This window comes from Variovorax sp. GW531-E2 (genome assembly GCF_059423125.1).
The window spans coordinates 110,193-166,455 of record NZ_JBWKXQ010000003.1 but is presented as its reverse complement, the minus strand read 5'-3'; the positions used below and the strand labels follow the sequence as shown (position 1 = coordinate 166,455).

At 70.0% G+C, this 56,263-nt stretch carries 49 protein-coding genes (2 of these 49 only partly in view); 23 read left to right on the top strand and 26 right to left on the bottom strand.

What is annotated here, in order from left to right; all coding sequences use genetic code 11:
- Positions 1-778, top strand: the 3' portion of a protein-coding gene (locus tag AC07XP_RS03615; protein ID WP_495263827.1) for an ABC transporter substrate-binding protein. Its footprint begins 350 nt before the window's first position; the window shows 778 of its 1,128 coding nt (coding positions 351-1,128); its start codon lies off the left edge, out of view; the stop codon is at positions 776-778.
- Between the two features lie 12 nt (positions 779-790).
- Here the strand turns inward: AC07XP_RS03615 and AC07XP_RS03610 are convergent, their stop codons facing one another.
- Complete coding sequence (locus AC07XP_RS03610) at positions 791-1,669, bottom strand: alpha/beta fold hydrolase (protein ID WP_495263826.1); 879 nt, start codon at positions 1,667-1,669, stop codon at positions 791-793.
- A 37-nt stretch (positions 1,670-1,706) separates the two neighbouring features.
- The gene (locus AC07XP_RS03605) at positions 1,707-2,642 is read right to left on the bottom strand and encodes a LysR family transcriptional regulator (RefSeq protein ID WP_495263825.1); all 936 of its coding nucleotides are present in this window, start codon (positions 2,640-2,642) and stop codon (positions 1,707-1,709) included.
- Between the two features lie 149 nt (positions 2,643-2,791).
- Between AC07XP_RS03605 and AC07XP_RS03600 the strand changes: the two genes are divergently transcribed.
- Positions 2,792-3,781, top strand: coding sequence for a Bug family tripartite tricarboxylate transporter substrate binding protein (locus AC07XP_RS03600; protein WP_495263824.1), 990 nt, complete (start codon positions 2,792-2,794; stop codon positions 3,779-3,781).
- Between the two features lie 4 nt (positions 3,782-3,785).
- On the top strand, positions 3,786-5,582 hold the full coding sequence (locus AC07XP_RS03595; RefSeq protein WP_495263823.1) for an acyclic terpene utilization AtuA family protein: 1,797 nt from the start codon (positions 3,786-3,788) through the stop codon (positions 5,580-5,582).
- A 3-nt stretch (positions 5,583-5,585) separates the two neighbouring features.
- Here AC07XP_RS03595 and AC07XP_RS03590 read toward each other — a convergent pair whose 3' ends face one another.
- On the bottom strand, positions 5,586-6,413 hold the full coding sequence (locus tag AC07XP_RS03590; RefSeq protein WP_495263822.1) for a DODA-type extradiol aromatic ring-opening family dioxygenase: 828 nt from the start codon (positions 6,411-6,413) through the stop codon (positions 5,586-5,588).
- 100 nt (positions 6,414-6,513) lie between these two features.
- On the opposite strand from AC07XP_RS03590, the gene AC07XP_RS03585 reads away from it, so the two are divergent.
- Both AC07XP_RS03585 and AC07XP_RS03580 read left to right on the top strand, forming a co-directional pair.
- On the top strand, positions 6,514-7,449 hold the full coding sequence (locus AC07XP_RS03585; RefSeq protein WP_495263821.1) for a LysR family transcriptional regulator: 936 nt from the start codon (positions 6,514-6,516) through the stop codon (positions 7,447-7,449).
- 94 nt (positions 7,450-7,543) lie between these two features.
- Positions 7,544-9,400 carry an ABC transporter ATP-binding protein gene (locus tag AC07XP_RS03580; protein WP_495263820.1) on the top strand — a complete coding sequence of 619 codons (1,857 nt, stop codon included), beginning with the start codon at positions 7,544-7,546 and terminating at the stop codon, positions 9,398-9,400.
- A gap of 7 nt (positions 9,401-9,407) precedes the next feature.
- Here AC07XP_RS03580 and AC07XP_RS03575 read toward each other — a convergent pair whose 3' ends face one another.
- Positions 9,408-9,836 (bottom strand): VOC family protein, encoded by a 429-nt coding sequence (locus tag AC07XP_RS03575; protein ID WP_495263819.1) that lies wholly within the window; start codon positions 9,834-9,836, stop codon positions 9,408-9,410.
- 85 nt (positions 9,837-9,921) lie between these two features.
- Here AC07XP_RS03575 and AC07XP_RS03570 point away from each other — a divergent pair, with 85 nt between their 5' ends.
- Positions 9,922-10,515 (top strand): TetR/AcrR family transcriptional regulator, encoded by a 594-nt coding sequence (locus AC07XP_RS03570; protein ID WP_139706177.1) that lies wholly within the window; start codon positions 9,922-9,924, stop codon positions 10,513-10,515.
- Here AC07XP_RS03570 and tssF read toward each other — a convergent pair.
- Complete coding sequence (tssF, locus tag AC07XP_RS03565) at positions 10,512-12,392, bottom strand: type VI secretion system baseplate subunit TssF (RefSeq protein ID WP_095744941.1); 1,881 nt, start codon at positions 12,390-12,392, stop codon at positions 10,512-10,514. The genes AC07XP_RS03570 and tssF overlap by 4 nt on opposite strands.
- Positions 12,393-12,450: 58 nt before the next feature.
- Complete coding sequence (tssE, locus tag AC07XP_RS03560) at positions 12,451-13,041, bottom strand: type VI secretion system baseplate subunit TssE (RefSeq protein ID WP_083258999.1); 591 nt, start codon at positions 13,039-13,041, stop codon at positions 12,451-12,453.
- A 450-nt stretch (positions 13,042-13,491) separates the two neighbouring features.
- Between tssE and AC07XP_RS03555 the strand changes: the two genes are divergently transcribed.
- Together AC07XP_RS03555 and AC07XP_RS03550 are read left to right on the top strand one after the other, a co-directional pair.
- Complete coding sequence (locus tag AC07XP_RS03555; RefSeq protein ID WP_495263818.1) at positions 13,492-14,880, top strand: DUF2868 domain-containing protein; 1,389 nt, start codon at positions 13,492-13,494, stop codon at positions 14,878-14,880.
- Positions 14,877-16,301: a GTPase/DUF3482 domain-containing protein gene (locus AC07XP_RS03550; RefSeq protein ID WP_495263817.1), complete on the top strand. Its 1,425-nt coding sequence runs from the start codon at positions 14,877-14,879 to the stop codon at positions 16,299-16,301. The genes AC07XP_RS03555 and AC07XP_RS03550 overlap by 4 nt, the downstream gene beginning before the upstream one ends.
- 9 nt (positions 16,302-16,310) lie before the next feature.
- Here AC07XP_RS03550 and AC07XP_RS03545 read toward each other — a convergent pair whose 3' ends face one another.
- On the bottom strand, positions 16,311-17,102 hold the full coding sequence (locus AC07XP_RS03545; protein WP_495263816.1) for a crotonase/enoyl-CoA hydratase family protein: 792 nt from the start codon (positions 17,100-17,102) through the stop codon (positions 16,311-16,313).
- Between the two features lie 140 nt (positions 17,103-17,242).
- On the opposite strand from AC07XP_RS03545, the gene AC07XP_RS03540 reads away from it, so the two are divergent.
- Positions 17,243-18,262 (top strand): AraC family transcriptional regulator, encoded by a 1,020-nt coding sequence (locus AC07XP_RS03540; protein ID WP_495263815.1) that lies wholly within the window; start codon positions 17,243-17,245, stop codon positions 18,260-18,262.
- On the opposite strand, the gene AC07XP_RS03535 is transcribed toward AC07XP_RS03540, so the two are convergent.
- The gene (locus tag AC07XP_RS03535) at positions 18,259-19,254 is read right to left on the bottom strand and encodes a sialic acid TRAP transporter substrate-binding protein SiaP (protein WP_495263814.1); all 996 of its coding nucleotides are present in this window, start codon (positions 19,252-19,254) and stop codon (positions 18,259-18,261) included. The genes AC07XP_RS03540 and AC07XP_RS03535 overlap by 4 nt on opposite strands.
- 205 nt (positions 19,255-19,459) lie before the next feature.
- On the opposite strand from AC07XP_RS03535, the gene trhA reads away from it, so the two are divergent.
- Positions 19,460-20,083: a PAQR family membrane homeostasis protein TrhA gene (gene trhA / locus AC07XP_RS03530; RefSeq protein WP_354347693.1), complete on the top strand. Its 624-nt coding sequence runs from the start codon at positions 19,460-19,462 to the stop codon at positions 20,081-20,083.
- Between the two features lie 10 nt (positions 20,084-20,093).
- On the opposite strand, the gene AC07XP_RS03525 is transcribed toward trhA, so the two are convergent.
- The 5 genes from AC07XP_RS03525 to bla all read right to left on the bottom strand — a co-directional run bounded on the left by AC07XP_RS03525 (position 20,094) and on the right by bla (position 26,032).
- Positions 20,094-21,092, bottom strand: a complete 999-nt coding sequence (locus AC07XP_RS03525; protein ID WP_495263813.1) for a Bug family tripartite tricarboxylate transporter substrate binding protein — start codon at positions 21,090-21,092, stop codon at positions 20,094-20,096.
- A 34-nt stretch (positions 21,093-21,126) separates the two neighbouring features.
- Positions 21,127-22,365: an acyl-CoA dehydrogenase family protein gene (locus tag AC07XP_RS03520; RefSeq protein ID WP_369632412.1), complete on the bottom strand. Its 1,239-nt coding sequence runs from the start codon at positions 22,363-22,365 to the stop codon at positions 21,127-21,129.
- 20 nt (positions 22,366-22,385) lie between these two features.
- Complete coding sequence (locus AC07XP_RS03515; protein ID WP_495263812.1) at positions 22,386-23,957, bottom strand: AMP-binding protein; 1,572 nt, start codon at positions 23,955-23,957, stop codon at positions 22,386-22,388.
- Between the two features lie 141 nt (positions 23,958-24,098).
- Positions 24,099-25,094, bottom strand: coding sequence for a LysR family transcriptional regulator (locus tag AC07XP_RS03510; protein WP_495263811.1), 996 nt, complete (start codon positions 25,092-25,094; stop codon positions 24,099-24,101).
- A 50-nt stretch (positions 25,095-25,144) separates the two neighbouring features.
- Positions 25,145-26,032 carry a class A beta-lactamase gene (gene bla / locus AC07XP_RS03505; RefSeq protein WP_369632409.1) on the bottom strand — a complete coding sequence of 296 codons (888 nt, stop codon included), beginning with the start codon at positions 26,030-26,032 and terminating at the stop codon, positions 25,145-25,147.
- Positions 26,033-26,207: 175 nt separating this feature from the next.
- Here bla and AC07XP_RS03500 point away from each other — a divergent pair, with 175 nt between their 5' ends.
- Positions 26,208-26,555 (top strand): ArsR/SmtB family transcription factor, encoded by a 348-nt coding sequence (locus AC07XP_RS03500; RefSeq protein ID WP_070059311.1) that lies wholly within the window; start codon positions 26,208-26,210, stop codon positions 26,553-26,555.
- 40 nt (positions 26,556-26,595) lie between these two features.
- Positions 26,596-27,141, top strand: coding sequence for an SRPBCC family protein (locus AC07XP_RS03495; protein WP_495263810.1), 546 nt, complete (start codon positions 26,596-26,598; stop codon positions 27,139-27,141).
- A 16-nt stretch (positions 27,142-27,157) separates the two neighbouring features.
- Here the strand turns inward: AC07XP_RS03495 and AC07XP_RS03490 are convergent, their stop codons facing one another.
- From AC07XP_RS03490 to AC07XP_RS03475, 4 genes are all read right to left on the bottom strand, one after another.
- Positions 27,158-27,781 carry a hypothetical protein gene (locus AC07XP_RS03490; RefSeq protein WP_495263809.1) on the bottom strand — a complete coding sequence of 208 codons (624 nt, stop codon included), beginning with the start codon at positions 27,779-27,781 and terminating at the stop codon, positions 27,158-27,160.
- A gap of 199 nt (positions 27,782-27,980) precedes the next feature.
- Positions 27,981-29,789 (bottom strand): acyclic terpene utilization AtuA family protein, encoded by a 1,809-nt coding sequence (locus tag AC07XP_RS03485; RefSeq protein WP_495263808.1) that lies wholly within the window; start codon positions 29,787-29,789, stop codon positions 27,981-27,983.
- 8 nt (positions 29,790-29,797) lie between these two features.
- Positions 29,798-30,766 (bottom strand): Bug family tripartite tricarboxylate transporter substrate binding protein, encoded by a 969-nt coding sequence (locus AC07XP_RS03480; protein WP_492685375.1) that lies wholly within the window; start codon positions 30,764-30,766, stop codon positions 29,798-29,800.
- A gap of 54 nt (positions 30,767-30,820) precedes the next feature.
- Entirely contained in the window at positions 30,821-31,975 is a 1,155-nt protein-coding gene (locus AC07XP_RS03475; RefSeq protein WP_495263807.1) for a CaiB/BaiF CoA transferase family protein, read from the bottom strand.
- 144 nt (positions 31,976-32,119) lie between these two features.
- On the opposite strand from AC07XP_RS03475, the gene AC07XP_RS03470 reads away from it, so the two are divergent.
- The 8 genes from AC07XP_RS03470 to AC07XP_RS03435 all read left to right on the top strand — a co-directional run bounded on the left by AC07XP_RS03470 (position 32,120) and on the right by AC07XP_RS03435 (position 39,645).
- A complete protein-coding gene (locus AC07XP_RS03470) occupies positions 32,120-33,022 on the top strand; it encodes a LysR family transcriptional regulator (RefSeq protein WP_495263806.1) in 903 nt (300 codons plus the stop codon).
- A 34-nt stretch (positions 33,023-33,056) separates the two neighbouring features.
- Positions 33,057-33,803, top strand: a complete 747-nt coding sequence (locus AC07XP_RS03465) for a glutamine amidotransferase (RefSeq protein ID WP_495263805.1) — start codon at positions 33,057-33,059, stop codon at positions 33,801-33,803.
- An 88-nt stretch (positions 33,804-33,891) separates the two neighbouring features.
- Complete coding sequence (locus AC07XP_RS03460) at positions 33,892-34,530, top strand: CDP-alcohol phosphatidyltransferase family protein (RefSeq protein WP_070059318.1); 639 nt, start codon at positions 33,892-33,894, stop codon at positions 34,528-34,530.
- Positions 34,531-34,570: 40 nt separating this feature from the next.
- On the top strand, positions 34,571-35,152 hold the full coding sequence (locus AC07XP_RS03455) for a glutathione S-transferase family protein (RefSeq protein WP_139706370.1): 582 nt from the start codon (positions 34,571-34,573) through the stop codon (positions 35,150-35,152).
- A gap of 101 nt (positions 35,153-35,253) precedes the next feature.
- Complete coding sequence (locus AC07XP_RS03450; protein WP_495263804.1) at positions 35,254-37,650, top strand: penicillin acylase family protein; 2,397 nt, start codon at positions 35,254-35,256, stop codon at positions 37,648-37,650.
- Positions 37,651-37,653: 3 nt separating this feature from the next.
- Positions 37,654-38,307 carry a histidine phosphatase family protein gene (locus tag AC07XP_RS03445; protein WP_095947490.1) on the top strand — a complete coding sequence of 218 codons (654 nt, stop codon included), beginning with the start codon at positions 37,654-37,656 and terminating at the stop codon, positions 38,305-38,307.
- Positions 38,308-38,359: 52 nt separating this feature from the next.
- Positions 38,360-39,322, top strand: a complete 963-nt coding sequence (locus AC07XP_RS03440) for a DnaJ C-terminal domain-containing protein (RefSeq protein ID WP_159277348.1) — start codon at positions 38,360-38,362, stop codon at positions 39,320-39,322.
- A 2-nt stretch (positions 39,323-39,324) separates the two neighbouring features.
- On the top strand, positions 39,325-39,645 hold the full coding sequence (locus AC07XP_RS03435) for a chaperone modulator CbpM (protein WP_495263803.1): 321 nt from the start codon (positions 39,325-39,327) through the stop codon (positions 39,643-39,645).
- Positions 39,646-40,067: 422 nt separating this feature from the next.
- Here AC07XP_RS03435 and AC07XP_RS03430 read toward each other — a convergent pair whose 3' ends face one another.
- The 4 genes from AC07XP_RS03430 to AC07XP_RS03415 all read right to left on the bottom strand — a co-directional run bounded on the left by AC07XP_RS03430 (position 40,068) and on the right by AC07XP_RS03415 (position 47,882).
- Positions 40,068-42,725: a helicase-related protein gene (locus AC07XP_RS03430; protein ID WP_495263802.1), complete on the bottom strand. Its 2,658-nt coding sequence runs from the start codon at positions 42,723-42,725 to the stop codon at positions 40,068-40,070.
- Positions 42,722-44,725, bottom strand: coding sequence for a hypothetical protein (locus AC07XP_RS03425; RefSeq protein WP_495263801.1), 2,004 nt, complete (start codon positions 44,723-44,725; stop codon positions 42,722-42,724). The genes AC07XP_RS03430 and AC07XP_RS03425 overlap by 4 nt, the downstream gene beginning before the upstream one ends.
- Positions 44,715-45,893, bottom strand: a complete 1,179-nt coding sequence (locus AC07XP_RS03420; RefSeq protein WP_495263800.1) for a hypothetical protein — start codon at positions 45,891-45,893, stop codon at positions 44,715-44,717. Before AC07XP_RS03420 ends, AC07XP_RS03425 begins: the two co-directional genes overlap by 11 nt.
- A gap of 249 nt (positions 45,894-46,142) precedes the next feature.
- Positions 46,143-47,882: a dipeptidase gene (locus AC07XP_RS03415; protein ID WP_495263799.1), complete on the bottom strand. Its 1,740-nt coding sequence runs from the start codon at positions 47,880-47,882 to the stop codon at positions 46,143-46,145.
- A 48-nt stretch (positions 47,883-47,930) separates the two neighbouring features.
- Between AC07XP_RS03415 and AC07XP_RS03410 the strand changes: the two genes are divergently transcribed.
- Complete coding sequence (locus AC07XP_RS03410; protein ID WP_495263798.1) at positions 47,931-48,515, top strand: DNA-3-methyladenine glycosylase I; 585 nt, start codon at positions 47,931-47,933, stop codon at positions 48,513-48,515.
- A gap of 99 nt (positions 48,516-48,614) precedes the next feature.
- On the opposite strand, the gene AC07XP_RS03405 is transcribed toward AC07XP_RS03410, so the two are convergent.
- The 3 genes from AC07XP_RS03405 to metE all read right to left on the bottom strand — a co-directional run bounded on the left by AC07XP_RS03405 (position 48,615) and on the right by metE (position 52,385).
- The gene (locus tag AC07XP_RS03405; RefSeq protein ID WP_062481853.1) at positions 48,615-48,959 is read right to left on the bottom strand and encodes a hypothetical protein; all 345 of its coding nucleotides are present in this window, start codon (positions 48,957-48,959) and stop codon (positions 48,615-48,617) included.
- Positions 48,960-49,156: 197 nt separating this feature from the next.
- Positions 49,157-50,011 carry a hypothetical protein gene (locus tag AC07XP_RS03400; protein WP_495263797.1) on the bottom strand — a complete coding sequence of 285 codons (855 nt, stop codon included), beginning with the start codon at positions 50,009-50,011 and terminating at the stop codon, positions 49,157-49,159.
- 37 nt (positions 50,012-50,048) lie between these two features.
- Entirely contained in the window at positions 50,049-52,385 is a 2,337-nt protein-coding gene (metE, locus tag AC07XP_RS03395; protein WP_495263796.1) for a 5-methyltetrahydropteroyltriglutamate--homocysteine S-methyltransferase, read from the bottom strand.
- A gap of 100 nt (positions 52,386-52,485) precedes the next feature.
- Between metE and AC07XP_RS03390 the strand changes: the two genes are divergently transcribed.
- The gene (locus AC07XP_RS03390; protein ID WP_139706387.1) at positions 52,486-53,412 is read left to right on the top strand and encodes a LysR family transcriptional regulator; all 927 of its coding nucleotides are present in this window, start codon (positions 52,486-52,488) and stop codon (positions 53,410-53,412) included.
- 95 nt (positions 53,413-53,507) lie between these two features.
- Positions 53,508-54,773: an MFS transporter gene (locus AC07XP_RS03385; RefSeq protein WP_495263795.1), complete on the top strand. Its 1,266-nt coding sequence runs from the start codon at positions 53,508-53,510 to the stop codon at positions 54,771-54,773.
- On the opposite strand, the gene mmsB is transcribed toward AC07XP_RS03385, so the two are convergent.
- Together mmsB and AC07XP_RS03375 are read right to left on the bottom strand one after the other, a co-directional pair.
- The gene (mmsB, locus tag AC07XP_RS03380) at positions 54,758-55,654 is read right to left on the bottom strand and encodes a 3-hydroxyisobutyrate dehydrogenase (RefSeq protein ID WP_062476455.1); all 897 of its coding nucleotides are present in this window, start codon (positions 55,652-55,654) and stop codon (positions 54,758-54,760) included. The two genes, AC07XP_RS03385 and mmsB, sit on opposite strands and share 16 nt — an antisense overlap.
- A 40-nt stretch (positions 55,655-55,694) precedes the next feature.
- On the bottom strand, positions 55,695-56,263 hold the 3' portion of the coding sequence (locus AC07XP_RS03375; protein ID WP_495263794.1) for an enoyl-CoA hydratase/isomerase family protein. 550 nt of this gene lie beyond the right edge of the window; 569 of the gene's 1,119 nt are visible here — the last part of the coding sequence; its start codon lies off the right edge, out of view; its stop codon occupies positions 55,695-55,697.

Below are 56,263 nucleotides of genomic sequence, written 5' to 3'. Positions count from 1 at the left end.
CAACGAGCTGAAGATTCCCGTCGTCGGCCCCTACACGGGCGCGGGCCCGGTGGTGAAGTTCAGCGAGTTCGGCTTTCCGGTGCGCATCAGCTTCGACGAGGAATACAGCCGCATCGTGAACCACCTGTTCACCATCGGCCTGTCGCGCATCGCCTTCGCGCACAACGACAACCCCGGAGCGCGCTCGGCGATGGAGAGCACGCAGAAGTTCATTGCGGAGCGCGGCGACAAGATGGTCGGCAGCGTGGCCATCAAGAACGACGGCTCCGACGCGGCCGAGCGCGCCGCCGAACTGGCCAAGCTCAAGCCCAAGGCCGTGGTGCTGTCGGCCACCAACGACGTGGCGGCGAAGTTCATCGCGGCCTACCGCGCGACCGGCGGCGAGACGGCCTTCTATTCGTTCTCGTTCCTGAATGGGCAAAAGCTGTTCCAGGACATCAAGAAGGACGCGGCCGGCGTGGTCATCTCGCAGGTCGTTCCCTACCCGTGGAACAGCGCGATGCCGGTGATTGCCGAGTACCAGGCGGCGATGAAGAAGATCGGCATGACCGAGTTCAGCTACGCCAGCCTGGAGGGCTACGTCACGGCCAAGGTCATGGTCGAAGGCCTGAAGCGCGCGGGCGCCAACCCCACGCCCGAGTCGCTGCAGAAGGGCCTGGAGTCGTTCAAGACACTCGACCTCGGCGGCATCGCCGTGTCGTACCGGCCCGGCGAGCACCGCGGGCTGACCTTCTCGGAGCTGTCGATGCTCAAGGCGGACGGGCGCTACCTGCGCTGAGGCTGAACCGCTTCAGCCCAGGAAGCGCAGCAGCTGCGCGTTGACCTCGTCGGCGCGCTCGTACTGCACCCAGTGCCCCGCGCCGTCGATCACCACGCCTTCGCGGCCGGGGCCTTCGCTGGCCAGTTGCGCCACCAGCGGACGCGAATCGGCGGTGACGTCGAACTCGCCCCACAGCAGCAGCGTCGGCACGCCCAGCGCGTCGATCGCGGCCTGCAGCCCGCCCGAGAGCGACACCTCCTTGCTGCGAAAGCGCGTGCCGTGGCACGAGAGGTCGTGGATCTCGAAGGCCAGCGGATCGATGGCGGCGGGCGCGTGCAGCATCAGCGCGCCCAGGTTGTGCATGAGCGCGGCGCGCTCGGTCTCGCGGTCGGGGGCGGCGCGCCAGTTGATCATCTCGACCGTCATGCGGCGCAAGGTGCCGTGGCCGCCGCTGCCCATCAGCGCCAGCCGGCGGATCGCGCCGCGCCGCACCGCGAAGCGCGCGGCGGTGAGCCCGCCGAACGAGAAGCCGCCCAGGTCGATGGGCGTGCCGGCGCCGATGAGCGCGTCGAGCGTGCCGCCGAGCGCGGCCTGGAGCGGCACCAGCGCGTCCTCGCCGGGCGCCACGCGCGGCAGCGCGTCGGAATCGTGAAAGCCGGGCATGTCGGGCAGGAGCAGCGTGCGCTGCGCCGACAGCGCCTCGGCATTGCGCAGCCAGTGCATCCAGCTGCCGTGGCCGCCGTGCAGCAGCACGATGGGCGGCTGCGTCGTGTCGGTGCCGAAGCGGCGCCAGCGCACGCGAATGCCGTCGTGCACCGGGTCGTGCGAGGTGGACAGGGCTTCGATGCGGGCGATCTGGCGCCGGGCTTCGGCAGATTCGTCGGGGGTGGGAAGAGCGGGCGTGGGCATGGCTTCATTCTGCCGCGCAGCCCGCGACCTCATCCGCTCACCCGCGTGAAGGCCGCGCCCGGCGCCGGTTCAGCTGCAGGTTGCGTGCATCGAACACCTCCACCACTTGGTCGCGGAACTGCTTCATCAAGAGCGAGAAGTAGGCGCTGCGCCGCCAGAACAACCCGATCTCCAGCGCCCAGACCGGCGCGGGCGACGGCAGCGCGGCCAGCCCCGTGCCCATGGAGGAACCGAGCGAGTCCGAGGTCATGACCGTCAGCAGGTTGGTGCTGCGCACCAACGGCGCAAAGACCGCGGGCGAGGCGTCCGACTGGAGAAAGGCGGTCGGCCCGTCGATGCCTGCGTCGCGGAACATCGACTCGACCCAGGCACGCAGCGTGATGCTCGACGGCGGCAGCACCCAGGGCTGCGCGGCCATGTCGTGCAGCGTGAACGCGCGCCGGTGAAAGGGATGCCCGTTGCGCGCAATCACGTACGACTCCTGCTCGCCGAGCACGGTGCAGGACAGCGCCGCGGGCACCTCGCGGTTGACGGCGGCAATCGCGAAGTCGAGCGCACCCGCTTCCAGTTGCTGCAGCAGCACGCCGCTGAGCTGCACCTGCGTCTCGAAGCGCACATCCTTGCCCGCGCCCAGGAAGGCCGCGAACACCGGCGTCATCACCGACTCGACGATGGCGGGCACGGTGCCGATGCGCAGCTTGCCGGACTGCCCGAGCTTCATGTCCTGCACCTCGGTGCGCATGTCGTCCACGAGCTGTTCCAGGCCCAGGTTGCGCGCATACAGCGCCTGCCCGATGGCCGTGAGCGCCACGCCGCGCGCGGTGCGCTCGAACAGGCGCACGCCCAGAGCCGTTTCGAGCCTCTGAATCGACTTGGACAGCGCCGGCTGCGTCACGCCCAGCGCATCGGCGGCGTGGTGCAGGTTGCCGCGCTCGGCGGCCACGCGGAATGAATGAAGGTCCTTGAGCTGCATGGCGACGGTTGGCTGCCTGATTCCATCTGGTTATCGCAAAACTCCATGGTACGGCTAGGCAGGCATCGATGCGATTTCCATAATGAACCGCATCCGGCAAGGATCGACGCCATCGGCGAGACGCACGGACACCCTTGGAGACAACGAACATGCAGAAGAAAAAGACCCGCCGCGCGCATGCAGCGGCGCGCCTCCTCACGGCCGTGGCCCTCGCGCTGACCGGCATGCTCGCGACCGCACAGGGCACCTACCCGAATCGCCCCATCCGCGTGGTCGTGCCCTACCCCGCCGGCGGCAACACCGACATCATTGCGCGCGACGTGATGCGCGACCTGTCGGTGCGGCTCGGCCAGCCCGTGGTGATCGACAACAAGCCCGGCGCCAACAGCATCCTGGGCACCGACCTCGTGGCCAAGGCCGCGCCCGACGGCTACACGCTGCTGGTCGTGATCGGCGCCTACGCCAACAACGAATCGCTCTACCGCCGCCTCCCCTACCGCGCCGCCGACCTGGCGCCGGTCTCGCAGCTCACGCGCACCTCGCTCGTGCTGGTCACGGCCAGCCCCGGCGTGCGCGGCGTGGACGACCTGGTGCGCGCCGGCCGCGACGGCAGCACGCCGTTGAGCTTTGCCAGCAGCGGCGTGGGCTCGGCGGCGCACCTGCTCGGCGAGCGCTTTGCGCGCACCACCGGCATGAAGGGCACGATGCACGTGCCGTACAAGGGCACCGCTGACGCGACCACCGACCTTGTCAGCCACCGCGTCGGCTTCATGTTCGACGCCATCTCGGCCATGGGGCCGCACATCTGCCAGGGCAAGCTCACGGCGCTGGCGGTCACGGGGCAGGAGCGCTCGCCGCTGCTGCCGCTGGTGCCCAGCCTCAAGGAACTCGGCCACCCCGAACTCACGGCCTACGCGTGGGCCGGCGTGATGGCCCCGGCGCAGACGCCCGCGGCGATCGTCGACAGGCTCTCGAGCGAACTCGCCGCCGTGCTCAAGGGCGCCGAGCTGCGCACCAAGCTCGCCGCCATCAGCACCGAGGCGGTCGGCGGCACGCCCGCCGAGTTGGCGGCGTTCATCGCGCGCGAAACGCAGGTCAACGGCGACGTGATCCGCCAGCTGAACCTCTCGCTGGACTGACGCCATGGACCCGAACAACAAGCACAAGACCGTGAAGATCGGCGGCGCCTGCGCCTTCATCGGCGACAGCATCCTCGGCCCGCGCCAGCTCGTCGACGTGCCGGGCATGCAGTACCTCGTGTTCGACTACCTCGCGGAGATGACGCTGTCGAGCTTCGCCCAGGCGCGCAAGGCCGACCCCGCGCAAGGCTACGCGACGGACTTCATCGACGTCACCTTGCGCGAGATCCTGCCGGCGTGCGCGCGCCGCGGCATCCGGCTGGTCGCCAATGCGGGCGGGCTGAACCCGCGCGGCTGCGCGGCGCGCATCGAGGCGCTCGCGCGCACGCTGGGCTGCCCTCTGAAGGTGGCGTTCGTCGAGGGCGACGACTGCCTGTCGCTGCTGCCCGCGCTCGAAGCCGAGGACACGCGCGATTTCTATTCGGGCACGCCGATGCCCGCCGGCATCGACAGCGCCAACGTGTACCTGGGCGCCCTGCCCATCGCACGCGCACTGGCCCTGGGCGCGGACATCGTGGTCACCGGCCGCATCGTCGACAGCGCCACCACACTGGGCGTGCTGATGCACGAATTCGACTGGTCGGCCAACGACCACGACCGCCTGGCGTCCGGCTCTCTGGCGGGCCACATCCTGGAGTGCGGCGCGCAGGCCACGGGCGGCATCTTCACCGACTGGGCCGGGGTGCCCGACTGGGAAAACATCGGCTACCCGTACGTGGAATGCACGGCCGACGGCGGCTTCGTCGTCACCAAGCCCGAGGGCACCGGCGGCCTCGTGACGCCGGCCACGGTGAGCGAGCAGATCCTCTACGAAGTGGGCGACCCGGCCCGCTACGTGCTGCCGGACGTGGTCTGCGATTTCACCCAGGTCACGGCCGTCGCAGTCGGGCCGCACCGCGTGCGCGTGGAAGGCGCGCGTGGCCTGCCGCCGCCGCCGACCTACAAGCTGTCGGCCACTTACCAGCAAGGCTACCGCTGCATCGCGCAGGTGTCGGTGTTCGGCGCCGATGCGCTGGACAAGGCGCGGCGCACGGGCCACGCACTGCTGGGCCGCGTGCAAGGCATGCTGCGCGCGCAAGGCCTGGGCAATTTCGACAAGACGCTGGTCGGCGTGATCGGTGCCGAGGACAGCTACGGCCCGCACGCCACCGCATCGGGATTGCGCGAAGCCGTGGCCCGCGTGGCGGTGACGCATCGCGACAAGGCGGCGCTCGAACTCTTCTCGCGCGAGGCGCGTGCACCGGGCGTGTCGTTCGCGCCGGGGTCCACCAGCGGCAGCGCGCTGACGCTGAACAGCCGCGCCGCCGTGGAGCCGCGCTACCGGTTGTTCTCCTGCCTGGTCCGCAAGGACCGGCTGCCCGCGCCGCGCGTGGTGATCGGCGAGCACGAAGAACGCGTGGAGATTCCCTGCCGGGACGCCGTGCTCCCCGAAACGCTGGGCATCAAGGCCGGCCCGACCGCGATGCTGCCGTCAGCTGATAGCGGCGCCACGGTCCCGCTGATCACGCTGGCCTATGGCCGCTCGGGCGACAAGGGCGACACGTCGAACATCGCGATCATTGCGCGCCGCCCCGAAGACCTCCCGCTGCTGCACCGCGAGCTGACGCCGGAACGCGTGCGCGCCTATCTCGGCCACCTGGTGCACGGCGAAGTCACGCGCTACGACGTGCCGGGCCTGCATGCGCTCAACTTCCTGATGACGCAGGCGCTGGACGGCGGCGGGCCGACCTCGCTGCGGCCCGACCCGATGGGCAAGGGCATGGCGCAGCTGCTGCTGGGCATGCCCGTGGCCGCGCGGTAAGGCTCAGCCCGTGCCGAACCGGTAGCTCGACACCACGAGCCCGCCCATGAAGGCGTCCTCGTGGTAGACGCGCTCGCCGACATCGCCCTCGGCCGCACCCACCGCGACCATCAGCGGAATCAGGTGCTCCTCGCGCGGGTGCGCCACGCGCGCCGACGGGGCCGAGGCCCAGTCCTGCAGGCGTTGCACGCGCGCCTGCGGCGTGGCCTGCACAGCCGTCTCGTCGAGCCAGTCGCCGAAGGCCTTCGACACGCCGTGCGCCTGCGGGCCGAAGTTGCGCAGGTTGTGATAGCTCAGGCCGCTACCGACGATGAGCACGTTCTCGTCGCGCAGCGGCGCGATCGCGCGGCCCAATGCCAGGTGCTCGGCCGGGTCGAGCCCGCGCCGCAGCGACAGCTGCACCACCGGCACCTCGGCGTTCGGGTACATCGCGGCCATCGGCGAGAACATGCCGTGGTCGTAGCCGCGCTCGGGGTCGATCTGCGCCGGCAGGCCGGCGGCGGCGATCAGCGACTGCACGCGCTGCGCGAGTTCGGGCGAACCGGACGAGGCGTAGCGCACCTCGTAGGTGTGGGCCGGAAAGCCGCCGTAGTCGTAGATCATGGGCGGGCGCGGGTTGCCCTGCACGGTGAACACGGGCGACTCCCAGTGCGCCGAGACCATGAGGACGGCAGCCGGCGTGCGGCCGATCTGGCGCGGCATGTCGGCCAGCGAGGCGGCGAGCTGGTCGTAGGTGGCGCCCATCTCCTTCTTCATCCAGGGCCAGGGGCCGCCGCCGTGCGAGATGAAGTACGTGGGCAGGCGGGAAAGCGTGGGGGTGTCGTGGGTCAAGTCGATGCTCCTTGAAGGCGTTGGATCGACTGTAGACATTTCCTTTCAGGAAATCGACAGGCTACGATGCATCGAATCCTTTCTTCACAGGAAATCATCGATGGACCGCATGACCAGCCTGCGCGTGTTCCGCGAGGTCGTCGAGGCCGGCAGTTTCGTGGCTGCGGCCGAGCGCCTGGGCCTGTCGGCACCGATGGCCAGCAAGCACGTGGCGCAACTCGAGAAATCGCTGGGCGCGCGGCTGCTGCACCGCTCCAGCCGCCACCTGAGCCTGACCGAAGCCGGCACCGCCTGGTACGAGCAGAGCCGCCGCGCACTCGACCTGCTCGACGCGGCCGAGGCCGCCATCGGCCAGACCAGCGACGCGCCGCGCGGCCAGCTCAAGGTGAGCGCGCCGGTGTGGTGCGCCACGCCGCGCTTTGCGCGCGTGCTGGCCGACTACCGCGCGGCGTACCCCGAGGTGCTGGTCGACATGCACCTGGAAAACCGCAAGGTCGATCTCGCGGCCGACGGCTACGACCTGGCCTTGCGCGCCACGCAGGAGCCCTCGCCCGCGCTCATCGCGCGGCCGCTGTGCCGCGTGCCCTTTCATCTTGCGGGCACGCCGGCCTACCTGAAGCGCCACGGCGCCCTGCCCGCGGTGCCGGCCGACCTCGCGAAGCTGGGCGCGATCGTGCCCAGCTACGTGAACCTGGACAACCTCGCGCTCAAGGGGCCGGGCGGGCGCATGTTCCCGCTGCGGCTCACGCCCACGATGCGCTCGGACGACACCACGCTCACGCTGCACGCGGTGCGCGCCGACATGGGCATTGCCTACCTGCCCGTCTGGCTCATCGACGACGACCTGGCGCAGGGCCGGCTGGTGCGGCTGCTGCCCGCGTTCGAGGCCACGCCGGTCACGCTGTTCGCCGTGTACACCAGCCGGCAGTACATGTCGCCCAAGCTGCGAACTTTCATCGACTTCCTGAGCGCGCGGCTGGGGGGCATGGAAACAAAGGCAGCACGCGCCGACGACAGCAAGACACGACGCAGCTGAAGGGTTGCTGAAGGCACCGGCCACGAACGCACCTTTTCGGGGCAAGGTCATGCATGCAGGGCTACATTCGAAGGCTCTGCTGGAGACCGATTCCTTGTTCCGCTTTTTCGAAAAACTCCTTCCCCCGTACCCCGCCGCCGAACCGACGCTGCCGCCCCAGGGCTTCTTTGCCTTCCTGTGGGCCTGCACGCACGGCGTGCGCGGCAAGATCGCCGCGATGGCGGTGCTCACGGCGGTGATGTCGACCTTCGAGGCCGCGCTGTTCGCGATCCTCGGGCGCATCGTCGACTGGCTCGGCGGCCAGGTGCCCTCGCGGCTGTGGGCCGAGCGCGGCGACACGCTGCTGTGGCTGGCCGCGTTCCTGGTGATCAGCATCGGCGTGGTGGCGCTGCAGACCATCGTGAAGCACCAGACGCTGGCAGTGAACCTGCCGATGCGCCTGCGCTGGAACTTCCACCGCCTGATGCTGGGCCAGAGCATGGCCTTCTACCAGGACGAGTTCGCGGGCCGCATCACGGCCAAGGTGATGCAGACCGCGCTGGCCGTGCGCGAGACCGTGTTCGTGCTGGCCGACGTGCTCGTGGCCATGGGCGTGTACGTGGCCACCATGATCATCCTGGTGGGCGTGCTCGACGCGCAGCTGGTGTGGCCCTTCGTCATCTGGCTGGCGCTGTACATCGCCTCGCTGGTGTACTTCGTGCCGCGCCTGGGCAAGGTAGGCAAGGCGCAGGCCGACGCGCGCGCGCTCATGACCGGGCGCGTGACCGACGCCTACACCAACATCGCGACCGTCAAGCTGTTCTCGCACACGCAGCGCGAGGCCGGCTTTGCGCGCGATGCGATGCGCGAGTTCATGAAGACGGGCTACGGCCAGATGCGGCTGGTGAGCGCCTTCGAGATCGTCAACCACACGCTGAGCATGGGCCTCACGGCCGGCATGGCCGGCATGGCGCTGTGGCTGTGGTCGCACGGCACGGTGGGTGTGGGCGCGGTGGCCGCCGCCACGGCGATGGCGCTGCGGCTGCAGGGCATGTCGCACTGGATCATGTGGGAGATGACCAGCCTGTTCGAGAACATCGGCACGGTGCAGGACGGCATGAAGACGCTGTCGCGCCCGCGCACGGTGCTCGACGCACCCCATGCCACGGTGCTCGACGTACCGCACGGCGAGGTGCGCTTCGAGCAGGCGAGCTTCCGCTATGGCGATGCGGGCCGCCGCGTGATCGACGACCTGAACCTGGTCGTGAAGCCCGGCGAGAAGATCGGCCTGGTCGGCCGTTCGGGCGCCGGCAAGTCGACGCTGGTGAACCTGCTGCTGCGCTTCCATGACCTGGAGAGCGGCCGCATCCTCATCGACGGGCAGGACATCTCGAAGGTCACGCAGGATTCGCTGCGCATGCACATCGGCATGGTCACGCAGGACACCTCGCTGATGCACCGATCGGTGGCCGACAACATCGCCTATGGCCGGCCCGACGCCACGCTGGCGCAGATCGAAGCCGCCGCCAGGCGTGCCGAGGCGCACGACTTCATCCAGACGCTGGGCGACGCGGGCGGACGGCACGGCTACGAGGCGCATGTGGGCGAACGCGGCGTGAAGCTGTCGGGCGGCCAGCGCCAGCGCGTGGCCATCGCGCGCGTGATGCTGAAGGACGCGCCGATCCTGCTGCTCGACGAAGCCACGAGCGCGCTCGACTCCGAGGTCGAAGCCGCGATCCAGCAGAGCCTGTACACGTTGATGGAAGGCAAGACCGTGATCGCGATCGCGCACCGGCTCTCGACCATCGCCGCGATGGACCGGCTCATCGTGCTCGACGAAGGCCGCGTGGTCGAGGAAGGCGACCACCGCACGCTGATGGCCCAGGGCGGCCTGTATGCGCGGCTGTGGGCGCACCAGAGCGGCGGCTTCCTGGGCGACGGACTGGAAGAAGACGAAGCCCTGCGCGCCTGAACGGGCGTCAGGTCGGCAGTGCGCCGGCTTCGTACTGCGCGACGAACTCACCCGACGGCGGGATCGGCTTGATGATGTCGATCAGCACGCCGTTCGGGTCGCGCGTGATGAAGTGGCGCTGGCCGAAAGCCTCGTCGCGCAGCGACAGCAGGATCGGCAGGCCGGCCGCCTTCAGGCGCTCGTGCACCGCGTCGGGGTCTTCCACTTCGAAGTTCAACAGCAGCCCGCCCGCCACTTGCCCGCGCGCTTCGGCGGGAATGGTCTTGTGCGTGCCGTCGAGCACTGCGAGGTTCACCGAGGCATCGTCCGCCAGCTGCAGGTGCACGTACCAGTCGGTCGTGAACAGCGACACAAACCCGAAATGCGCCTGGTAGAAGGCCGCGGTGCCGGCCACGTCGTTGGTCATGATCACCGGGTAATAGCTCGTCACTTTCATGGGGAGGCTCCTTCGTGGATAAAACGTACAAACTGCATGTAAGTTAAATATTAATCCACAAACAGACTGCATGTAAATTAGGGGCATGGCCAAAACCCCGGCACGCACCAACCGCGAACGCACCGAAACCACCCGCCTCGCGCTGACCGAGGCGGCCCGCACGCTCTTCGTCAGCAAGGGCTATGGCGACACCTCGACCCCCGAGATCGCCATGGCCGCCGGCATCACGCGCGGGGCGCTGTATCACCACTTCAACGACAAGCGCGACCTGTTCCGCCAGGTGCTGCTGCTCGAGGCGCAGGCGGTCGCGGCCGACATCGATGCCGCCACGCCCGACGAGCTCGGCCCGCGCGAGGCCCTGCTCGTGGGCAGCGAGGCCTACCTGAAGGCGATGACGGTGCCGGGGCGCACCCGGCTGCTGCTGATCGACGGGCCCGCCGTGCTGGGCCTGGCGGAAATGATGTCGATGGACGACGCCACCTCGGCGAACTCATTGCGCCAGGGGCTGGCGCGCGCCGGCATGGGCCGCGGCGAGGTGTCGCTCGACGCCCTCGCCCGCCTGCTGTCGGCCGCCTTCGACCGTGCGGCCCTGGAGATCGATGCCGGCGCAGATGCCGCCAAGGTGCGGGCCGCCATGCTGTGGCTGCTGGAGCAGGCGCTCCCGCCCAGGAGAAACTAGACCGCGCCTCGCCCGCCCATGCGCACGGGCCACTTGGCGACGGTGCCGCGCTGCATCGATTCGAGCGTGGTCTGCGTGAACACGTTGATGCTCACGTGCCGCGCGAGGTAGTGCTCCAGCACCAGCCCCAGCAGGTACGGGCTCGTGCCGGAGAACCCTTCTTCGTCGACGCTCAGCGTGCATTGCACGCCGCGCCCGTAGATCAGCGGCCCCGCGCCCGGCAGGCGACGCGTCACAGGCTCGATGCGCGAGCCGACGAGGCAATCGATCTGCCGGCGCAGCACGTCGTTGTCGGCCGTGACGAACAACCGCAGCATGTCGCGCAGCGCCTGCGCGCCCTCGCGGTGCGGCATGTCGGCCAGCGGCAGGTGGTTGAAACCCAGCTGGCGGATCAGCCGCCATGCGATCTCGCGCTGCGCGAACGGCGACTTGGGGGTGCTCGGCGCACGGATGAGGCCCACGGCCGACACCGGGATCGAATCGGCCACCGCGAGGTCGGCCTGCCCGTTGCGCGGCACCAGGCACGGCAGGTCGCGGTTGGTGAGCATCGCCTTCACCGACAAATAGCGCAGGCTCTCGGGGTACGGCGCCTCCTGCTGGTCGACCAGCGACAGGAACACCTCGGTGCCGATGTACGGCGTGCGCGTGCCGTACTTGCGCGCCGTTTCGGACACCAGCCGCGGCTCGCGCCGCACCGAGAAGTAGCGGCCGTGGTTGCCTTCGTCTTCGTTGAGCGTCTGGTAGAGCGGGCGGAAGTCGATCTCGGCCGTGGTGCGTGCCTGCTGGCCGGCGATGCGCTGCACCGAATACACCTCGAAGTCCATCGGCCGCGAACGGTCGGGCACGAGATGGAACTCGGTCTGCGCGCTGTCGAGCTCGATGCGGTCGGTGCGCCGCTCGAACAGGTTGACCACCGGCGTGCTGAACAGCGCGAACTGCGCCGCATCGACCAGCGCCCCCAGCGCGCCAGGCGGCTTGCTCAGCAGCACGACGATCTCGACCTCCTTGCCGGGAATGCGCGCCAGCCCCGGCGCGAGCTGCGTGAGCGTGAAGAAGTAGAAGCGCTCGGGGCACGCGAAGTACTCGTGCAGCAGGTTGTGGCCGTGGAAGGTGTTCCACGCCAGCGGCAGCAGGCCTTCGCCCGGCCCCAGCCCTTCGTGCACCAGCGCGCCTTCGGTCACGACGTGCGGCCGGTCCATCAGCTGGCCGGGCTCGCCGACGAAGGTCGCGACCGCCGAGGTGTGCAGCAGCTCGAACAGGTGCGACGCCACCTGCTCGTTGCCGCGCAGGTAGATCGGCAACCGGTCGAGCCCCGACAGTGCCGAAAAGCCCATCTCGCCCACGATGCGCAGCCGCAGGCGCAGCGCGCCCGTCACCTGCACGTGCGGCGGCACGTAGCGCTCCAGCGCCGGGATGTCGGGCGGCGCGCCGGTGAGCCGGGCCTCGGCGATCTCGAAGGGCCACAGCGTCACGTCCTGGCTGGAGCGGAACTCGCAGGGCGTCTGCTCGCCTGCGGGCACGCGTGCGTGGAAGGCCGTGCCGCGCGGCACCACGAAGCCGCGCGTGAAGTCGCCCTCCTTCACGCTGGGATGCAGCTGCGCCACGGCCATCGACGGCGTGGGGCTCAGGTAGTTGGGGTACAGCACCTCGAGCAGGCGCTGCGTGAAGCGCGGAAATTCGGCGTCGAGCTTGATCTGCATGCGCGCCGACATGAAGCTGAACGACTCGATGAGCCGTTCCACGTACGGATCGGCCACCTCGATCCCGTGCATACCCAGGCGGCGCGCGATCTTGGGGTGCGAGGCGGCAAACTCGCTCGCCGCCTCGCGCATGTAGACGAGTTCCCGGTTGTAGTACTCGAGGAGTTGCGGATCCATGACGGTGAGCCTTCCCTGGCGTGGTTGAAGTAAAGGAGAAATGAAAGACAGACAGGCTTCAATCCGCCGCGCCGACGATGCGCATGCGGTTGGTCTCGAGGTCGACCGCGCTTTGCACCGTGAAGGCCAGCGGGTACGGCTTCAGGTGGATGAGCGCGCGGATCTCGAACAGCAGCACGTTGTAGGCCTCGGCCGCGCCGTCTTCCTTCATGAGCGGCACGACCTGCACGCTGTCGGGAATGAGGCGCGGCTCGTAGTCGCGGATGGCGCGGCGGATGATGCGTTCGATGTCCGCCCATTTGCGCTCCGACAGGTAGCTGCCGGCCAGCGGCGGCACGCCGTAGTTGACGGTGGAAGACGCCGCGTCGGCATGGCGCGTGCGGTCGATCAGGTCTTCGGCATTGGTGGTGTTGAACAGCAGGGCCAGGTCGCGCTGGATGATCTCGCGCATCCGGGCCGGCGTGGCCGTGTACTCGGACGGCAGCTCGGCGCTGCGGCCGGGCGCCTCGTCGCGCAGACGGTCGAACAGCGTGGGCAGCAGCTGCGCGTTGACGCGCGGTGCGGCGGGTGCATCGGGCCCGCGGGGCGCGCGGGCGCCGGGGTGCGCGGGGTGGGAACCTGTGAACGGGGATTGCTCGGTGAGCCGCATGACCTGGCCTTTTCTGGAAGGGGCAGAGTCTTGCGTGGATGCCCGCCGCTCATTGCAAACAATGGTCACACAGCAGGCCGGGCGCGCACGCCCACGCCCACGTCCACGCCCATCCCGGGCATTTGTCGCCGTGTGCGCGCTTCGCGAGTCCTACAGCACGCACCGTCCCTCGCCGACACCCGCGCGCCGGCGGGCGCCCGATGCTGGGTCATCGCCAACCACAAGGAGCCTTCGCGTGAATTCCATCATCTACATCGTCGGCCTGGTCGTGGTCGTCGTCGCCGTGCTGTCGTTCTTCGGCCTGCGCTGAAACCGCAAGCGCAGCGCCACGGGGCCGTTCGCGGCCCCGTTTCTCTTGGGCAGGCCTTCTGCATGCGCCGGGCATAATTTGCGCGCCCCGCCGCCGCTTTGCTGCGCCGGGGCGTCATTGGCGAAGAAGAAGGGACCCTGTTGATCACCACCACCGCGCTGCGCGCACCTGCTTTTCCGGATGCGGTGATCACCGAGGCGGTCCGATGGACCGAACAGAACGGCCCGCTCGACGACTCGTCGGCCCTTCGCACCGCGGCCTCGCGCGCAGCCGACGGCCCCACCCGCATCGTTGAACGCGCCCGCCAGCTCGGCGAGCGCATGGGCCTGCAGGCCGAACTCTCGCGCGGCCGGCAATGGGCGCCGTGGGTGCTGCTGGCGCTGGTGGCGCTGGTCGTGATCGCGGGGCTGGGCCTCGCCGGCCAGGTGGTCGGCGGCAACGACCGCCACATCAACGTGATCGTCGCGCTCGTCAGCTTGCTGGGCCTGCATGCGCTCACGCTGCTCTTGTGGCTGGCCGGCCTGTGGCTGCCGTCGGGCACCTTCGGCACGGCCTCGCTGGGCTGGCTGTGGCTGTCGCTCACGGCGCGCGTGGCGGGCGGCCAGCGCGGCCAGGCGCCGCAGCTGGTGCGCGCGGCCACGGGGCTGCTAACACGTGCGCGCCTGCTGCCCTGGGCCTTCGGGCTCGTGAGCCACGGCATCTGGGCGCTGTCGTTCGCCGTGGTGCTGGCCGCGATGCTGTTCGCCCTCGCCTTTCGCAGCTACACGCTGAGCTGGGAAACCACCATCCTCGAGCCGGCCTTCTTCGTGCGCGTGGTGCAAGCGCTGGGTTGGCTGCCGGCGCAGCTCGGCTTTCCCGTGCCCGATGCGGCCACCGTGCAATCGGCGGTGCCTGTCGCTGCGGCCCAGCGCACCTGGGCGCTGTGGCTCACCGGTTGCATCGCGGTGTACGGCCTGCTGCCGCGCCTGGTGCTGGTGCTGCTGAGCGCCGCCGTCTGCCGCCAGCGTCGCCCCGCCTTGCAGCCCGACTGGCAGGCGCCCTACTACCGCAAGCTGCTGGCCCGCTTCGCCGCGCTGGCGCCACCCGCCATCGTCGATGCCGACCCGGGCCGCGCGCACCCCGCCGCACCCACGGGCCTGCCGGCCTCCGAGCAGCACGACGGCCTGTTCGTCGTCGGCTTCGAACTGCCGCCCGACCTGCCCTGGCCGCCCGCCGGCTTGCCGGCATCCGCGGTCCGCATCGACGGCAGCGCCCCGGCGCGACGTGCGCTGCTCGACCAGCTCGCGCAGCTCCACCCGCGCACCGTGCTGCTGGTCTGCCATGCGGCCTCGAGCCCCGACCGCGGCACCGAGCGCTTCCTGCGCGAGGTGCTGGCGCATTGCGGCGAATGCCGCCTCTGGCTGGCCGACGCGCCCAACGCCGCCGCCACGCAGCGCTGGCGCGACTGGCTGCGCGACGCCGGACTGGCCCACGTGGTTGCGAGCGACCGGCTCGATGCCGTCTTCACGGAAGGCACCGCCACCGCATGACCACCCCGACTCCGATCCGCATTGCCGTCGTCGGCCACACCAACGCGGGCAAGACCTCGCTGCTGCGCACGCTCACGCGGCGCGTGAATTTCGGCGAGGTGTCGCAGCGCCCGGGCACCACGCGCCATGTGGAATCGGTCGACCTTGAGGTGAACGGCCAGCCGGCCGTGCGCTTCCTCGACACGCCGGGCCTCGAAGATGCGGTCGCACTGCGCGAGCACCTGGCCGGCCTCGACGCCACCGCGCAAGCCACGCCGCCCGAGCGCATCCGCCGCTTTCTGCAGGGCCCCGAGGCGCACGGCGTGTTCGAGCAGGAGGCCAAGGTGCTGCGCGCGATGCTCGACATCGACGCCGCCTTTCTCGTGATCGACGTGCGCGAGCCGGTGTTGCCCAAGTTCCGCGACGAGATCGAGCTCCTGAACTCCTGCGCACGCCCGGTGCTGCCGGTGCTCAACTTCGTGCGCGACGCCGCCAGCCGCGAGCCGGCCTGGAAAGAACTGCTCTCGGCCTACGGCCTGCACGTGCAGGTGCGCTTCGATGCGGCGGCGCCGTTCGTGGGCGCCGAGCACGACCTCTACAACGACCTGGCCACCCTGCTGCGCGACCGCCGCGACGCGCTGCGCGGCGTGATCGACGCGCTCGACGCCGAGGCCGACGCGCGCCGCCAGTCGGCCTGCACGCGCATCGCGGACCTGCTGGTCGATGCCGCGGCCATCCGCCGCACCGTGCCGGCCGCCGAGTTCGCCGACGCCACGCGCCGCCAGGCGCTGGTCGCCGGCGTGCAGAAGGACGTGTTCGACAAGGCCCAACGCTGCACCGACGACCTGCTCGCGCTCTACGGCTTTCGCCAGGGCGACGCCGACGAAGCGCCGCTGCCGATCATCGAAGGCCGCTGGACGCTCGACTTCTTCAACCCCGAGGCGATGAAGGACGCCGGCCTGCGCCTGGGCAAGGGCGCGGTCATCGGCGCCGCCGTGGGCGTGGTGGCCGACCTCGCGGTGGCCGGGTTGTCGCTGGGCGCGGGCGCGGCGCTGGGCGGCGCCATCGGCGGCGCGGTGTCGCAGGGCTGGGGTCCGCTCGGGCGCAAGCTGGCCAACAAGCTGCGCGACATGCACGAACTCACGGTGGAAGACAGCGTGCTGTTCACGCTCGCGGCGTGGCAGCTGCAGCTGGCGCAGGCGCTGGAACGGCGCGGCCATGCGGCCGTGGAACGCATCCGGGCCGAGGCCCCGTCGGCGGACGAGGACGACACGCTGATGCGCGCCGCCGCGGGCGCCGTGCGCGCCGTGCAACCGGCGCGCAGCCATCCCGAGTGGGAATCGACCGGCGCCCTCACGCGCAGCTTCTGGCGCCCCGCGCCGCAGCGCGAGGCGCTGGCCGGCACGCTGTCGCTCGAGTTGCGACGAGCCTTCGACGCCTGACGCCGGGCCTCAACCCGCCACTTGCTCGGGCGTGACCTTGGCGAGCGACTTGTCGACGAACGCCCCCAGCCGCGTCTGCACTTCCCCGCCGGTCTGCACCACCGCCGCCATCAGCGACTCGGCGAACATGCCGTCGGTGGCCGACATGTCGGCGATGCGGCTGATCGACGTGACCATCGCGTAGTTCGACAGCGCCGCGTTCTTCGCTACGCGCTTGGCCAGCACCATCGCGGCGCGCAGGCTCTCGCCGGGCGCGGCGATCTCGTGCGCCAGGCCCAGCGTCTTGCCGGCGCGGGCGTCGAGCACGCGGCCGGTGAGCATCATCTCGACCATGCGGCTCGGCGTGATGATGCGCGCCACGCGCACCGTCGCGCCGCCGCCGGTGAAGATGCCCTTCTGCCCCTCGGGCAGCGCGAAATAGGTCGACGGGTCAGCCACGCGCACGTGCGTGGCCGCCGCGAGTTCGAGCCCGCCGCCGACCACCGCGCCGTGCAGCGCCGCGACCACCGGGATGCCGCCGTACTGGATCTTGTCGAAGGTGCTGTGCCAGCGCTGGCACACGCGCATGAAGTCGACCGCCGTGCGCTCCTTGTCGTGGTGTTCCTTGAGGTCGAGCCCGGCACAGAAATGCGGCCCCGCGCCGGTCAGCACCACGGCCTTGGCCTCGCGCGGCAGCGCGCTGAACACGGCGTCCAGCGCGGCCAGCGTGGCCTCGTCGATGGCGTTGCGCTTGGCGGGACGATTCAGGGTCACGACGGCGACCTCTTCGTCCATGTGCAGGGTGACGTTCCGTTCGATCACGGCAGGGCTCCTTGGGTTGTTGCGGGTTCCGCCACCGGAATGGGGCGCTTCAGGGCTACGATAGCCCTGGGCGCCGCGCCATTGCTTGCAGATCGCGCCCATTCATTTGCAGATTCCGCCAACCGTCTTTTGAACCCGTCATGCCGCCAGAGCGCGCCACCGTCGCCGTCAGCTTCCTGCAGCACCTGCTGAGCGGCGCGCGCCGCCAGTTGAGCCCGCGCGACATCGACCTGCTGGCCGCGCAGGCCGGCCTCTCGCCGCAGCTGCTGCGCCAGGACGGCGCGCGCGTCACGCGCGAGCAGTTCGTTCGCATGTACGAGTGCGTGTCGCTCTTCATGGGCGACGAGATGCTGGGCCTGTGGTCGCGCCCGATCCGCGCGGGCGCGCTCAAGTACCTCGGGCTCAGCCTGCTCGACGCGCCCTCGCTCATGGTCGCCATGTACCGCTTCACGCGCTTCTGGAACCTGCTGCTGGACGATCACCGCCTGCGCATGACGCGCGCCCACGGCGTGGCCACGATCGCCATCGCGCCGCACCCGGAAGCCGCCGCGCGGCCCACCACGCCCTTCGGCCATGCGCTGATGGTCAAGCTGATCCACGGCGTGGCCTCGTGGCTCATGGGGCGGCAGCTGCCGGTGCTGGGCGTCGGCTTTGCGTTCCCGCGCCCGGCGCGCTTCGACGAGTACGCCAACCTGTTCCCGGGCCCGCTGCAGTTCGAGCAAGACACATCTTCGGTGCACTTTGCCGAACCGGTGCTGCGCCAGACCTTCCAGCGCACGCGCGCCGAGCTGCTCGACTTCGTGCGCCGCGCGCCCGACGACTGGATCTTCGTCACCTTCGACCACGACACCACCAGCGCCACGGTGCGCGAGTTCGTCGCCGCGCACCTCGCCTCGGACGCCACGCTGGGCGCAGCGGCGCGCGCGGTGCACATGTCGGAGCGCGCGCTGTCGCGCCAGCTTGCGGCCGAGGGCACCAGCTTTCGCGCACTGAAGGAAGAGGTGCGGCGCGACTTGGCGATCCAGCGCCTCGTGAAGACGCGCGAGCCCATCGACCGCATCGCCGCCTCGGTCGGCTTCGACAACACGCCGGCCTTCCACCGCGCCTTTCGCACGTGGACCGGCAGCACGCCGCGCGGCTACCGGCAGCGGGCCGGTTAGTTCGCGGCGCCTGCCAGCGCCTGCAGCTTGGCGAAGTCGCCCGGCCGCCCGCCCATCTGCTCGGGCGTGGAGCGCCTCGTCACGCGCTCCAGCAGCGGCAGGCGGTTGACCGGCTGCACCGTCATGCCCTTGCCGCGCAGGAACTGCTCGTCTTCCAGCTCGCTGGCGATCACGCCGACGTTGGTCCACTTGGCCGTGTCGGCCAGCGTCTTCTCCACCATCGCCTGCTGCGGCGGCGTGAGCCGGGCCCAGGCCGCCTTGCCGATGACGATGCCCAGCGTGTCGTAGATGTGGCCCGTGAGCTGCACGTATTTCTGCACCTCGTACAGCTGCTTGGCGCGCACCGTGCCCAGCGGATGCTCCTGCGCCTCGACCTCGTTCTTCTTGAGCGCGCCGTACAGGCTGTTGAACGGCAGCGACACGGGCTTGGCGTCGAGCGCGGTGGCGAAGAGCTGGTAGGCCGCGGCGTCGGGCACGTACAGGCGCAGGTCGCGAAAGTCTTCGGGGCGCTGCAGCGGCTTGCCCGAAGTCACCTGCCGCGCGCCGTAGTAGACCGACGCGACCATGCGGTTGCCGCTGCGTTCGTTGTAGCCCTTCATCAGGTCCGCGAGCAGCGGGCTCGCGAGGTACTTGCGCACGTGGTCCAGGTCCTTGAAGGCGAAGGGGTAGCTGCCCAGGCCCAGCGGCGGATAGCCCTCGGCCAGCGTGGCCTGCCCGACGTAGGCGATCTGCATGGCGTCGTTGGCGAGCATCAGCGCGTAGTCGCGCTCCTGCCCCAGCTTCGAGGCGGGCACCACCTCGATCTTGATCTTGCCCTCGGACTGCTCGGCGATCTTGCGCGCCGCCAGTTCGGCCTGCTGGTGAAAGATGCTCGCGGGCTCGTAGATATGCCCCCACTTGAACTGCTGCACTTGCGCACAAGCGACAGCGGCGCTCCCCATGGCGACGCACAGGACAGCAGCCCGGCGCCACGACATCAAACGTTTTTTCATCGGCAGTCCCTCACGGTGAGAAGGCCCGCCGGCGCGGGTGCGCCAAAGCACGCGGCGGGTGTCGGGAATGCATCCCGGCCGCTGAATGTAAACATTTGCAACCAGAATCCAGACAGGGTTTGCCCGGTCACGGGGCAGTCATGGCCACTCCCTAGCATCCGCGTGCGCCCGACGCGCCCACTTCCCCACCGCACCTCAGCACCTCATGTACCCCGGCGAACGACTCAACGGCTACAGCCACCTGTTCGGCCTGCTGCTCGCGCTGCCGGCCGCCGCGCTGCTGCTCGCCAAGACGCTGCCCACGGGCGACCCGGCGCGCATCGCGGGCGGGCTGGTGTTCTCGCTCTCGGCGGTGGCGCTGTACGCGGCCTCCACGCTCTTTCACAGCACGCGCGGCCGGAGCAAGCGCCTGTGGGAGCGCGCCGACCACTGCGCGATCTTCCTGCTCATCGCGGGCACCTACACGCCCTTCGCGCTCGTCACGCTGCAAGGCCCCTGGGGCTGGCTGCTGCTCGCGGCGATCTGGAGCGCGGCGTGCTTCGGCATCTGGCGCGAACTGAAACCCGCCGAGACCGGCACGGCGAAGAAGCCTTCGCTGCCGCTGTACATCGGCATGGGCTGGCTCGGCGTGCTGGCTGCCGCGCCGCTGGCGGCCAAGCTGCACGCCACGGGCCTGGCCTGGCTGGTCGCGGGCGGCGTGCTCTACACGGTGGGCACGGTGTTCTATCGCAACCGGCGGGGGTTGCGCCACGCGCACGGCGCCTGGCACCTGTTCGTGTTGGCCGGCACCACGAGCCACTACGTGGCCGTGGGGTGGTTCGTGCTCTGAAGCCTGCCTCTTACAACGGCTGCAGCTTCGCGGTCTTCATCATCCGCTCGGTCAGTTCCATCTCGCTCGCGAAGCCCTGCACGTAGGCCTCGGTCGTCGACGGGCTCACCTCGCTGCCCAGCTCCGTCAGCGCGGCGATCACCGACGGCTGCTTCAGCGCCTGGCCGAACACCTCGTAGATGCGCGCAGCGATCGCGTCGGGCGTGCCTGCCGGCACCGAGACACCGCCCCACGACGTGAGCTCGACGCCGCGCAGCCCCAGCTCGGCCAGCGTCGGCACCTGCGGCAAGGCCGCGTTGCGCTTGGCGCCGGCCACGCCCAGGGCGCGCAGCTTGCCGCCCTGCACGTGCGGCAGCGCCACCGAGAAGATCGGCATGCCGAAGTTCACCTGATTGCCCAGCACCGCGTTGACGATTTCCGACGCGCCCTTGTACGGCACGTGCGTGGCCTGCACGCCCGCCGCCTGCAGGAACAGCTCCACGCCCAGGTGCGAGGGCGTGCCGACGCCGCCCGAGGCGTAGTCGAGCTTGCCGGGGTTGGCGCGCGCACGCGCCACCAGCTCCTGCAGGGTCTGGATGCCCGAGCCCGAATTCACCACCAGCAGCACGTCGGAGGTGGTCAGCCGCATGATGTGGCGGAAGTCCTTGAGCGCGTCGTAGCCCGGGTTCTGCTGCATGCGCATGTTGGCGGCCATGGGCGCGCTCGAGTAGATCCAGGTGTAGCCGTCGGGCGCGGCGCGCGCGACCTGGCGCGCGCCGATGTTGCCGGCCGCGCCGCCCCGGTTCTCGATGACGACCGGCTGCCCCAGCAAGGGCCCGAGCGCTTCCGCGAGGATGCGCGCGCCGTTGTCCGGGCCGGTGCCCGCCAGGTACGGCACGACCCACTTGACCGGGCGGGTCGGCCGCCAGGCGGAAGCGTTCGAGCCCGCTGCGCGCGCGATGGCCGGCAGCAGCGCCGAGGCCGCGATCGCGCCGCACAGCGCGCGGCGATGGGCATTGATGAGAGTCATGGCTTGTGGTGTCTCCTGATTGTCTGGTTCGGCCTCAGGCCGCATCGCCGATCAGCTCGCGCGCGATGATGTTCTTCTGGATCTCGCTGGTGCCCGTGAGCACGCGGTACATGCGCAGCATGCGGAACAGGAACTCCACGCGCCGCCCCTGCACGATGCCTTCGCCGCCGTGGATCTGCACCGCCGCGTCGGCCACGCGGAACGCGGCCTCCGAGCAGAACAGCTTGGCCATCGAGGCCTCGGCGCGCGGGTCGCCGCCCGCGTCGATCTGCCGCGCGGTCGACAGCATCAGCGCGCGCGCCGCGCACAGCTGCGTCGCCATGTCGGCCAGCGAATGCTGGATCGCCTGGAACTGCGCGATGGCGCGGCCGAACTGGCGGCGCGTGCGCGCGTAGTCGCGCGCGTCCTTCAGCGCCACGGTCGCCAGCCCCACCATGCCCGGGCAGTGCAGCAGCCGGTTGACGGTGATGCGCCCCAGCGCCAGCGCCAGCCCCTTGCCGGGCTCGCCGATGAGGTTCGCGGCCGGCACGCGGCAATCGGTGAGCACGATGTCGCCCGTGGTCGACTGGCCCGCCATGGTCTTGTAGCCCGCCTGCACCTGGACGCCCGGCTGCGTCAGGTCGACGAAGAACGCCGTCACCTCGCGGCGCGCCGGATCGTCCGAGGTGGACGCCATGAGGACCGCGAGATCGGCAAACGGCGAGCCCGAGATGAAGCGCTTGCGCCCGTTCAGCACATACACGTCGCCCTCGCGCCGCGCCTGCGTCTGCACCGCGCCGGCATCGGAGCCGGCCTCGGCTTCGGTGAGCGCGAAGCAGATCGCCTTCTCGGCCTGTGCCACCGGACGGATGAACTTCGCCATCTGCTCCGGCGTCGCAAACTTCGCGAGCGCGCCGACACGCGGTGGCCCGCTGAGCTCGCCGAACACATGCGGCGCGAGCGGCGAGCCGCTGGCGTAGATCGATTCCTTCACCAGCACATGGTCGAGCAGCGACAGGCCCAGGCCGCCCATCGCCGGCGGCAGCGTCATGCCGTAGAAGCCCATCGCGTGCGAGCGGCGCCAGACGTGGCGCAGCGTCTCCCTGTCGGGGCCGTGCTCGTGGTCGATGCCCTTCTCGCGCACCAGGTCGGCCAGTTCGCCGTTCAGGAAATCGCCGATGCGGGCGATCAACTCGGCCGCGCGCGGCGAGCCCTCGAAGGGGCCGTCGAACAGCGGCGCGCGGATGGCCGAAGCCTCGGTGGGTGCGGCGGAAGGGGTCAGCGTGGTGTCCATGTCGTTCTCTTCCCTCTTGTTCAATTGACGCGCCGCGCGTGGCCGGCCCAGTACGGCGTCTGGATCGCCTTGCGCGCGACCTTGCCGTTGGCGTTCTTCAGCAGCGACTCGACGAACTCGATGCGGCGCGGCCGCTTGAAGCCCGCCAGCCGTGCGGCGCAGAAGTCGTCGAGTCCGGCCGTGTCGGGCGAGGCGCCCGGCTTCAGCACGATGTGCGCGGCCACCGCCTCGCCCCACTTGTCGTCGGGCACGCTGAACACGCAGGCCTCGGCCACCGCCGCGTGCTGGTACAGCACGGCCTCGACCTCCGAGGGGTACACGTTGAAGCCGCCGCTGATGACCATGTCCTTCTTGCGGTCGACGATGTAGATGTAGCCCTCGTCGTCGGCACGCGCGAGGTCGCCCGTGTGGTAGCGGCCCTCTTTGAGCACCTCGGCCGTGAGCTCGGGCGCGCGCCAGTAGCCGGCGAAGATGTCCTCGCCGCTCACCACGATCTCGCCCACCTCGCCGGGTGCGACCGGCTGGCCTTCGTCGTCGACGATCTCCACCAGCGATTCGAGGAAGGGCCGGCCGCACGAGGCCAGCCGCTCGGGCATGGCGGCGCGCGCGAACAGGTGGTCTTCCACCGAGAGGCCGCACACGCCCGAGGTGGTCTCGCCCGCGCCGTAGCCCTGCGACAGCACGGGGCCGAACACGTCCATCGCCTGCATGATCCGCGCGGGGGCCATCGGCGCGGCGCCGTAGCCCAGGCGCTGCAGGTCGGGCAGCGGCCGGTAGCGGCCCTGCAGCTCGGCCAGCAGCATGTTGATCATGGTGGGCACCATGAAGGTGTGGGTCACGCGCTCCTTCTTCATGTCGTCCAGGAAACGCGCGGGCTCGAAGCCGGTGAACAGGCGGATGGTCGCGCCGCTGCACAGCGCCGGCACGATCTGCATGCCCGAGGCGTGCGTGATCGGCCCCACCAGCCCCAGCAGGTCGCCGGGGCGCAGGCCTTCGCTGCGCGAGAGGAACTTGCGCAGTTGGGCCAGCCGGTTGCCGAAGGTCTGCATCGCGGCCTTGAGCACGCCGCTGGAGCCCGAGGTGTAGTGCAGCACCGCCAGCTCGTCGGCGCGCACGCGCTCGCAGGTGAAGGCGTCGCTCGCGCGCGCCAGCTGGCCTTCGTAGGAAGCGGGCGCGCCTTCGGCGGCGTCGAGCAGCAGCAGCTTGGGTGCCGCGCCCTTCAGCAGTGGCAGGAAGGTCTCGGCGCGCGCGGCGGTGGTGACGATGAGCGCGGCGTCGCTGTTCTCGATGACCTCGGCCACCTCGACCGGTGCGAGCCGCGCGTTCATCGGCGCCTTCACCAGCGCGGCCTTGTAGCAGGCCAGCTCCAGCTCGACGATCTCGACGCAGTTGGGCAGGTACACGCCCACGCGGTCGCCGCGCTGCAGGCCGAGGCCGCGCAGGGCATTGGCCAGGCGGTTGGCGCGCCGGTCGAGCTGTTCGTAGGTGCAGGCGCGCTGCGGGCTGGTCACGGCGATCTGCCGGGCATGCAGGCGGGCAGCGCGGGATGCGAGTTCGCCGACGTTGGCGACCTCGGGCGAAAGTGAGGGCAAGTTGTCTCCTTGAGGCCGGTGCCTGTGCACCGTGGGGAGAACTTTCGCAAACAACGCCGCCGCACAACAAATACCGATTGCTGATGCGCGGCCATCACAAAAGATGATGGCCCTGGCGCGCGATCCTCCTGCCCGCGATGGCTATGGCTTGCCGTCGCCCAGGAACTGCGCGTCCCAGCGGCCCGAGGCGATCATCGATCGCGCCTGGTCGGCCAGCGCCTGCCTCACGACCTGCGTGGCCGCATCGGGCACCTTGCCGGCCGGCGTGGCCAGGTGGTAGGTGCGCGCCAGCTCGGGCTCGACGATGCGTGCAATCAACCAGTTCGGCTGATCGCCCGGCCCGTCCGCAAGCGCGCAGGCGGGCGTGACCGTGAAGCCCGCGCCCGCCAGGTAGAGCGAGCGCAGCACGCGCGCCGAGTCGTGCTCGTGCACCACGTTGAGTTCCACGCCCACGGCCTCGGCCGCCGCCTCGACGCGCTGGCGGATGCTGAAGCGGCGCGACTGCAGCACCAGCGGCAGGTTCGCCGCGCGCGCGAAAGGCACCGTGGGACGCGCGGGCGCCCCCTTCTTCCCGCGCCCGCCCTTCGCGCTTTTTCCGAGCAGTGCCGCCACCTCTCCTTTGGCATCGAAGCCGCAGAGGAACATGCCTTCGCGCACGAAGGGACGCACGTCCAGCCCTTCAACGCTGGGGGTGTCGACCAGCAGGCCGATGTCGGCGCGGCGATCGACCATCGCCTTGCGCACCATCAGGCTCAGGTCGTCGATCACGAACACGCGGATGCGCGGATGCGACTGCTTCAGCCGCGCCAGCACCGGCCCGAGCAGCAGCGAGGCCAACAGGAACGGCACCGCCACCGTGACCGAGCCCTCGGGCCCGTCGGGCGCGCGCTGCAGCCGCTCGCGCATGGCGGCGGCATCCGACAGCAGGCGCCGCGCGTCCTGGTACAGCTGCAGCCCCGCGGCCGTGGGCGTGACGCCGACGTGCGAGCGGTCGAACAGCTGCGTGCCGAGTTCGGCCTCGAGCTTCTTGATCTGCGCGGTCAGCGCGGGCTGCGCCACGTACAGCGACGCCGCCGCGCGCGACAGGCTGCCGGCTTCGAGCACCGCGATGAAATAGCGAAGAGACCTCAGGTCCATGGGGCGGGCGGGAGAAAGATGGGGCCGCCCATTGTGGCCCCGTCGCTGACTCAGCCTGCCAGGGCCTTGACGGCGATGCGCGTGGCCGAGGCAACCACGTCGTTGCGGCCCTTCGCGTCCTTGTCGGGGAAGGTCAGGTAGACCGACAGCACCAGCGGCGCGCCCGACGGCGGCCACAGCACGCCGACGTCGTTGGTGGAGCCGTACGAGCCCGCGCCGGTCTTGTCGCCCACACGCCAGCCTTTGGGCACGCCGGCCAGGAAGCGCTCGGTGCTGGTGGTGTTGCCGAGCAGCCATTCGCGCATCTGCTCGCGCTGCGGCGCGCCGAGCGCATCACCCAGCGCCAGCCGCTGCACGGTGTCGGACATGGCTGCGGGCGTGGTCGTGTCGCGCGGATCGCCGGGAATGGCGGTGTTCAGCTCGGGCTCGGTGCGATCGAGGCGGAAGGTGGTGTCGCCGATGCGCCGCGCGAACGCGGTGACGGCGGCCGGCCCGCCCAGCACCTTCAGCAGCAGGTTGGCGGCGGCGTTGTCGCTGTACTGCATGGTGGCAGCGCACATCTCGTTCACGGTCATGCCGGTGGCGAGGTGCTTCTCGGCGACCGGCGAGTGCGACACCAGGTCGCCCTTGCCGACACTGATGCGGCGCCCGAGCAGGCTGGCGTCGGTCGCGCTGCGTTCGAGCACGGCCGCGGCGAGCACCAGCTTGAAGGTGCTGCACAGCGGAAAGCGCTCGTGCGCACGGTGCTGCAGGCGCGCGCCGCTGCCGGTGTGGAAGCCCGACACGCCCAGGCGCCCGCCGCAGGCGCGCTCGAGTTCGGCGAGCTGCGTTTCGGCGTCCGACTGCGCGCCCTTCTTCGGCCATGCACTGCAGGCGCCGGCGAGCGGGGTCACGGCGGCGGCGAGCAACAGGGTGCGGCGCTGGATCAGAGGGTTCATGTGCGTGTGTCTTTCTTTTCGCGAGTGGATGGAATGAAAGGCATCGTAGGAGCGCCGCCGCCGCGCTTCCAGCGCCCGGAGCGCGCACGGCGTCCCGGGTGTATCAGGTGTAACGCCATTACATCATTCAACCTTTGGGTTGAATTTTCTTCGGGACCGATCTATATTCAACTTTATGGTTGAACTTGAAATCGAAGACGAACGGCTCGACGCCGTGTTCCACGCCCTGGCCGACAGCACGCGGCGCACCATGCTGCAGCTGCTCGCGCAGGGCGAGTGCAGCGTGGGCGAGCTGGGCGCGCCGTTTCGCATGTCCTTCGCGGGCGCCTCCAAGCACGTCAAGACGCTGGAGCGCGCGGGGCTGGTGTCGCGCACCGTGCAGGGCCGCGCGCACGTGTGCCGGCTGGAACCGGCGGCGCTCGCCACGGCCGATGCGTGGCTGCGCGCGTACGAAGTCTTCTGGAACCACCGCCTGGACGCGCTGGCGGATGCGCTGCGGCGCGATGCCGGCGATAGCGCGTGAACAACGTCTCTCCCCTCATTCACCCAAGGAGCACCGACCCATGACCACGACCTTGAAGCACAGCCAGGGCACGCAGACCGAGCCCGGCACCCTGCGCATCGAGCGCACCCTGCCCGGCCCCATCGACCGCGTGTGGACCTACCTCGTCGATCCCGAGAAGCGCCGCCGCTGGCTGGCCGGCGGCACCATGGCGCAGGCGCCGGGCGCGGTGTTCGAGCTGCGCTTCCAGCACACCGAGCTGTCGGGCGAGGTGGCACCCGAGCGCTTCGCGGCCTACCGCGAGACCCATGTGCAGCACTCGCGCGTGCTGCGCATCGAGCCGCCGACCCTGCTGGTCATCAGCTGGGGCAGCGAGCGCGAAGACGCGTCCGAGGTCAGCTTCGAACTGTCGCCGCAGGGTGCGCAAGCGACGCACCTGGTGCTCACGCACCGCCGCCTGCCCGACCGCAAGGAAACGCTGAGCGTGGCCAGCGGCTGGCACGCGCACCTGGGCGTGCTCGACGAGGTGCTGCACGGGCGCGCGCCGCAAGGCTTCTGGACGCAGCTGGAGGCCGCCGAGGCGGCCTACGCGAGGCACATCCGCTGAAGGCCGTCGGGCCGCGTCAGGCCCGGCGGGCGGGCTGCGAAGGCGCGCGGCAGGGCTGCACGCGGACTGCGCGGCTGATCACCTGGCGCTGCTCGCGCGCGCCCTTGAGCAGGCGCTCGGCCGCGACCCTGCCGTGGGGCACCGGCGCGCCCTCGCCCATTTCCGACACGGCCACGAACACCGTCTGCCCGCCTTCGAGCACGGCCTGCGTCTTCGGTTGCGACTTGCCCGCGTACAGCGGCGCGTCGTCGATGTAGGCCTCCAGCGAATGCGCACCCGGCGCCACGCACAGGCGCGTGAAGCCGTTGGGCATCAGCGCGGCGTGGAACTCGCCGTCGACATACACATGCGCCGCGCCCGTGCTGGGCGTGGACGTGGCGCGGCGGAAGAACACGACCTGCGCCAGCTCGGGCACCACCGCGGGCGCGGGCCGGTACACGGCCCCCTTGCGCGCGGTCGTGGCCGACACCGCGACAGGCACGGCCATGTTCATCGGTTCGGAAGGCGGCGGCATCGGCGGCAGCGGCACGTACGGCGTGACCGCGACGGGGCCGCAGCCCGCGACCAGCGTGGAGGCGGCAAGCAGCCAGCGGCCCGCGCGCGGGCGGGAATGGAAGGAAAGGAATCTGGACAAGGACATGGCGTGCTTCGAGCGCCTTCACAAAAAAAGGCGGCCATCTGACGAAGAGAAGGAAGAGCGGGCCGGCCGGAAAACGGCCAGCGCCCAGGGAACGAAGCACTCTAGGAAAAACCGTCGCGGCAGGCCATCGGACGAATCCGAAAGCGATGCGCGACGGCGTGGGCCCGCGCTGAAAACGCGGGCCCGGCGGCGCGTCGGCTCAGGCCGCGCGCAGCCGGCGGGACGCGATGCGCACCGGCATCGACAACAGGATCTGCGCCATGCTCTTGCCCAGCGGGTCGGTGCGCAGCGATGCCATGCCGCCGCCGCCCAGCGCCGCTTCGCAGACGAAGTTGAAGGCGCCGATGCCGGGCAGCTCGTAGCGCGTCACCTCGCCTTCGACCAGGTGCGCCATGTAGGCGCGCACGGCCTGCGCGCTGAGCTGCGCGCGCAGCACCGGCAGGTAGTGCGGCTCGCGCGCGAGGATGCCGATGTTCGAGACGTCGCCCTTGTCGCCGCTGCGGCCATAGGCCAGGCGGATCAGCGGCACTTCGAGCCATTCATCGTCCGTGTCCGGGTCGGTGGCGTCTGCCTGCGACGCCACCTCATCGGCCATGGCGACCTCCGCCGCCTGCGCCCTCACGGCCACGGGCCACGACTCGCCCGCCATCTCGACCACGGGCGTGAACAGCGCCTTGTCCACGAGCAGCGGAAACTGCCGGATCGACAACGCCACCGACGGCCGCCCGCCGCCCAGGCCGGTGGTGCCGGGCGCCCACGAGGTGCCGGCCGCCGAGATCTCGCGCGCGAAGAGCTCGAGCGGCGCCTTGTCCGCGTGCGTCACGGCCACGCGCAGCACCGCCTGGCGCGGCGGCTGGGCGGTGGCGTGCGGGCCATAGCACTGCTCGGCGCCCAGCACGTCGATGTGGGTGGCCGAGAAGTCGGCCCAGCCGCGCTGCGCGAACAGGTCGCGCGTGCGGCGCAGCATCGCCTCGCCGCTGCGCCGCGCCTTGGCCGCGGCGTCGAAGCCGACGATCAGCAGCTCGGCGTTGCAGCGGTAGCCCGCGGCGTAGGTCGCCGTGACCTTGTAGCGACCCGAGGGCGCACGTCCTTTCGCGCCCGAGACGCGCACCAGCTCCGCGCCCACGGCCTCGATCTGCACGGTGCGAAAGTCGCAGGTCACGTCGGGCAGCAGGTAGGCCGCCGGGTCGCCGATCTCGTACAGCAGTTGTTCGCCCACGGTGGCCCGGCTCACCAGCCCGCCGGTGCCGGGCGGCTTGCCGACGACGAAGCTGCCGTCGGCCGCGCATTCGACCACCGGGTAGCCGATGTGGGCCCAGTCGGGCACCTGCTCCCAGTCGGTGTGCAGCCCACCGGTGGCTTGTGCGCCGCATTCGATGATGTGGCCGGCCAGGCTGCCGCCCGCGAGGTGGTCCCAGTCGTCATCGGCCCAGCCGAATTCGTGCATCAGCGCGCCGAGCGTAACGGCGCTGTCGACGCAGCGGCCGGTGATGACGATCTGCGCGCCGGCGTCGAGCGCCCGCGCGATCGGCACGGCGCCCAGGTAGGCGTTGGCGCTCACGAGGCGTTCGGGCAGCGGTGCGCCCGTGCCCATGTGGCCGATGCCCTGCGCGCGCAGCGCTTCGGCGTGCGGCAGCGCGTCGTCGCCGGTGACCACGGCGATGCGCGGCGCGAGCCCCATGCCGGCCGCCAGTTGCGTGAGCGCGGCGGCGCAGGCGCGCGGGTTCACGCCGCCGGCGTTGGCGATCACGCGGATGCCCTGGCGCATCACGTCGGGCAGCACGGCGGCCATGGCGGTGGTGACGAAGTCGGTGGCGTAGCCGGCGTCGGGGTTCTTCAGCTTCGCGCCGGCCAGCAGCGACATCGTGAGTTCGGCCAGGTAGTCGAACACGAGGTAGTCGATGCCGCCGTGCGCCACGAGCTGCGGTGCGCCGGTGCTGCTGTCGCCCCAGAAGCCCGAGGCGCCGCCGATGCGCACGGTCTTCTGCTGCGTGTGGGGCGTGTTCATCGCGCCGCTCATTCGGGCTCGATGCCGGCGGCGCGGATCACGCGGCCCCACTTCTGCGACTCGGCGGCCTGGAACTTCGCGAGCGCCTCGGGCGTGCCGGTGGCGGCCTCGCCGCTGGAGATGGCCTGGTAGGCGACGATGGCCGGCGAGGCCGACACTTTCACCAGCATCTCGTTGAGCTTGCGCGTGACGGCCGCGGGCGCGCCCGGCGGCAGGTAGACGGCCGTCCAGTACGACATGTCGTAGCCCTTCACGCCCGCCTCGGCCACGGTCGGCAGCGCGGGCACGGCGGCCAGGCGCTTGTCGCCGCTCACGGCCAGCGCGCGCAGCTTGCCGCTCTTGACGTGCGGCAGCGCCGTGGGCGCGTCGGCGAACATGAAGTCGACCTGCCCGCCCAGCAGGTCGGTGATGGCCATCGGGTTGCTCTTGTAGGGCACGTTCACCATGTCGATGCCGGCCATCTGCTTGAGCAGCTCGCTCGCCACGCGGCTGGACGAGCTGCCGCTGCCGAAGTTGAGCTTGCCCGGCGACTTCTTCGCCGCCGCCACGAGGTCGGCCACCGACTTGATCGGCGAATCGGCCCCCACCAGCAGCAGCATGTGGCCCTTGGACAGCAGCGCGACGGGCGTGAAGTCTTTCACCGGGTCGTAGGGCAGCTTCTTGTACAGGTGCTCGTTGGCGGCGTGCGTGGTGTTGGTGGTCATCAGCAACGTGTAGCCGTCGGGCGCGGCCTTGGCGACGTACTGCGCGGCCAGGAAGCCGCTGGCGCCGGCGCGGTTCTCCACGATCACCGGCACCTTGTATTCGACGGTCAGGGCCTGCGCGAAGCTGCGCGCCTGCTGGTCGGTGCCGCTGCCGGCCGCGAAGGGCACGACGACGGTGAGCGGCTTGGCGGGGTAGTCCTGCGCGTGGGCAGGTGCCGCCGCCGCGACCGCGAAGGCCAGGACCGCGCCGAGGCGGAAGATGGAAGTGCGCATGAGTTTGTCTCCGGTGGGATGTAGTTCTTGAAACAGGAAAAAAGGTGCGGCCGCTCAGGCGCCGTCGCGCGGCGGCACCGGCGGTGCGCCGAGCGCCGCGTTGTGCTCGCCCAGCCGGGGCGCGACCGCGCGGTGCGCGGGCCGCACGCCGTCGATGGACATCGGCAGCGCCGTGAGGCGGAAGTCTTCGCCCGGCACCGGCTGCAGCATGCCCAGTGCCTCCACCTGAGGATGCGCGACGGCTTCGGGCACGGTGTGCACCGGCGCGCAGGGCACGCCGGCGGCGGTGAAGCGCGCCATCCAGTCGGCGCGGGTGCGCGCGCGCAGCAGCGGGCCGATCTCGTCGAACAGCGCCACCTTGTGCTGCAGCCGCTGCCGGTTGCCGGCAAAGCGCGCGTCGGTGGTCCAGTCGTCGCGCCCGAGTTCATGCGCGAACTTGGCGAAGAGCCGGTCGTTGCCGCAGCAGATCAGAAGCGGCGCATCGGCGGTATCGAAAGACTCGTAGGGCACAAAGCCCGGATGGCCCGAGCGGTGGCGCTCGGGCAGTCGCCCTTCGTTGACGTAGGCGTCGGCCTTCTGGCCGGTCCAGACCAGCGCGGTCTCCAGCAGCGAGGTGCTCACCACGCCGCCCCGCCCCGTGAGGTGGCGCCGCTGCAGCAGCGCCAGCGCGCCGATCACGGCCCACATGCCGGTGCCCTGGTCGCAGACCGAGGCGCCGGTGCGCATCGGCGGATCGTCAGGCCCGCCGTTGATGCTCGACAGCCCGCTGAAGGCCTGGATCAGCGGCTCGTAGCCCGGCTGCATGCGCAGCGGGCCGGTGTGGCCGAAGGCCGAGATTTCGCAGTAGATGAGCCGCGGATGGCGCGCGCACAACGAGGCGCCGTCGATGCCCATCGATTGCGTGACGCCCGGGCGCAGGTTGTGGATGAGGATGTCGGCGCCGGCCGCGAGGGTCTCAAAAGCCGCCATGCCCTCTTCGCTCTTCAGGTCGATGGCGACCGAGCGCTTGCCGCGGTTGAAGACGTGGAAGTTGAGCGCGTCGCCGTGGCGGAACGCCGGGCCCATGTGGCGCGCGTCGTCGCCGCCCTCGACGCGCTCGAGCTTCACGACGTCGGCGCCGAGGTCGGCCAGGATCGCGCCCGCGAAGGGCCCCGCCAGCACCTGTCCGAGCTCGAGCACCCGGATGCCTTCCAGAATTTTGGTGTCCATGTCACGGGGGCGCGTGGGCCCCTTGTCTCCGTGTATCGAATGCGCCAGTCTCGGCGTCGCGCATTGATCTGTGAAGAACAATATTCCTATATCTGTGATAACTTGGATGGATCAATCCACAGCCACCCCGAGGGAGCCGCATCCGTGCGAGTCGACATCACGCTGCAGCAGCTCGAGGCCTTCGTCGAAGTCGCGAAGACCACCAACTTCCGCGCCGCCGCACAGGCCCTGCATGTGTCGCAGCCGGCGCTGAGCCGCACGGTGCGCATCGTCGAAGACCTGGTGGGCGCGCGCCTGTTCGACCGCGACACGCGGCACGTGGAGCTCACGCCGGCGGGGCGCGAGCTGCTGCCGATCGCGCTGCGCATCCTGGAGAACTTCAACAGCTCGTTCAGCGAGCTGTCGCAGTTCCTCGAAGGCCGCAGCGGCCACCTGACCATTGCGGCGCTGCCCTCGACCGGCGTGGCGCTGCTGCCCGGCGCCATTGCCGAGTTCCGCCAGCAGCATCCGCAGGTGCAGTTCTCGCTGATCGAAGGACCGGCCGATGCGGTGCGCGCCGCAGTGGACGAAGGCCGCGCCGACTTCGGCCTCAGCGTGCGCCCCGGCACGCACGAACCCCTGCTGTACCGCCACCTGCGCGACGACCCCTTCGTGCTGCTGTGCCGGCGTGACGACCCGCTGGCCGCGCGGGCCTCGGTGTCGTGGTCGGTGTTCGCGACGCGGCCCTTCATTGCGAGCAGCTTCCAGAGCAGCATCCGGCCGATCACCGACGCCGCCTTTCTGCAGCGCGGCCTGCAGGTGCAGCCCGCGCTCGAATACCCGAGCGTGGCCGTGGCGGGCGCGCTGGTGGCGGCCGGGCTGGGGCTCACCGCCCTGCCCCGGCTCGCGCTGCAGCTGTCGCAGAACGACGAGCTGGCCACCGTGCCGCTGCAGCGTCCGCTGATGTCACGGCCCATCGGGCTGGTCACGCGCGCGGGGCGCTCGCCCTCGCCCGTGGGCCGCGCCTTCATGGACCTGCTGCACCGTCGGGAATCGTCCCGGCGCTGACCGGCGCACGGTGCGCTGCGGCATGATCGACGCCATGCACAGCACGCCCCCGTATCCCCTGGTCATCGTCAAGGTCGGTGACACCCATGACGCGCTGCGCGAAGGCCGCGGCGACTTCGAACACTGGATCGCCGACGGCCTCGGCACGCAGACCCTGCCCCTGGTGGTGGTCGACCCGCGCCGCGGCGACACGCTGCCCGCGCCCGGCCAGGTCGCGGGCGTGGTCGTCACCGGCTCGCACGCGATGGTGTCGCACCGCGAACCCTGGAGCGAAACCACCGCCGCCTGGCTCGCCGAACTGGTCGCGCGCGACACGCCCGTGCTCGGCATCTGCTACGGCCACCAGCTGCTGGCGCACGCGCTCGGCGGCGAGGCCGGCCACCACCCGCAAGGGCCCGAGGTCGGCACGGTCACCGTCACGCTCGACGCAGCCGCCGACGGCGACGCGCTGCTGGGCGACCTGCCGGCGCAGTTCCCGGCGCAGGCGATCCACTGGCAGAGCGCGCTGCGCCTGCCCGAAGGCGCGGTGAAGCTGGCCCATAGCGCGCACGAACCCGTGCATGCCTTCCGCGTGGGCGCGCAGGCCTGGGGCCTGCAGTTCCACCCCGAGTTCGACGCCCAAACCATGGGCGGCTACATCGAGCTGCTGGCCCGCGACCTCGCCACGGACGGGCTCGACGCCGCGGCGCTGCGCGAAGGCGTGCGCCCCACCGACGCGGCGGCGGGCCTGCTCGGGCGCTTCGCACGGATCGTCGAGGCCAAGGCGCAGCCAGCCGCCTGAGCGCGCCGACGGGGCGTCGGCCCGCGACTACAAAAAGCGGGCCCCGCTTGGGTTAAGGTGCGGTTCCTTTCGCAGCTTTCCCCGCCTCATGACCACGCCTTCGTCCCCGCCGGCCCGCAAGCACTTCTCGATGATCCGCGGCTTTCACCTGGCCGATGTGTTCACGCTCGGCAACGCGGCCTGCGGCGTCGGGGCGGTGTTCTTCGCGATGGCCTTCATGCGCAGCCAGTCGCTCGTGCACTTCTACTGGGCCGCGGCGCTCGCCCCGGCGGCCTTCATCTTCGACGTGCTCGACGGCCGCATCGCGCGCTGGCGCCAGACCCAGTCGGCGCTCGGGCGCGAACTCGACTCGCTGGCCGACGTGATCTCGTTCGGCGTGCTGCCCGCCGCGCTCGGCTTCGCCGCCGGCCTGGACGGCGGCTGGGACTGCGCGGTGCTGATCTATTTCGTGGGCTGCGGCGTGAGCCGGCTCGCGCGCTACAACGTGACGGCCGAGGCGCTCTCGGCCGGCGCCGACAAGGTGAAGTACTTCGAAGGCACGCCGATCCCGACGAGCGTGGTGCTGGTGGGCGTGCTGGCCTACGCGGCCTCGAAGGGCGCCCTCGGCGCCAACGTGTGGGGCGGCGCCTGGACGCTCGGCCCCTGGCAGCTGCACCCGCTGGTGCTGCTGTTCGCGCTCTCGGGCACGCTGATGATCAGCAAGACCCTGCGCATCCCCAAGTTCTGACAACCCACCCATCTCACCCACCTGACAAAGGGGACCCCGCATGACGATGAAGCTGTATTTCGACCCGCGCAGCCGTGCGCAGGTCGCCAAGTGGATGCTCGACGAGGCCGAGGTCGACTACGAGATCGTGCCCACCCTCATCCGGGAGGGCGCCCACAAGCGCCCCGAGTTCCTGAAGATCAACCCGGCCGGCAAGCTGCCCGCGCTGGTCGACGGCCGCACCCGCATCTTCGAGAACGCGGCCATCTGCATGTACATCGCCGAGAAGTACCCCGGCAAGCGCCTGGCACCGGCCGTGGGCACGCCCGAGCGCGGGCGCTACCTGTCGCTCATGGTCTATTCGACCGCGCAGCTCGAGCCCTCGATGGGCGACAGCCTGCTGAAGATCAAGAGCAACAACAGCGCGCGCGGCTGGACCGATTTCGAGCAGGCCAAGGACGCCGTCGAACGCGAACTCGGCGACGGCCCCTACCTGTTCGGCGCGCAGTTCACGGCGGCCGACGTGATGATCGGCTCGATGCTCATCTGGCACCGCGCCTTCGGCGGGCGCACGAACCGGCCGAAGCTCGACGCCTACATCCACCGGTTGCAGGCGCGGCCCAGGGGCATGAAGTTCGGGTGAGGTAAGTGGCAAGGCGTGCCGCGCTGGCGACAGTGCGCGACGGAGGTTCATCCTCTAATCGGTCCCTCTTTTTCGACCCTTTTCTCCACCACGCCCGCCCCATGACTTCGAACACCTCGCGCTCCCGGTTCTCGTTGACGGCCCTCTCCCTGGGCCTGGTCGCCCTGCTCGGGGCCTGTGCCAGCACGCCGCCGCCCGGCAGCCGCAGCGTGAGCATCGAGCGCACCACCTTCGGCATCGCGCACATCACGGCGCCCGACTACGAAGGCCTGGCCTACGGCACCGCCTACGCGCACGCGCAGGACAACGTCTGCCAGACCGCCGAGCACCTGCTGACGCTGCGCGGCGACCGCGCGCAGTTCCTCGGGGCGCAGAACACCGGAGACTTCGGTCTGGGCCGCATGCCCAACGCACAGATCGACCTGTTCGTGCGCTACCACATGGACGACGCGGCGCTGGCCCGCGCGGCAGCCACCACCAACGACGAGGTGAAGGCCGCGCTGCGCGGCTACGTGGCGGGCTACAACCGCTACCTGCAGGATGCGGGCCCCAATGGCCTGCCCGAGGCCTGCCGCGGCAAGCCCTGGGTGCGCCCGATGACGGCCGCCGACCTGGCGCGCGCCACCGAGCAATCGATGATCCAGGGCGGCCTGGGCGCGCTGGCCGGCGCCGTGCTGGCCGCCGTGCCGCCGGCCCCGGGCGTCAAGACCGGCGCGGCGCCGGTCGCGCTCGAGCAGGCGGTGGCCGAGATCGGCCGCCACAGCTTCAACGCCAACCCCGAAGGCGGCGAGCTGGGCTCCAACGGCTGGGCCTTCGGGCGCAACGCCACGCCCGACGGCAAGGGCCTGCTGCTGGGCAACCCGCATTTCCCCTGGAACGGCACCAACCGCTTCTGGCAGATGCACCTGACCATCCCCGGCCAGCTCGACGTGATGGGCGCCACCGGCGGCCTGAGCCCGGTGGTGTCGATCGGCTTCAACAAGGACGTGGCCTGGACCCACACCGTGTCGACCGGCAAGCGCTTCACGCTGTACGAGCTCAAGCTCGACCCCAACGACCCGACCGTGTACTGGGTCGACGGGCAGCCGAAGAAGATGGTCGCGCGCACCGTCGCACTGCCGGCCGCCGCCACGGCGGGCGGCGCGCCCGTGCAGCACACCTTCTACGCGACCGACTGGGGCCCCGTGGTCTCGCTGCCGCGCGCCGGCCTGGGCTGGACCGCCCAGAAGGCCTATGCGATCCGCGACGCCAACACGCTCAACGTGCGCTCGGCCGAGAGCTGGATGAAGATGGGCCGGGCCCGCAACGTCGCCGAGCTGCGCGCCGCCATGGGCAACCAGGGCATCCCGTGGATCAACACCCTGGCGGCCGACCGCGAAGGCAACGCGATGTACGCCGACCTGTCGGTGGTGCCCGACGTGTCGGCCGAGATGCTCAAGACCTGCGCGCCCTCGCCGGCCGCCGCCGCGCTGCTCAACGCCGCCGGCCTGCCCGTGCTGGACGGCTCGCGCAGCGCCTGCGCCTGGCACCGCGACCCCGGCGCCGCCGCGCCGGGCATCATCGCGCCGGCCCGCATGCCCGTCGTCGTCACGCCCGACTGGGTGCAGAACAGCAACGACAGCTTCTGGCTCAGCAACCCGCGCGTGCCGCCGATGGCCGGCGTGTCGCCACTGGTCGGCCCCGTCGGCGTGCCGCAGCGGCTGCGCACGCGCAGCGGCATCATGGAAATCGAAGGCCGACTGGCCGGCACCGACGGCCTGCCGGGCAACCGCATGGGCGCGGCCGAGCTGCGCAGCGTGATCTTCCGCGACAGGAACCTCGCCGGCATGCTGGTGATGGACGACCTGAAGGCCGCGTGCACCGCCACCGGCGCCGCGCTGAGCGCCGACCAGGCCCTGGGCTGCCGCGTGCTCTCTGCCTGGGACCGCACCAGCAACGCCGAGTCGAAGGGCGCGGCGCTGTTCCGCGAGTTCTGGCGCAAGGCCAAGGACCTGCCGAAGGTCTGGCGCGTGCCCTTCGACCCGGCGCAGCCCGTGACCACGCCCACCGGCCTGGACATGGCCACGCCCGCCACGCGCGAGGCGGTGTTCAAGGCGCTGGGCGACGCGGTCGGCACCGTGCGCACCGCCGGCTTCGCGCCCGACGTGGCGCTGGGCGTGCCGCAGTCGCGCACCGTGCGCGGCCAGAAGATCGCGCTGCCCGGCGGCGACGAGTTCGAGGGCGTGCTCAACAAGCTCGAATCGCAGGGCCAGCCGCTGATCGACCCGAAGGGCTACGCCGTCAACTACGGCAGCAGCTACATGCAGGTCGTGACCTTCGACGCGCGCGGCCCCGTGGCGCAAGGCCTGCTCACCTACGGCCAGAGCAGCGACCCGGCCTCGCCACGCGCCTACGACCAATTGCCGCTGTTCGCGGCCAAGCAGTGGCATCCGCTGCCCTTCCACCCGGCCGACGTGCAGGCGCAGCGCGAAGGCAAGCCGCTGCAGCTGGCGTACTGAACCATGTCCTCGAGCACCGTTCCCTTTCCCGCCCACGCCGCCACGGGCATCGACCTGCTGAACCGGCTGGCCGCCGAGCAGCCGCTCGCCCCGGCCTGCGATCACTTCTACTTCCTGCGCCACGGCCAGACCGGGCGCAATGCGCTGCGCGTCTTCCAGGCGCCCGACGAGCCCCTGAGCGCGCTCGGCGAGCAGCAGGCGGTGCAGGCGGCCGAACTGCTGGCCGGCGAGCCGATCGGCGCCATCGTGTGCAGCGACGCGCGCCGTGCCTTCGACACCGCCCACACCGTGGCGCGCGCCCTGGGCCTCGTGCCCAGCGCGCACGAGAACCTGCGCGAGCGCAACTTCGGCGCGCTCATCGGCACCTCGTCGGCCAACATCGACTGGGCCTGCGAGCCCGAGGGCGGCGAGACGCTGGCGCAGTTCGTCGACCGCAAGCGCCAGGCGCTGGCCGCCGCGCTCGCCGCGCAGCCCGCGCCGGTGCTGGTGGTGGCGCACGGCGGCACGCTCTACGCGCTGGCCGCGCTGCTGGGCGTGGCGGTCGATGCGAGCATCTTCGGCAACGCGCAACCCTTGCGCTTCACACGTGCCGGCCCCACATGGGCCGTGACGCCGTTGCAACAGCGGCACGCCGACGGCGGAGCCGCCCTGGCCTGAATCAGCGCCCGGTCGCCCTGTACGCCGTCCACCGAAAGGAATCACCACCACCATGGAATTCAAGGACTACTACAGCGCACTGGGCGTCGAACGCACCGCGTCCGACGACGAGGTGCGCAAGGCCTACCGCAAGCTCGCCCGCAAGTACCACCCCGACGTCAGCAAGGAGCCCGACGCCGAGCAGCGCATGCGCGACATCAACGAGGCCAAGGACGTGCTCGGCGACAAGGACAAGCGCGCCGCCTACGACGCGCTGGCCGACCGTGTCGCACGCGGCGGCCGGCCCGACGGCAGCTTCGAGCCGCCGCCCGGCTGGGACACCGGCTACGAGTTTCACCGCGGCCCGCGCCAGGGCCCGGCCGACCACGCCGACTTCAGCGAGTTCTTCTCGTCGATGTTCGGCGACGCCGAGCGGCGCGGTGCCACGCGCCAGAACTACCGCGCGCGCGGCGAAGACCACCACGCGGCCATCGAGATCACGCTAGAAGACGCGCTGAACGGCGCCGAGCGCGAGCTCACGCTGCGCGCCCAGTCGCTCGACGCGCAGGGCCATCCGCAGTGGGAGAACCGCACGCTCGCCGTGAAGATCCCGCCCGGCGTACACCCCGGCCAGTTCATCCGCCTCGCGGGCCAGGGCATGCCCGGCCACGGCGGCGAGCCGGCCGGCGACCTGTACCTCGAGGTGCGCATCGCGCCGCACAAGCTGTACCGCGTGGAAGAGCGCGACCTGTACATGACGCTGCCCGTCACCCCCGCCGAAGCCGCGCTGGGCGCGCAGGTGCAGGTGCCCACGCCCACCGGCGGCGTGGTCGAGGTCACCGTGCCGCCCAACGCGCGCGGCGGCATGAAGCTGCGGCTCAAGGGCCGCGGCTTCGCGGGCAAGACGCCCGGCGACCTGTACCTGCTGCTCGAGATCGCACTGCCGCCCGCCGACAGCGAGGCCGCGCGCAACGCCTACGCCCAACTCGCGCAGGCGACCTCCTCGTTCAACCCCCGCCAGCACCTGGGAGTCTGAGCATGGCGAACTTTTCTTCCGTGACCACCACCACGGCCATCGGCGTCTCGCACCCGCTGGCCGCCAACGAACTGGCGCACGCCTGCGGCGCCGACACCGCCTGGGTCGTGCAGCTGGTCGAAGTGGGCATCGTGCAGGTCACCACGACCGACGCACCGCCCGAGCGCTGGGAGTTCTCCAGCACCGACCTGCAGCACGCGCTTGAAGCGCGCCGGCTCGAACGCGACTTCGGCGTGAACCTGGACGCCGCCGCGCTGATCCTCGACCTGCAGCACGAGGTGCGGCGGCTGAAGGCGGTGCTGCAGGCGCACGGCGTGCGATAGGCCCACGCGCCGCAAGGGAAAGCCGCGCTGCGGCTTGATCTTGGCACCGTGCGAAACCGAAGACTTCGGGCCTCTTTCACAGGAGGCCGCATGGGCCCTCGCCCCCCTTCCATCGTCCTTCTACCCCGACACCGATCCGTTGTTCGACCTTGAGGTCGCGCTCGCGCGCCAACGTCTCGCAGCGGCTGGTGGCGCTATCGCGCGACGAAGAACGCGCGTGCGCCGAGGTCACGCAGCTCACACTGAGCCGCAGCGAAGCGCTCAACTCGCGCACCCAGGAACTGCAGGCGACAAAGCGCGTGCTTGAGTGGCTCGCGGACCTGGGTCTGGACGACCATCTGGCGGCCTGCCCGATCCTCGACGGCGGGTCGAGGATCGGGGCTTCGCCGTGCGGTGGCAGGGCGACTCGGTCGCTTCTTCGATCAACGAGCGGCCTGGACCGGCGCAGGGGAGAAATCCGGCGCCAAGGCATTGATCTCTCGCGCCAGCTGTCGCATGAGTTCGTCGCTCGCGTGCTCGTTGACCACGACGCCGTGAAGCTGTGCCCTCAGCTCCTCCCAACGCTCGCGCAATACCCGCCAGTTCTCCTCGTCGTAGCTTCCCTTGAAAACCACGGGCCGGATCTCGATGCGAGGCGGTCCGTCGCCGGCCAGATCGGGGCCGGCCTTTTCCCATGCCTGGAACTTCGACTGCCATAGGCTCCCGATGCGGTCCACGCGGCCGATCTGTTGCTCCACGACACCTGGATTCCACTCCGGATGAAGCAGGACGACCGTCCGGCACGCGGTGTGAAGGTTCAGCCCCTCGCGACCCACGACCGACTGGACCACGAGCACCTTCGGGTGGCTGTGCTCGCGATTGAATGCGAGCTGGAGCATCCGGCGCGTATGGGGTCGGGTGTCTCCGTGCATCAGGCGTGCGAAAGCGCCCTCCGCCAAATTGAACTCGCCTCTCAGCCGCTCTTCGAGCGCTTCCCATCGTTGCACTGCCTGCGCCTGCCCGCCCTGGCCTTCCGCATCGGAGCGGTCTTCCTGGTCGCTGGCAGCGTCGACCAGCTCGACGAAGGCTGCCGCGATACGCCCCGCATCCACGGCGGCATCGCCGTGCCCCATGAGGTCCTGGATCGCGCGCGCCACCAGCGCCAGCACACCCGCATGAAGGGGGGTCTCGCGTCCGGCCTCGTGTTCCACGCGTTCTGCAAATGCCTCGTAGATCGACCGGATCCGATGTCCGACCTCCATCGATCCGAACCCCTGCGCGATCGACGCCACCAGATGGGTCCTGAACTTTTCCCGCTGCTGCTCCAGCGCCGCGTATTGGGTTTTCAGTCGACTGTCGATGTCATCCAGCGAATCGCGCCGACCCGATTGGCGCAGCGCAGCGAGCACCGCGGCCCGCTCGGTATCGGCCAGCTTCTCCTGCGGCCAGAGCACGCCGCTGTCGAGGCTGCGCAGCAACGCGCGGGCATTGAGCAGCCGGACCAGCGAACGCATCGGCCGCGTGAATCGACCGAAGACCAGCACCTTTTCGTTGGCAGCAGGTCCGCAGGTGGCTTCGATCGCCTCGATGGCCGCCGCGATGGCCGGATGCCCGTAGAGGGCCGCATCGCTCGACGGCGTCGCCCCCTCCCGGAACGCCTCGGCCATCCTTTGCTTCCACCAGTCGGCACGCTGCTCCCGTTTGTTCCTGGGTGCTGCAATCACGGGATCCGCGGTTTCGACCGAGCCGGCACCATCCGCCTCGGCCTGCGCCTTGTCTTCCTCGGCATCCTGCAGCAGTTGATCGATCAGTGCGGCGATTCCATGTCCATTGCCCAGCGTCAGTCGCAAGCGCTTGGCGACCGCGTCGTCGCTGCCCCGCGTCGCGAACGACAGGGCTTCGGCGGCACAGACCGCCTGCCGCCACGCCGGCGGCAGGCTTGCCGCGTCGATCGCGATGGCTCGCTCGCGCCTGTAGGCATGATGGCTCTCGCCCGACAGCTCGGCGAAGCGCCTGACCCAGGGGTCGTCTCGCTTGTCTCGACGCACCACGACCGCACCGAAGGTGTTCTTGAAGCTCTGGGCCGCCTTGCCGAAGGCGGCACGCGTTTCCGGATCGGTGGGGCTGGCGCGCACCTGCTTGACCGCGGCCGCATAGGCTCCGATCACCCGCGGGGCATCGGGCAGATCCGTGCCCAGGCGCTGGAGCGTGGAGATCCATTGCTGCGCGTCCAGTTCGATCGGCGTTGCCGTCATGGCAAGCCGCCGCGCGTCGGCGGCGGGCTGCACGACGAAGTCCAGCAAGCGGTTGAGATTGCTTTCCTCGCCCCGGCTCTTGTGCGCCTCGTCGACGATCACGAGATCGAAGCGCCCGAGCCCGAGGCCCACCACCTGTTCGAGCGCGCTCCTGAATACCGTGCGCTTGAGGTAGTTGCCGGGGTCGAACAACGGCGACTCGCTGCCCCAGCGGTTCAACTCGGGGCTGGAGGCCAATGCATCCAGCAAGGCCTCGTCCGCATTCCGAAAAATCCACTGCGCCGCGGCGGCGATGCGGTCGTCGTCCATCTTCCCGCCGGCCCAGTAGCCACGCGGAAGGCGGCCGCTTCCCGCGCTGCGCGCGCGGGCCAGGGCCAGCGTGGCCGGCAGCAGTGCCCACTTCCAGTTGGTCTTGGTATTACTCTTGATCGACCAGTTGCAAAAGGCATGCGAGATCAGCAACGCCGGGTGATCTCCCCAGGGTTCCTCTGCGCCGGCCCCTTGCTTCCATGCATCCAGGTACGCGTCCAGGCTTCGAATGATCAGGGGCGTGTTCTCGATGTGCGCCTTGCGCTGCAGTTCCTCGCGCCACTGGTAGCCCAGCACCGGCGGAACGATGATAGCGACGCGTCCTCCGGCGTCGATCACGCCACGCGCGACGGCCGCGGCGATGCGCGTCTTGCCCAGTCCGACCTCGTCCGCGATGAGCACACCGTTGCCGGGCAGGCGTTCGGCGATTGCAACGAGGCTGTCGCGCTGCCCCGCGTTGAGTTCGATGGCGTGGCCGCCGGCGATCTCCTGCAGGTTGCGCCCGACTGCCTGCCAGCCTGCAAACGAACGGTTCATTGCAGCGCTCCCATGAGTTCCATGTCTTCGACGCCCCAGCTGGCCTCGATACGCTTGAGCACCTCCTCGTAGAGCCGCCCTTCAGGCGTGTCGGCGGTTTCGGCAAAAGCCGGGCGAAAGGGAGCGACCCTCAGAGGACTCAAGGGATTCAATCTCGGCGCCTGCTGCATCTGGAAGTAGGCCACCGGTCCGCTGCCCTTCATGCGAATCAGCGTCTGTTCGAGCCGTCGGCACCACGGCTCCCAATCGCGCCTGTCGATGGCCGTCTGTTTTTCGGCGATGTTCTCGATCAGCTCCATCATCTGGCGGATCGAGTAGCTCGACACCAACGTGCGGCCGCTTTCCCCGCCCGGCTCGGCCGGGTGGTCGTCCCGCGAATCGGGGTCATCACTGGAGGCCTCCTCGCTCGGTACCACCGGAAAGTCCGCCAATTGCCACCAGCCCTCATCGATCCCCAGAGGCGCCAGCTTGGCCGCCGCGATGCGTCCGAACTCGTCGATCACGGGGATGTCCGCCTCTTTCTGCGTGCCATCGGCATTCCACCGGCAGCGCACGACCCGAGGGCGGCGCCCCATCCACGAAATGGCGTCCCCGCTCACGACGCTTGGGATGCCTTCGGGTGTCAGCACCTGGAAGGCCAGTGCGTGGTCCAGCACTTCGGTTGGCAGCGAAAGAGATCCGCCATTGCCCGTCTCGCACCACGCGAGCCAGGCCACCGGCGGCGCCGTATGCAAGGTCTCAGGTCGTTCGAAGGGATCGCCGGCAGACAGGACCGTGGAGCCATCGAAGGCCTCGGTCCATTGGATCGGCAGCAGATTGCCGACGACCTGATGGGCTTCGATGCCCCGGTCCGCTTTCCAATACAGAGGACCAGGCGCGAAGACAACGCCGGCCTCGAGATTTCCCGATGAAGGGTTCATCGCGTTCGCGAACCCGGGCCCCGTGAGATTGCCCGAGCCCAGGTAGATCCAGGCGCCATTGCATCGGGGCGCGTTGCTAGCGTACTTCGCACTGAACAGGAACTTGGCGTGCAGCGTACGCCCGCTGTTGTCGCCGAACAGCGGCTCCGGCGCCACGGCCGGCCTCACGTTCACGCCTTGGGTGTTCAGGGCCTGTACCGAGGACGCCACCGCCTGGCACGCAAGCCGATTGACGAAGAGATCCACCTCCGCGGTCCGGGTAAGCAGCGAGGCCTCCTTCAGTGCACGGATCGCCGCGATGGGCACCGAAGGCGCTTCCGATGGGCGCGTCCCCGATTCGTAGAAGCCGGAGCCCATCGCCAGATAGTTCCGGGCGCCGAATTCGCTTTCGGCCCTCACCTTGGTCGGCAGTTGGCTCAACAAGGAGGCACGCCTGTTGTCGAAGAACCTCGGTTCGCCGGCAGCCGCCGTCGCGCACTGCGCCACCCAGGCATCGAGCAGTTGCACATGCGCGGAACCCGATGGCGATGCATCGAGCAGCCGGGTGTCGAACCACGCCCGGATTGAATCCAGCAGCCCTTGGCCGGCAGCGATGTCCGCGCACGCCCGACGATCGTCGGCCGTGGGACCCGCCAACGCATCGCTGTCGACCTCGACGCGCCACGCCAGATCGAGGCTTTCCTCGAGGGTCTGGCGTGTCCAATTTCCCGTCGCGACGACCAGTCGCAGACGCCAGCGATCACGCTGCTCCAGGTGACGATAGCCCAGCAGCGCGACCTTGGCATGCAGCAGCCGAAAGGGCTTGTTCCGCGCCTCCAGGATCGCCAGATGAGCGATGCCTGGCGCGTCGATGAAGGTGATCGGCGTATTGCCGGGGTCGACGATCAGCGCCAGCGCGATATGCCCCTGGCTGGCGCGCTGGTCCTTGGAGAGCGTCGTGAACCGTTCGGCTGCGTCGTTCAGGAACGGGGCGTCGGCCGAATACCCGCAGATCCAGCCAAAGTGGCCGACGTAGCCTTCGGGCGCATCGAAATGCCGAGCCAGCGAAGGAAGGCTCAAGCGGCCCCGATCACTGCTCATGTGCCGCCTCCGATCGGTTCCTTTGAAGCCACTCGCCGAGACGACCTTGCATGTCGAGGTTCAGCAGGTACAGGTTGCGCACGCGGTAAGAGATGCCGGAGGGAACGCGCACGTCGCCCGTCGGGCCATCGTCGTCTTCGTCCGCCTGCGAGGACTCTTCGACGGTCGTTCCGCGAAATGCCGCGCCTGCCGCCTGGATCTCGCTGCCGGCCAGGCGAAGTACCCTGCCGTCGCGTTCAACCAGGCCCCGGAGAACCTGCGCCGGACTGTCGGCCGCGCACAAACGAGAGAAGTCGAGGGCTTCCGCGTCTCGATGCCCGAGCTCGAGGAACCGGTCCGTTGCCCGCCGCAGCGCATCGATGGAATGCTCCGTGCGTCGCGCCGCGTCATCGACGGAGGTCGGCCGTCCTTCGGCGCCCATGGCCCCCTCCACGGCATTGAGCGTCGAGATGGCGGCATCCCGAACGGCAAAGAACGCGGCGCCTGCCCGCAGGTCGTGCCAATGCCTGTCGTCCGAAATCTCAGCCGGCCTGCGCCAATCCGTCGCCGGGTCGGCGTCGAGGCTGGCGACCCAGTTCAATGCGCTGCGCCGGCGCAGGCGACTGTCGAGCTCCTCGCTCTTTCCACCCAGTTCGAGCCGTGCCCGGATCTGCGTGCAGGCGGAGCCCGACAACGCCAGCAAGGGCGACAACGCCTCGCTCAAAGAGGCCGTATCGGTGCGGTTTTCCTCTCCACGCACCCACTTCACGAGATGATCGACAACGGACCGGTTGTAAGGCGAGTAAGGCCGGCACGCATCTTCGACGAACGCCTCTCCTTCCTCCGAAGCGCGAAAGGCGTTGAACCGTGTCGTGCCGTTCTCGGCGAATCCCAGCGCGGGCAATGCCCGCACCGCCGCCATGCGCATAGGCTGGCTCACGTAGAAGCCACGCCGCCCGACTTTCTTGAAAGAGAGATCGGTGGTCTGCCCCTGCAGCTTGGTGCGGCCTCGCAGCCGGGCATCGGACTGCCACCCCTGGCCCTTGAAAGCTAGACAGCACGCCAACGCCTCGACGGCATTGGCGACCTCGATGTTCTGCACCTTGCCCCCGCGTTGCCGCACGCGTTCCGCCACCACGATGCCCAGGGTCGCGAGCAAGAAGCGCTTGCCGTACCAGACACCGCCCATGCCGGGAACGGCAAGTTCATTGAACCGTCGAATGGTCGCAGCGAGCCCCAGGCTTCGGGTGCGACGAGAAATCGGAAGCTGCTCAGGCCCCAATAGTCCCCAGACTCCTCCCATTCCTACCCCCCTTTTTTTTGCACTCGCTGCGTTTCATTCGATGGTCTGCTTGCGTAGGAGCAAATTTCAGCCTAGCCGTCCGGCCCATGCATGGCGCAGGCCGCGGCGAACTCGGTGCCCCACGCCCGCCGGCCGCTACTGCATCTGCTGCAGGTTGCCGATGCGCACCAGCATCTCGGTGAACATCTGCATGTCGGCGTCGAGGTCGGGCACTTCCTTGTATTCCTTGGCGTTGTGCGCCGTGTACTTCTTGCCGGGCATCGCGGGGCCGAAGTTGATGGCGTTGGGCATCAGCTTGGCCGTGGTGCTGCCGGCGGTGGGCACGGGCTTGGCCTCCAGGCCGGTGGTGTCGCCGAAGATGTTGAGCAGGGTCGAGAGCCACGCGCCCTTCGGGTCGCGCGCCATCCAGTTGCCCTGGTCGTAGGCCAGCTCCAGCTTCACCTGGCTGGCCGTGGCCCAGCCGTTGACCTTGGCCGCCACTTGCGCCTTCAGCTCGTCGGGCGTGCGGCCGCGCGGCATGCGCACGTTGGCCGTCACCTCGAGGCGGCCGTCGGCGCCCATGCGCACCAGCGTGGGCGACATCGTGAGCGGGCCCATGAAGTCGTCCTGGTAGCCCAGGCCCATCTTCTCGCCGAGGTAGCCGGTGCCGTAAAGCGCGTCGATGTACTGCACGGCGCGCAGGTAGGGATTGGCAGCCAGCGGCACGCCGGACTCCTTCAGGAACAGCGCCAGGCGCGGCACGGGGTTCACGCCCTCTTCGGGCCGCGAGCCGTGGGCCGAGGTGCCCGTGACCTTCAGCTCGACGGCCTCGGCGCCGCGCGCGATGTCGATCGCGAACTTGCCGCCCTGGCTTTCGTACTTGCGCACGAAGGCGGCCTTGGCGGCCTCGAGCTTCGCGGCCACTGCCGCGAGGTCGCCGCCCTTGAGCGTGGCGGTCGCGGTCTGCGGAATGGCATTGGCCGAGGCGGCGCCGCTCATCGCGGTGATGGCCGTTGCGGCGGGGTCGGCCGCTTCCGCGGGGAAGAACACCTTGAGCGCGCCCGAGCCCTTCTCGGCCACGACCGCGGGGTACTTGCTGTCGAGCACGATGTTGTAGGCCGGCAGCGGCGTCTTCTCGCGGTAGTACTGCATCGCGTCGCCGCCGGTTTCCTCGGTGGTCTCGATCATCAGGCGCACGCCGCGCTCCACCGGCAGGCCGCTGTCCTTCACGGCCTTCATGGCGTAGAGCACGGCGGCGATGGAGCCCTTGTCGTCGATAGTGCCGCGCCCGTAGAGGAAGTCGCCCACGCGCGTCATCGCGAAGGGATCCAGGCGCGTGCCGTCGTCGAGCACCCATTCCGACAGCACGGCCGGCACCACGTCGGCGTGCGTGAGGATGCCGAACTCCTCGCTGCCGCGGCCCTTCAGGCTCACTTCGAAGATGCGGCCGTCGACGTTGCGGTAGCCCAGCCCGAAGTCCTTCGCCATCTTCTCGACCAGCTGGCCGAACGCGACCATGGGCGGGCTCTCGTGCGGCGGCACCTGCACATTGCGCACCGTGGGCAAGGCCACCATGGTGCCGATGCTGGCGATCACGGCCTGCTGGTTCTGCAGCCGGTTGTACAGGCCGAGCAGGCGCGCGATGTTGACGAGGTCGTCGCCCGCCAGCGCCTTGCCGCCGGTGTAGGCCGCCACGCTGGGCTGCAGCGCGGGCTGGGCCTGCGCGGCCTGGGCCAGGAAGGCCTTGAAGTCGGGCGCCGTGCGGCCACCCTTCCAGGCGGCGGCGAGCTGGTCGAGCGCTGGCTTCTTCAGGGTCTCGGCACCGGCCGGGACAGCGACGGCGAGCGCCATGAGGGCCAGCGAAAGCGCCGACAATGAAAAACGAGACTGCTGCATCAGGGTCACCCCCTCATTTCGAAAACATTCCCCGACGATAGCCGAGCCATGCCTCAAGACGACAGCCTTTCCTCGCCCCTGCGATGCGCCTGGGCCCGCACCGATCCGCTGCTGGCCAGCTACCACGACGCCGAATGGGGCGTACCCGAACGCGACAGCCGCGCGCTGTGGGAAAAGCTGATGCTCGACGGCTTCCAGGCCGGCCTGTCGTGGCTCACGATCCTGCGCAAGCGCGACGCCTTCCGCGCGGCCTTCGAGGGTTTCGTGCCCGAGACCGTGGCGCGCTTCACGCCGGCCGACGTCGAGCGCCTCATGCAGGACGCGGGCATCGTGCGCTCGCGCGCGAAGATCGAAGCCGCCATCGGCAACGCCAAGGCCTACCTGGCCATGCAGGCGGCGGGCGAAGATTTCTCTGATTTCGTCTGGGGCCTCGCAGGCGGCCAACCGGTCGTCAACACCACGGGCACGGTGCCCACGCAGACGCCGCTGTCCGAAACGATGTCCAAGGCGCTGAAGCAGCGCGGCTTCAAGTTCGTCGGCCCGGTGATCGTCTATGCCTGGATGCAGGCCACGGGCATCGTCGACGACCACGCGCCCGACTGCCACTGCCACCGCAGCCATCGGCGCGCCTGAGCACAGCACAGACGTGAAAAAACCGGACGGTGCTGTTGCACGGTCCGGTCTTTTCGGGTGGTGGTCTCTCTCAACCGAGGCGGCTTGCGCCGCCGTCGATCACAGGCCAGCCTGGCGCGTGAAGCTGCGTGCCTGCGAGGGGATCACGCTGCCGGCGAAGGATTCGCGGCGCAGGTTCTGGCCGGGAGCGTGGGCGGCTGCCACGGCTTCGGCGCGGACCGAAGCGCGGTCCACCGACGAGGCCAGCACGGGGGCCACGCTGGCCGACACGGCGTCGCTGTATTCGTTGCCGGCACGGGCGGCGGCCACGGCTTGCGGTGCCACGTCGGCACGGCTGTAGCCGGAGGTCACGGCGTGAACGCCTTCGTAGGTCTCTGCGTGGGCGGCGCCAGCGGCGGCGAGCAGGGAGAGAGCGGCGGCGGCGAGGATGTTCGAGGTCTTCATTTCAATTCCTTCTTGATCGGGCTTTGGGTGCCCTGAAGTGTGCGCCAAATTCCTAGGGTAAACCCCAGTCAATCTGAATCGCAGTGTTCACGGAATTGAAACAATCACGGGGAACTTTCCGACATGCGGGGTTCGCGTGAAACTTTTTCGTACAAACGCCCCCGAGTTTGCAAACTTTGGCGCTCTTTCGTCAAGTCTCAGGGCCGCCCCCAGCTGCGCACCAGCGTGCGGATCGCGACCGCGCCGCTGCCCTTGACCTCGGCGCGGTAGCTGCCCAGCAGCGCCTCGCGCTCGGCGGCGGCCTGTGGTTCGTTGCGCCAGGCGAGCAAGGCGGCCACGTCGGCGTCGGGCAGCGCGAGCAGCAGCGCCTGCGTGACCAGCTTTTCGAACTCGCGCGCCACGGTCATCAGGTTGCGCGGGCGCGGCGAGGTCACGCCGCGCGACCAGAGCGAGTCGAGCGCGGTGTCGAGCGTGCGGTCGGGCAGCGAGCTGAACTGTCCGACATTCCCGCGCGCCAGCTGCTTGACCACCGCGCTCATGAGCAGCTGGCTCGAGAAATCGATCTCGCGCGCCTCGGCCACCGTCATGCGCGCCAGCAGTTCGACGCGCGCCGGGTCGGCCGGCCGCGCATGCTGCTGGTGAAAGAACGCCACCTTGGCGGGCTCGTCCATCGCGGCGTAGTCGGCGCGCAGCTTCGCCAGGCGCGCCACGGCCTCCAGCACCTGCGGGCCCGGCGCGGCGGCGCCCTGCCCGGCCGCCGCCACGTCTTGTCGGATCGCGGCCACCGAGGCGTTCACGTCGAAGGCACGACCTGCCGCCACGTCGAGCGACTGCAGGGCCTTGTCGGCAATGGCCAGGTCGGGCGGTTCCAGCAGCTCGCGCGCGCCGCGCGACACGGCGCCGGGGCCGTAGGCGTTCTGGTAGCGCGCCTGCACGCCCTCGAACTGGAGCAAGGCCTGCGCGCGGTCCTGCGTCCACCCCGTCAAGGGGGCAAGGAGCAACGACAGCAACAAGAGGCAACGGGGCGACGACAGGCGGGACAGCAAGGACATCCCGCATTATTGGCACGCCGCAATCCCGCGCCCTTCATCAGGCCCGCGCAAGCTCCCCGCGCAGCAGCTTCGCGGCCGCCACCATGTTCGACAGCGCCGCCTCGGTCTCGGGCCAGCCGCGGGTCTTGAGGCCGCAGTCGGGGTTGATCCAGAGGTTCTCGCCCGGCACCACCTGCGAGGCCTTGCGCATGAGGCGCACGATCTCGTCGACCGAGGGCACGCGCGGCGAGTGGATGTCGTACACACCCGGGCCGATCTCGTTCGGGTAGCGAAAGCCGCCCTCGCCACCGAAGCCGCGCAGCAGCTCCATGTCCGAGCGGCTGGTCTCGATGGTGATCACGTCGGCGTCCATCGCCGCGATCTCCGGCAGGATGTCGTTGAACTCCGAATAGCACATGTGGGTGTGGATCTGCGTCTGGTCGCGCACGCCCGAGGCGCTGATGCGGAAGGCGCGCGTGGCCGCCTGCAGGTACGCCGGCCAGCCCGCGCGGCGCAGCGGCAGGCCTTCGCGGATCGCGGGTTCGTCGATCTGGATGATGCCGATGCCCGCGCCCTCAAGGTCGTTCACCTCGTCGCGGATCGCCCACGCGATCTGCTCGCAGGTGGTGGCGCGCGGCTGGTCGTCGCGCACGAACGACCACTGCAGGATGGTCACGGGGCCGGTCAGCATGCCCTTCATCGGCAACTTGGTGAGGCTCTGCGCATAGGCGGTCCATTCGACCGTCATCGGCGTCGGGCGCGCCACGTCGCCGAAGATCACCGGCGGCTTCACGCAGCGCGAGCCGTACGACTGCACCCAGCCGTTGGCCGTGAAGGCGAAGCCGTCGAGCTGCTCGCCGAAGTACTCGACCATGTCGTTGCGCTCGGCCTCGCCGTGCACCAGCACATCGATGCCCAGAGCTTCCTGCTTGCGCACGGCCAGTGCGATCTCGGCGCGCATCTTCTCGCGATAGCCGGCGGCATCGAGCTCGCCGCGCTTGAAGGCGGCGCGGGCTGCGCGGATCTCGGCGGTCTGCGGGAACGAGCCGATGGTGGTGGTCGGCAGCGCGGGCAGTGCGAAGCGCGTGCGCTGCAGCTGCTGGCGCTGCGGGAAAGCGGACGCGCGGCGGTCGTCGCCGGCCACGCTGCGTGCCAGGCGCAGCGCCACATCGGCGCGGTGCACGCGCGGGCTGGCGCGGCGCGCGGCCACGGCGGCACGGGCGGCCGTGAGATCGGCGGCCACCGAGGCTTCGTCGCCATCGACGGCGGCGCGCAGCACGCGCAACTCGTCGAGCTTCTCGATGGCGAAGGCGAGCCACGATTTCAGTTCGGTGTCGAGCTTCGTCTCGGCCGCGAGGCTGAACGGCACATGCAGCAGCGAGCACGACGGCGCGATCCACAGCTCGCCCTGATGCTTCTCCGCCACGGGCCTGAGCTTGTCCAGCGCCACGTCGACGTCGGTGCGCCAGATGTTGCGGCCGTCGACCACGCCGACCGACAGCACCTTGTGCGCCGGCAGCCAGTCGGCCACGCCGGTCAACTCCTGCGGCGCGCGCACGGCATCGACGTGCAGGCCGGCCACGGGCAGCTGGCAGGCCAGGCGCAGGTTCTCGGACAGCGGCGAGAAGTAGCTCGCCAGCAGCAGCTTCGGCGCATTGCGCGCGATCTGCCAGTACACGCGTTCGAAGGCATTGCGCCAGGCCTCGGGCAGGTCGAGGCCCAGGATCGGCTCGTCGATCTGCACCCATTCCACGCCCTGCTGCTTGAGCCGGCCGAGCACCTGCTCGTACACGGGCAGCAGCGATTCGAGCAGCGAGAAGCGGTCGAAGCCGGCCGCCTTCTCCTTGCCCAGGTACAGGAAGCTCAGCGGCCCGAGCAGCACGGCCTTGACCGCGTGGCCGGCCTGCTGCGCCTGCGCGACCTCGTCGAACAGGCGCGTCGACGCGAGCTTGAACTGCGTGGCCGCATCGAACTCGGGCACAAGGTAGTGGTAGTTGGTGTCGAACCACTTCGTCATCTCGAGCGCGAAGGTGCCTTCGGTGCCGTGGGTGCAGCTGTCGTCGTGCACATGGCCTGCCTCGTCTTCCACCCCGCGCGCCATCTTGAAGTAGCGCGACAGCTCGGGCTCGTCGCCGCTGAAGCCGAAGCGCGCCGGCTCGCAGCCCAGCAGCTGGATGTGGTTGGCCACGTGGTCGTAGAAGGCGAAGTCGCCCACGGTCACGAAGTCCAGCCCCGCGTCGCGCTGCGCCTGCCAGTGGCGCGCGCGCAGCGCCTCGCCGACGGCTTCGAGCGCGGCGTGGCCGGTGTCGCCGCGCCAGTGCTTCTCGAGGGCGAACTTGAGTTCCCGGTGGGCGCCCATGCGCGGAAAGCCGAGGATGTGGGTACGGGTGGTCATTGCAGGTAATCCGGTCGCTGGTCTTGGAAACCGGTGATGGTCGGCGTTTGGCGCATATGATTCAAACGAAACCTTTTGCCCATTCGCTTGAATCATTTTCATGATGCAGTCCATCCTCGAGATCCGCCACCTGCGCACGCTGGCCGCGTTGCGCGACACCGGCAGCCTGGTGCGCGCGGCGCAGCTGCTCAACCTCACGCAGTCGGCGCTGTCGCACCAGATCAAGCTGCTCGAAGAGCGCTACGGCGCGCAGCTGTTCGAACGCAAGTCGGTGCCGCCGCAGTTCAGCACCACGGGGCTGCGGCTGCTGCAGCTGGCCGACACCGCGCTGCCGCTCGTCGAAGAGGCCGAGCGCGACGTGGCGCGGCTGGCGCTGGGGCGCAGCGGGCAGCTGCGCATCGTGGTCGAGTGCCACACCTGCTTCGACTGGCTGATGCCCGCGATGGACGCCTTCCGCCAGCGCTGGCCCGAGATCGAACTCGACATCGTCTCGGGCTTCCACCCCGACCCGATCGCGCTGGTGATGCAGAACCGCGCCGAAGTGGCGATCGTCTCCGAGCAGGACCCTGACGAAACGGTCGACTACCACGCGCTGTTCCGCTTCGAGATCGTCGCGCTGCTGGCCAACGACCACGCGCTGACGGCCAAGGCGCACCTCACGGCCCGGCACTTCGCCGACCAGACGCTCATCACCTACCCCGTGCCCGACGAGATGCTCGACATCGTGCGCCAGGTGCTGGCACCCGCCGGCGTCGAGCCCGCACACCGGCGAACCACCGAGCTCACGGTGGCGATGCTGCAGCTGGTGGCCAGCGGACGCGGCGTGGCCACGCTGCCGCTGTGGGCGGTGCAGAATTACCTCGACCGCGGCTACGTCACGGCGCGCCGCGTGGGCGCCCGGGGCCTGACGGGGCGGCTGTACATGGCCTGCACGCAGGCCACCTCGGCACGGCCCTGGCTGGACGACTTCGTGCGCGTCACGCGCGAGAGCTGCTTCAAGAGCCTGCCGGGGATCGAATTGCTGTGAACCCTGTGAGCCCGATGGCGGGAGGATCACGTCCGATTCCGGCCAGTGCGTGGTGGTGCACGGCCTGAAGATCGACCACCACCACGGATCGCCCCATGACAACGCCGAACACGCCCGACTCCCCTGCTGCGCCGCGCCACCGCTTCTTCCACGGCTGGCTCGTGGTCGCCGGCGCCTTCGCCGTCATGTTCGTGGGCTTCGGCTGCGCCTACACCTTCAGCGCCTTCCTCGATGCGCTGCAGCGCGACTTCGGCGCCTCGCGCGGCGAGGTGTCGCTGGTGTTCTCGCTCGCGGGCTTCCTGTACTTCGGGCTCGGCGTGTTCAGCGGCCCGCTCGCCGACCGCTGGGGCGCGCGGCGGCTCGCCGTCGCGGGCATGGTGCTGGTCGGCCTCGGGCTGGTGCTCGCGGGGCAGGCGCGCAGCCTGACGCAGATCTTCTGGGCCTACGGGCTCGGTGTCGGCCTCGGCGTGGGTGCCTCGTACGTTCCGGTGCTGGGCGCGGTGCAGCGCTGGTTCGTGCGCCAGCGCGGCTTCGCCTCGGGGCTCGCCGTGAGCGGCATCGGCGTGGGCACGCTGGCGATGCCGCCGCTGGCCTCGTGGCTCATCGACACGCTCGGCTGGCGCGACGCCTACCTGGCGCTCGGCGTGCTCGCGGCCGTGGTGGGCGTGGGCATGGCGCTGCTGGTCGAGAACGACCCGCGCGCACGCGGCCTCGGGCCTGATGGCGAGCCACCGCAGGCGCAGGCTTCCACCGCGCTGCCGCCCGGCGCCTCGGTGCGCGAGGCCGTGGGCTCGGGCCGTTTCGCGGGGCTGTACGCGGCCTGCCTCATCAGCTCGTTCGGTTTGTTCGTGCCCTTCGTGCACCTGGTGCCCTACGCGCTCGACCACGGCGTGGCCGCATCGTCGGCGGTGCTGCTGCTCGGCGCGATCGGCGTGGGCAGCACGGCGGGCCGCTTCTTCCTGGGCGGGCTGGCCGACCGCATGGGCCGCGACCATGCGCTGCCGCTGATGTCGGCCGGCATGGCGTTGTCGCTGGTGGTGTGGGCCGTGTCGGGCGGGTTCTGGGGGCTGGCCCTGTTCGCCTTCGCCTACGGCGTGTTCTACGGCGGCTTCGTGGCGCTGCTGCCCGCGCTGGTGATGGACTGGTTCGGCGGGCGCCACATCGGCGCGATCATCGGCATCCTGTACACCAGCGTGGCCATCGGCACGCTGATCGGGCCGAGCGCCGCGGGCTTCGCCTTCGACCTCACGCGCAGCTACCTGCTGCCGATCCTCGTGGCGATCGCCGCCAACCTCGTGGCGGCCGGCCTGCTGCTCGCGATGGCGCGGCGCGGCCGGCGCGCCGTTCAGCCGGCTTTCTGAACCAGCTTCAGCACGCTCGAGAAATCGAGCGCGCCATGGCCCGCGAGGCTGTGCGCCGCGTACAGGCTGCGCGCCAGGCCGCCCAGCGGCGTGGCCGCGCGCACGGCGGTGGCGTTTTCCTGCGCCAGGCCCAGGTCCTTGAGCATCAAGTCGGTGCCGAAGCCGCCGGCGTAGTTCTTCGAGGCCGGCGCCGCTTCCATCACGCCGGGCACGGGGTTGTACTTCTCGAGCGCCCAGTTGCCGCCCGAGCTGCGGCGCATGATTTCGGACAGCACCTTCGGGTCGAGCCCGTTGGCCACGCCCAGCGCGAGCGCTTCCGAGGTGCCGATCATCAGGATGCCGAGCAGCATGTTGTTGCAGATCTTGGCGGTCTGGCCCGCACCGGCCGCGCCGGCGTGGAAGATGTTGGCGCCCATCTTCTCGAGCACCGGGCGCGCGCGCTCCAGGTCTTGGGTGTCGCCGCCGACCATGAAGGTCAGCGTGCCGGCAATGGCGCCGCCGGTGCCGCCCGACACGGGCGCATCGATCATCGCGACGCCCTTGGCGGCGGCGGCCTCGGCCACCTTGCGCGAGGTGGCGGCGGCGATGGTGCTGCTGTCGATCACGAGCGTGCCGGCCTGGATGCTGTCGAGCAGGCCGGGCTTGCCGGCGCCGCCGAGGAACAGGCCCTCGACGTGCGCGCTGGCGGGCAGCATGCTGATCACCACCTCGGCGCCGGCCACCGTCTCGGCGGCCGACTTCGCGATCGGCAGGCCTTCGGCAGCGAACTTCTTACAGGCTTCGGCCGAGAGGTCGAAGGCGCTGAGCGTGTGGCCTGCCTTGTGCAGGTTCAGGGCCATCGGGCCGCCCATGTTGCCCAGGCCGATGAATGCGATCTTCATGTGTCTTGTCTCCGTTGTTCTGTGCAGGGAATGGGGCCGGTCAGGTCAGCGATGCCAGCTCCGCCGGCATCTCGCCGCGCGGACGCAGGTGGTCTTCGACGAAGGCCGGCGTGATCTCTTCGAGCGTGGCGGGGTTCCAGCGCGGGTTGCGGTCCTTGTCGACCAGCACGGCGCGGATGCCTTCGGCGAAATCCTTGTTCGCGCAAAAGCCCAGCGACGCCCAGTACTCGAGGCGGAACACCTCGGCCAGCGACATGCGCGGCACGCGCTGCCAGAGCTCGAAGCTCAGCGCGATGGAGCTCGGCGCGCCCTTGGTGAAGGTCTTCGAAGCAGTCTGCAGCCAGGCGTCGTCGCTTTGCACGTCGCGCAGGCGCTTGGCGATGTCGAGCAGGTCGTCGCCGGCCATCAGCGCGTTGATGGTGTCGTAGTGCTCGCGCACCTTCGAGGCGGGCATTTCAGCGCCCTCGCCCGCCTTGGCGAGGATGCGCGACAGCGTGGCGCGGTCGGCCTTGGCGTCGCCGCCGGCCCACTGCGTGGACGCGATGGCCGCGAGCACGTCGGCCTTGCGCTCCTGCGGCACCAGCACGTCGGCCAGGCCGCAGAAGATGG

Coding starts and splice junctions, on each gene's coding strand:
- AC07XP_RS03450 (WP_495263804.1), top strand. CDS start 35,254: ATGACTTCGAACACCTCGCGCTCCCGGTTCTCGTTGACGGCCCTCTCC.
- AC07XP_RS03520 (WP_369632412.1), bottom strand. CDS start 22,365: ATGGACACCACGCTGACCCCTTCCGCCGCACCCACCGAGGCTTCGGCC.
- AC07XP_RS03460 (WP_070059318.1), top strand. CDS start 33,892: ATGACCACGCCTTCGTCCCCGCCGGCCCGCAAGCACTTCTCGATGATC.
- tssE (WP_083258999.1), bottom strand. CDS start 13,041: ATGCGGCTCACCGAGCAATCCCCGTTCACAGGTTCCCACCCCGCGCAC.
- AC07XP_RS03525 (WP_495263813.1), bottom strand. CDS start 21,092: ATGACTCTCATCAATGCCCATCGCCGCGCGCTGTGCGGCGCGATCGCG.
- AC07XP_RS03550 (WP_495263817.1), top strand. CDS start 14,877: ATGACCACCCCGACTCCGATCCGCATTGCCGTCGTCGGCCACACCAAC.
- AC07XP_RS03485 (WP_495263808.1), bottom strand. CDS start 29,789: ATGAACACGCCCCACACGCAGCAGAAGACCGTGCGCATCGGCGGCGCC.
- AC07XP_RS03430 (WP_495263802.1), bottom strand. CDS start 42,725: ATGAACCGTTCGTTTGCAGGCTGGCAGGCAGTCGGGCGCAACCTGCAG.
- AC07XP_RS03385 (WP_495263795.1), top strand. CDS start 53,508: ATGACAACGCCGAACACGCCCGACTCCCCTGCTGCGCCGCGCCACCGC.
- AC07XP_RS03500 (WP_070059311.1), top strand. CDS start 26,208: ATGGTTGAACTTGAAATCGAAGACGAACGGCTCGACGCCGTGTTCCAC.
- AC07XP_RS03475 (WP_495263807.1), bottom strand. CDS start 31,975: ATGGACACCAAAATTCTGGAAGGCATCCGGGTGCTCGAGCTCGGACAG.
- AC07XP_RS03420 (WP_495263800.1), bottom strand. CDS start 45,893: ATGGGCGGTGTCTGGTACGGCAAGCGCTTCTTGCTCGCGACCCTGGGC.
- AC07XP_RS03605 (WP_495263825.1), bottom strand. CDS start 2,642: ATGCAGCTCAAGGACCTTCATTCATTCCGCGTGGCCGCCGAGCGCGGC.
- AC07XP_RS03440 (WP_159277348.1), top strand. CDS start 38,360: ATGGAATTCAAGGACTACTACAGCGCACTGGGCGTCGAACGCACCGCG.
- AC07XP_RS03540 (WP_495263815.1), top strand. CDS start 17,243: ATGCCGCCAGAGCGCGCCACCGTCGCCGTCAGCTTCCTGCAGCACCTG.
- AC07XP_RS03390 (WP_139706387.1), top strand. CDS start 52,486: ATGATGCAGTCCATCCTCGAGATCCGCCACCTGCGCACGCTGGCCGCG.
- AC07XP_RS03595 (WP_495263823.1), top strand. CDS start 3,786: ATGGACCCGAACAACAAGCACAAGACCGTGAAGATCGGCGGCGCCTGC.
- AC07XP_RS03405 (WP_062481853.1), bottom strand. CDS start 48,959: ATGAAGACCTCGAACATCCTCGCCGCCGCCGCTCTCTCCCTGCTCGCC.
- tssF (WP_095744941.1), bottom strand. CDS start 12,392: ATGGATCCGCAACTCCTCGAGTACTACAACCGGGAACTCGTCTACATG.
- AC07XP_RS03455 (WP_139706370.1), top strand. CDS start 34,571: ATGACGATGAAGCTGTATTTCGACCCGCGCAGCCGTGCGCAGGTCGCC.
- AC07XP_RS03415 (WP_495263799.1), bottom strand. CDS start 47,882: ATGCAGCAGTCTCGTTTTTCATTGTCGGCGCTTTCGCTGGCCCTCATG.
- AC07XP_RS03585 (WP_495263821.1), top strand. CDS start 6,514: ATGGACCGCATGACCAGCCTGCGCGTGTTCCGCGAGGTCGTCGAGGCC.
- AC07XP_RS03425 (WP_495263801.1), bottom strand. CDS start 44,725: ATGAGCAGTGATCGGGGCCGCTTGAGCCTTCCTTCGCTGGCTCGGCAT.
- AC07XP_RS03490 (WP_495263809.1), bottom strand. CDS start 27,781: ATGTCCTTGTCCAGATTCCTTTCCTTCCATTCCCGCCCGCGCGCGGGC.
- AC07XP_RS03435 (WP_495263803.1), top strand. CDS start 39,325: ATGGCGAACTTTTCTTCCGTGACCACCACCACGGCCATCGGCGTCTCG.
- trhA (WP_354347693.1), top strand. CDS start 19,460: ATGTACCCCGGCGAACGACTCAACGGCTACAGCCACCTGTTCGGCCTG.
- AC07XP_RS03410 (WP_495263798.1), top strand. CDS start 47,931: ATGCCTCAAGACGACAGCCTTTCCTCGCCCCTGCGATGCGCCTGGGCC.
- AC07XP_RS03575 (WP_495263819.1), bottom strand. CDS start 9,836: ATGAAAGTGACGAGCTATTACCCGGTGATCATGACCAACGACGTGGCC.
- bla (WP_369632409.1), bottom strand. CDS start 26,032: ATGAACCCTCTGATCCAGCGCCGCACCCTGTTGCTCGCCGCCGCCGTG.
- AC07XP_RS03570 (WP_139706177.1), top strand. CDS start 9,922: ATGGCCAAAACCCCGGCACGCACCAACCGCGAACGCACCGAAACCACC.
- AC07XP_RS03480 (WP_492685375.1), bottom strand. CDS start 30,766: ATGCGCACTTCCATCTTCCGCCTCGGCGCGGTCCTGGCCTTCGCGGTC.
- AC07XP_RS03400 (WP_495263797.1), bottom strand. CDS start 50,011: ATGTCCTTGCTGTCCCGCCTGTCGTCGCCCCGTTGCCTCTTGTTGCTG.
- AC07XP_RS03465 (WP_495263805.1), top strand. CDS start 33,057: ATGCACAGCACGCCCCCGTATCCCCTGGTCATCGTCAAGGTCGGTGAC.
- metE (WP_495263796.1), bottom strand. CDS start 52,385: ATGACCACCCGTACCCACATCCTCGGCTTTCCGCGCATGGGCGCCCAC.
- AC07XP_RS03510 (WP_495263811.1), bottom strand. CDS start 25,094: ATGGACCTGAGGTCTCTTCGCTATTTCATCGCGGTGCTCGAAGCCGGC.
- AC07XP_RS03495 (WP_495263810.1), top strand. CDS start 26,596: ATGACCACGACCTTGAAGCACAGCCAGGGCACGCAGACCGAGCCCGGC.
- AC07XP_RS03610 (WP_495263826.1), bottom strand. CDS start 1,669: ATGCCCACGCCCGCTCTTCCCACCCCCGACGAATCTGCCGAAGCCCGG.
- mmsB (WP_062476455.1), bottom strand. CDS start 55,654: ATGAAGATCGCATTCATCGGCCTGGGCAACATGGGCGGCCCGATGGCC.
- AC07XP_RS03535 (WP_495263814.1), bottom strand. CDS start 19,254: ATGAAAAAACGTTTGATGTCGTGGCGCCGGGCTGCTGTCCTGTGCGTC.
- AC07XP_RS03445 (WP_095947490.1), top strand. CDS start 37,654: ATGTCCTCGAGCACCGTTCCCTTTCCCGCCCACGCCGCCACGGGCATC.
- AC07XP_RS03600 (WP_495263824.1), top strand. CDS start 2,792: ATGCAGAAGAAAAAGACCCGCCGCGCGCATGCAGCGGCGCGCCTCCTC.